Annotated in this window: 63 protein-coding genes (1 of these 63 only partly in view); 41 read left to right on the top strand and 22 right to left on the bottom strand. The window is 41.5% G+C overall.

What is annotated here, in order from left to right; translation table 11 throughout:
* The 4 genes from proB to Q7A53_RS08040 all read left to right on the top strand — a co-directional run.
* A protein-coding gene (gene proB / locus Q7A53_RS08055; RefSeq protein WP_411788633.1) for a glutamate 5-kinase crosses the window boundary here: on the top strand, positions 1 to 1122 show its 3' portion. It extends 9 nt beyond the left edge of the window; 1122 of the gene's 1131 nt are visible here — the last part of the coding sequence; its start codon lies beyond the left edge, outside the window; the stop codon is at positions 1120 to 1122.
* Positions 1123 to 1142: 20 nt separating this feature from the next.
* Positions 1143 to 2405 (top strand): glutamate-5-semialdehyde dehydrogenase, encoded by a 1263-nt coding sequence (locus tag Q7A53_RS08050; RefSeq protein WP_411788632.1) that lies wholly within the window; start codon positions 1143 to 1145, stop codon positions 2403 to 2405.
* A gap of 182 nt (positions 2406 to 2587) precedes the next feature.
* Complete coding sequence (fabI, locus tag Q7A53_RS08045; RefSeq protein ID WP_411788631.1) at positions 2588 to 3367, top strand: enoyl-ACP reductase FabI; 780 nt, start codon at positions 2588 to 2590, stop codon at positions 3365 to 3367.
* A 902-nt stretch (positions 3368 to 4269) separates the two neighbouring features.
* Positions 4270 to 4563, top strand: a complete 294-nt coding sequence (locus Q7A53_RS08040) for a DUF3817 domain-containing protein (protein ID WP_411788630.1) — start codon at positions 4270 to 4272, stop codon at positions 4561 to 4563.
* 45 nt (positions 4564 to 4608) lie between these two features.
* Here Q7A53_RS08040 and Q7A53_RS08035 read toward each other — a convergent pair whose 3' ends face one another.
* Entirely contained in the window at positions 4609 to 5142 is a 534-nt protein-coding gene (locus Q7A53_RS08035) for a CotY/CotZ family spore coat protein (RefSeq protein WP_411788629.1), read from the bottom strand.
* A gap of 305 nt (positions 5143 to 5447) precedes the next feature.
* Positions 5448 to 6281, bottom strand: a complete 834-nt coding sequence (locus Q7A53_RS08030; protein WP_411788628.1) for an STAS domain-containing protein — start codon at positions 6279 to 6281, stop codon at positions 5448 to 5450.
* 276 nt (positions 6282 to 6557) lie between these two features.
* On the opposite strand from Q7A53_RS08030, the gene Q7A53_RS08025 reads away from it, so the two are divergent.
* The 4 genes from Q7A53_RS08025 to Q7A53_RS08010 all read left to right on the top strand — a co-directional run bounded on the left by Q7A53_RS08025 (position 6558) and on the right by Q7A53_RS08010 (position 9691).
* Entirely contained in the window at positions 6558 to 8081 is a 1524-nt protein-coding gene (locus Q7A53_RS08025) for a BCCT family transporter (protein ID WP_411788627.1), read from the top strand.
* A 125-nt stretch (positions 8082 to 8206) separates the two neighbouring features.
* Complete coding sequence (locus Q7A53_RS08020) at positions 8207 to 8668, top strand: DinB family protein (RefSeq protein ID WP_411788626.1); 462 nt, start codon at positions 8207 to 8209, stop codon at positions 8666 to 8668.
* A 173-nt stretch (positions 8669 to 8841) separates the two neighbouring features.
* A complete protein-coding gene (locus tag Q7A53_RS08015) occupies positions 8842 to 8985 on the top strand; it encodes a hypothetical protein (protein ID WP_411788625.1) in 144 nt (47 codons plus the stop codon).
* A gap of 133 nt (positions 8986 to 9118) precedes the next feature.
* Positions 9119 to 9691 (top strand): DUF421 domain-containing protein, encoded by a 573-nt coding sequence (locus Q7A53_RS08010; RefSeq protein ID WP_411788624.1) that lies wholly within the window; start codon positions 9119 to 9121, stop codon positions 9689 to 9691.
* A gap of 208 nt (positions 9692 to 9899) precedes the next feature.
* Here the strand turns inward: Q7A53_RS08010 and Q7A53_RS08005 are convergent, their stop codons facing one another.
* Positions 9900 to 10163: an LPXTG cell wall anchor domain-containing protein gene (locus tag Q7A53_RS08005; RefSeq protein ID WP_411788623.1), complete on the bottom strand. Its 264-nt coding sequence runs from the start codon at positions 10161 to 10163 to the stop codon at positions 9900 to 9902.
* A gap of 258 nt (positions 10164 to 10421) precedes the next feature.
* On the opposite strand from Q7A53_RS08005, the gene Q7A53_RS08000 reads away from it, so the two are divergent.
* Genes Q7A53_RS08000 through Q7A53_RS07960 form a run of 9 tightly spaced genes read left to right on the top strand, consistent with a single transcriptional unit; the run spans position 10422 to position 18686 of the window.
* Positions 10422 to 11633: an acyl-CoA dehydrogenase gene (locus Q7A53_RS08000; RefSeq protein ID WP_411788622.1), complete on the top strand. Its 1212-nt coding sequence runs from the start codon at positions 10422 to 10424 to the stop codon at positions 11631 to 11633.
* 4 nt (positions 11634 to 11637) lie between these two features.
* Positions 11638 to 12417, top strand: a complete 780-nt coding sequence (locus tag Q7A53_RS07995) for an SDR family oxidoreductase (RefSeq protein ID WP_411788621.1) — start codon at positions 11638 to 11640, stop codon at positions 12415 to 12417.
* 38 nt (positions 12418 to 12455) lie between these two features.
* Complete coding sequence (locus Q7A53_RS07990) at positions 12456 to 13028, top strand: TetR/AcrR family transcriptional regulator (protein WP_411788620.1); 573 nt, start codon at positions 12456 to 12458, stop codon at positions 13026 to 13028.
* Positions 13025 to 13897, top strand: a complete 873-nt coding sequence (locus Q7A53_RS07985) for a 3-hydroxyacyl-CoA dehydrogenase family protein (protein WP_411788619.1) — start codon at positions 13025 to 13027, stop codon at positions 13895 to 13897. The genes Q7A53_RS07990 and Q7A53_RS07985 overlap by 4 nt, the downstream gene beginning before the upstream one ends.
* Before the next feature lie 11 nt (positions 13898 to 13908).
* On the top strand, positions 13909 to 14307 hold the full coding sequence (locus Q7A53_RS07980; protein WP_411788618.1) for an acyl-CoA thioesterase: 399 nt from the start codon (positions 13909 to 13911) through the stop codon (positions 14305 to 14307).
* 10 nt (positions 14308 to 14317) lie between these two features.
* Entirely contained in the window at positions 14318 to 15382 is a 1065-nt protein-coding gene (locus Q7A53_RS07975) for a phosphotransferase family protein (protein WP_411788617.1), read from the top strand.
* Positions 15382 to 16107, top strand: coding sequence for a 2-phosphosulfolactate phosphatase (locus Q7A53_RS07970; protein WP_411788616.1), 726 nt, complete (start codon positions 15382 to 15384; stop codon positions 16105 to 16107). The genes Q7A53_RS07975 and Q7A53_RS07970 overlap by 1 nt, the downstream gene beginning before the upstream one ends.
* Position 16108: 1 nt before the next feature.
* Entirely contained in the window at positions 16109 to 17881 is a 1773-nt protein-coding gene (locus tag Q7A53_RS07965; protein ID WP_411788615.1) for an acyl-CoA dehydrogenase family protein, read from the top strand.
* A gap of 16 nt (positions 17882 to 17897) precedes the next feature.
* Positions 17898 to 18686 (top strand): enoyl-CoA hydratase/isomerase family protein, encoded by a 789-nt coding sequence (locus Q7A53_RS07960; protein ID WP_411788941.1) that lies wholly within the window; start codon positions 17898 to 17900, stop codon positions 18684 to 18686.
* Between the two features lie 228 nt (positions 18687 to 18914).
* Here the strand turns inward: Q7A53_RS07960 and Q7A53_RS07955 are convergent, their stop codons facing one another.
* Genes Q7A53_RS07955 through pxpB form a run of 5 tightly spaced genes read right to left on the bottom strand, consistent with a single transcriptional unit; the run spans position 18915 to position 23424 of the window.
* Positions 18915 to 19700 (bottom strand): putative hydro-lyase, encoded by a 786-nt coding sequence (locus Q7A53_RS07955; RefSeq protein WP_411788614.1) that lies wholly within the window; start codon positions 19698 to 19700, stop codon positions 18915 to 18917.
* Between the two features lie 13 nt (positions 19701 to 19713).
* The gene (locus Q7A53_RS07950) at positions 19714 to 20904 is read right to left on the bottom strand and encodes an NRAMP family divalent metal transporter (RefSeq protein WP_411788613.1); all 1191 of its coding nucleotides are present in this window, start codon (positions 20902 to 20904) and stop codon (positions 19714 to 19716) included.
* 21 nt (positions 20905 to 20925) lie between these two features.
* Entirely contained in the window at positions 20926 to 21696 is a 771-nt protein-coding gene (locus Q7A53_RS07945; protein ID WP_411788612.1) for a LamB/YcsF family protein, read from the bottom strand.
* 10 nt (positions 21697 to 21706) lie between these two features.
* Entirely contained in the window at positions 21707 to 22708 is a 1002-nt protein-coding gene (locus Q7A53_RS07940; RefSeq protein ID WP_411788611.1) for a 5-oxoprolinase subunit C family protein, read from the bottom strand.
* A complete protein-coding gene (pxpB, locus tag Q7A53_RS07935; RefSeq protein WP_411788610.1) occupies positions 22705 to 23424 on the bottom strand; it encodes a 5-oxoprolinase subunit PxpB in 720 nt (239 codons plus the stop codon). Before pxpB ends, Q7A53_RS07940 begins: the two co-directional genes overlap by 4 nt.
* 303 nt (positions 23425 to 23727) lie before the next feature.
* Here pxpB and Q7A53_RS07930 point away from each other — a divergent pair, with 303 nt between their 5' ends.
* Positions 23728 to 24450 (top strand): nucleotidyltransferase domain-containing protein, encoded by a 723-nt coding sequence (locus Q7A53_RS07930; RefSeq protein ID WP_411788609.1) that lies wholly within the window; start codon positions 23728 to 23730, stop codon positions 24448 to 24450.
* On the opposite strand, the gene Q7A53_RS07925 is transcribed toward Q7A53_RS07930, so the two are convergent.
* Positions 24447 to 25652, bottom strand: a complete 1206-nt coding sequence (locus Q7A53_RS07925) for an MFS transporter (RefSeq protein ID WP_411788608.1) — start codon at positions 25650 to 25652, stop codon at positions 24447 to 24449. The genes Q7A53_RS07930 and Q7A53_RS07925 overlap by 4 nt on opposite strands.
* 132 nt (positions 25653 to 25784) lie before the next feature.
* On the opposite strand from Q7A53_RS07925, the gene Q7A53_RS07920 reads away from it, so the two are divergent.
* Positions 25785 to 26597, top strand: coding sequence for an AraC family transcriptional regulator (locus Q7A53_RS07920; protein ID WP_411788607.1), 813 nt, complete (start codon positions 25785 to 25787; stop codon positions 26595 to 26597).
* A 109-nt stretch (positions 26598 to 26706) separates the two neighbouring features.
* Here the strand turns inward: Q7A53_RS07920 and Q7A53_RS07915 are convergent, their stop codons facing one another.
* Positions 26707 to 27756: an NAD(P)/FAD-dependent oxidoreductase gene (locus Q7A53_RS07915; RefSeq protein WP_411788606.1), complete on the bottom strand. Its 1050-nt coding sequence runs from the start codon at positions 27754 to 27756 to the stop codon at positions 26707 to 26709.
* Between the two features lie 328 nt (positions 27757 to 28084).
* Between Q7A53_RS07915 and Q7A53_RS07910 the strand changes: the two genes are divergently transcribed.
* The 7 genes from Q7A53_RS07910 to Q7A53_RS07880 all read left to right on the top strand — a co-directional run bounded on the left by Q7A53_RS07910 (position 28085) and on the right by Q7A53_RS07880 (position 31818).
* On the top strand, positions 28085 to 28510 hold the full coding sequence (locus Q7A53_RS07910) for an SRPBCC family protein (protein WP_411788605.1): 426 nt from the start codon (positions 28085 to 28087) through the stop codon (positions 28508 to 28510).
* A gap of 4 nt (positions 28511 to 28514) precedes the next feature.
* Positions 28515 to 28838 (top strand): ArsR/SmtB family transcription factor, encoded by a 324-nt coding sequence (locus Q7A53_RS07905; protein ID WP_411788940.1) that lies wholly within the window; start codon positions 28515 to 28517, stop codon positions 28836 to 28838.
* 247 nt (positions 28839 to 29085) lie between these two features.
* Positions 29086 to 29604 carry a GNAT family N-acetyltransferase gene (locus tag Q7A53_RS07900; protein WP_411788604.1) on the top strand — a complete coding sequence of 173 codons (519 nt, stop codon included), beginning with the start codon at positions 29086 to 29088 and terminating at the stop codon, positions 29602 to 29604.
* A gap of 164 nt (positions 29605 to 29768) precedes the next feature.
* Positions 29769 to 30506: an alpha/beta fold hydrolase gene (locus tag Q7A53_RS07895; RefSeq protein WP_411788603.1), complete on the top strand. Its 738-nt coding sequence runs from the start codon at positions 29769 to 29771 to the stop codon at positions 30504 to 30506.
* A 61-nt stretch (positions 30507 to 30567) separates the two neighbouring features.
* A complete protein-coding gene (locus Q7A53_RS07890; protein WP_411788602.1) occupies positions 30568 to 30939 on the top strand; it encodes a VOC family protein in 372 nt (123 codons plus the stop codon).
* 99 nt (positions 30940 to 31038) lie between these two features.
* A complete protein-coding gene (locus Q7A53_RS07885) occupies positions 31039 to 31491 on the top strand; it encodes a DUF2188 domain-containing protein (RefSeq protein ID WP_411788601.1) in 453 nt (150 codons plus the stop codon).
* A gap of 135 nt (positions 31492 to 31626) precedes the next feature.
* Positions 31627 to 31818, top strand: a complete 192-nt coding sequence (locus Q7A53_RS07880; protein ID WP_411788600.1) for a YwbE family protein — start codon at positions 31627 to 31629, stop codon at positions 31816 to 31818.
* Between the two features lie 227 nt (positions 31819 to 32045).
* On the opposite strand, the gene Q7A53_RS07875 is transcribed toward Q7A53_RS07880, so the two are convergent.
* From Q7A53_RS07875 to Q7A53_RS07860, 4 genes are all read right to left on the bottom strand, one after another.
* Positions 32046 to 32813, bottom strand: coding sequence for a hypothetical protein (locus tag Q7A53_RS07875; protein WP_411788599.1), 768 nt, complete (start codon positions 32811 to 32813; stop codon positions 32046 to 32048).
* Positions 32814 to 32928: 115 nt separating this feature from the next.
* Entirely contained in the window at positions 32929 to 33318 is a 390-nt protein-coding gene (locus Q7A53_RS07870; RefSeq protein WP_411788598.1) for a hypothetical protein, read from the bottom strand.
* A gap of 422 nt (positions 33319 to 33740) precedes the next feature.
* Positions 33741 to 34730, bottom strand: a complete 990-nt coding sequence (locus tag Q7A53_RS07865) for an acrylyl-CoA reductase family protein (protein ID WP_411788597.1) — start codon at positions 34728 to 34730, stop codon at positions 33741 to 33743.
* 32 nt (positions 34731 to 34762) lie between these two features.
* Positions 34763 to 34969, bottom strand: a complete 207-nt coding sequence (locus tag Q7A53_RS07860) for a hypothetical protein (protein WP_411788596.1) — start codon at positions 34967 to 34969, stop codon at positions 34763 to 34765.
* 258 nt (positions 34970 to 35227) lie between these two features.
* On the opposite strand from Q7A53_RS07860, the gene Q7A53_RS07855 reads away from it, so the two are divergent.
* A complete protein-coding gene (locus tag Q7A53_RS07855) occupies positions 35228 to 35725 on the top strand; it encodes a phosphoribosylanthranilate isomerase (protein ID WP_411788595.1) in 498 nt (165 codons plus the stop codon).
* Between the two features lie 221 nt (positions 35726 to 35946).
* On the opposite strand, the gene Q7A53_RS07850 is transcribed toward Q7A53_RS07855, so the two are convergent.
* Positions 35947 to 36591, bottom strand: a complete 645-nt coding sequence (locus Q7A53_RS07850; protein ID WP_411788594.1) for a hypothetical protein — start codon at positions 36589 to 36591, stop codon at positions 35947 to 35949.
* A 239-nt stretch (positions 36592 to 36830) separates the two neighbouring features.
* On the opposite strand from Q7A53_RS07850, the gene Q7A53_RS07845 reads away from it, so the two are divergent.
* Positions 36831 to 37409 carry a M15 family metallopeptidase gene (locus Q7A53_RS07845; RefSeq protein WP_411788593.1) on the top strand — a complete coding sequence of 193 codons (579 nt, stop codon included), beginning with the start codon at positions 36831 to 36833 and terminating at the stop codon, positions 37407 to 37409.
* Positions 37410 to 37877: 468 nt separating this feature from the next.
* On the opposite strand, the gene Q7A53_RS07840 is transcribed toward Q7A53_RS07845, so the two are convergent.
* From Q7A53_RS07840 to mreBH, 5 genes are all read right to left on the bottom strand, one after another.
* Positions 37878 to 38801: a ketopantoate reductase family protein gene (locus tag Q7A53_RS07840; protein WP_411788592.1), complete on the bottom strand. Its 924-nt coding sequence runs from the start codon at positions 38799 to 38801 to the stop codon at positions 37878 to 37880.
* A gap of 208 nt (positions 38802 to 39009) precedes the next feature.
* A complete protein-coding gene (locus tag Q7A53_RS07835) occupies positions 39010 to 39357 on the bottom strand; it encodes a DUF1428 domain-containing protein (protein ID WP_411788591.1) in 348 nt (115 codons plus the stop codon).
* A gap of 168 nt (positions 39358 to 39525) precedes the next feature.
* Complete coding sequence (locus Q7A53_RS07830) at positions 39526 to 39837, bottom strand: hypothetical protein (RefSeq protein WP_411788590.1); 312 nt, start codon at positions 39835 to 39837, stop codon at positions 39526 to 39528.
* A complete protein-coding gene (locus tag Q7A53_RS07825) occupies positions 39834 to 40259 on the bottom strand; it encodes a VOC family protein (protein WP_411788589.1) in 426 nt (141 codons plus the stop codon). The genes Q7A53_RS07830 and Q7A53_RS07825 overlap by 4 nt, the downstream gene beginning before the upstream one ends.
* 132 nt (positions 40260 to 40391) lie before the next feature.
* Positions 40392 to 41399: a rod-share determining protein MreBH gene (gene mreBH, locus Q7A53_RS07820; protein ID WP_411788588.1), complete on the bottom strand. Its 1008-nt coding sequence runs from the start codon at positions 41397 to 41399 to the stop codon at positions 40392 to 40394.
* A gap of 165 nt (positions 41400 to 41564) precedes the next feature.
* On the opposite strand from mreBH, the gene Q7A53_RS07815 reads away from it, so the two are divergent.
* From Q7A53_RS07815 to Q7A53_RS07780, 8 genes are all read left to right on the top strand, one after another.
* Positions 41565 to 42311, top strand: a complete 747-nt coding sequence (locus Q7A53_RS07815; RefSeq protein WP_411788587.1) for a YkgJ family cysteine cluster protein — start codon at positions 41565 to 41567, stop codon at positions 42309 to 42311.
* Entirely contained in the window at positions 42301 to 42954 is a 654-nt protein-coding gene (locus tag Q7A53_RS07810) for an MOSC domain-containing protein (RefSeq protein ID WP_411788586.1), read from the top strand. Before Q7A53_RS07815 ends, Q7A53_RS07810 begins: the two co-directional genes overlap by 11 nt.
* A gap of 17 nt (positions 42955 to 42971) precedes the next feature.
* Entirely contained in the window at positions 42972 to 43337 is a 366-nt protein-coding gene (locus tag Q7A53_RS07805) for a DnaJ family domain-containing protein (protein ID WP_411788585.1), read from the top strand.
* A gap of 189 nt (positions 43338 to 43526) precedes the next feature.
* Positions 43527 to 44249 (top strand): ABC transporter ATP-binding protein, encoded by a 723-nt coding sequence (locus tag Q7A53_RS07800; RefSeq protein WP_411788584.1) that lies wholly within the window; start codon positions 43527 to 43529, stop codon positions 44247 to 44249.
* Positions 44246 to 45259 carry an ABC transporter permease gene (locus Q7A53_RS07795; protein WP_411788583.1) on the top strand — a complete coding sequence of 338 codons (1014 nt, stop codon included), beginning with the start codon at positions 44246 to 44248 and terminating at the stop codon, positions 45257 to 45259. Before Q7A53_RS07800 ends, Q7A53_RS07795 begins: the two co-directional genes overlap by 4 nt.
* Positions 45260 to 45293: 34 nt before the next feature.
* Positions 45294 to 45956: a TetR/AcrR family transcriptional regulator gene (locus Q7A53_RS07790; protein ID WP_411788582.1), complete on the top strand. Its 663-nt coding sequence runs from the start codon at positions 45294 to 45296 to the stop codon at positions 45954 to 45956.
* A 101-nt stretch (positions 45957 to 46057) separates the two neighbouring features.
* A complete protein-coding gene (locus Q7A53_RS07785; protein WP_411788581.1) occupies positions 46058 to 46726 on the top strand; it encodes an SOS response-associated peptidase in 669 nt (222 codons plus the stop codon).
* Positions 46727 to 47021: 295 nt separating this feature from the next.
* Positions 47022 to 49220 carry a sensor domain-containing protein gene (locus Q7A53_RS07780; protein WP_411788580.1) on the top strand — a complete coding sequence of 733 codons (2199 nt, stop codon included), beginning with the start codon at positions 47022 to 47024 and terminating at the stop codon, positions 49218 to 49220.
* A gap of 24 nt (positions 49221 to 49244) precedes the next feature.
* On the opposite strand, the gene Q7A53_RS07775 is transcribed toward Q7A53_RS07780, so the two are convergent.
* Positions 49245 to 50621 (bottom strand): alanine/glycine:cation symporter family protein, encoded by a 1377-nt coding sequence (locus tag Q7A53_RS07775; protein WP_411788579.1) that lies wholly within the window; start codon positions 50619 to 50621, stop codon positions 49245 to 49247.
* Positions 50622 to 50847: 226 nt separating this feature from the next.
* Here Q7A53_RS07775 and Q7A53_RS07770 point away from each other — a divergent pair, with 226 nt between their 5' ends.
* The 3 genes from Q7A53_RS07770 to Q7A53_RS07760 are packed head-to-tail and all read left to right on the top strand — an operon-like array spanning position 50848 to position 52502.
* Entirely contained in the window at positions 50848 to 51315 is a 468-nt protein-coding gene (locus Q7A53_RS07770) for a low molecular weight protein-tyrosine-phosphatase (protein WP_411788578.1), read from the top strand.
* Between the two features lie 12 nt (positions 51316 to 51327).
* Positions 51328 to 51657, top strand: coding sequence for a YtxH domain-containing protein (locus Q7A53_RS07765; RefSeq protein ID WP_411788577.1), 330 nt, complete (start codon positions 51328 to 51330; stop codon positions 51655 to 51657).
* A gap of 23 nt (positions 51658 to 51680) precedes the next feature.
* Positions 51681 to 52502, top strand: coding sequence for a YihY/virulence factor BrkB family protein (locus Q7A53_RS07760; protein ID WP_411788576.1), 822 nt, complete (start codon positions 51681 to 51683; stop codon positions 52500 to 52502).
* 91 nt (positions 52503 to 52593) lie between these two features.
* On the opposite strand, the gene Q7A53_RS07755 is transcribed toward Q7A53_RS07760, so the two are convergent.
* On the bottom strand, positions 52594 to 54519 hold the full coding sequence (locus tag Q7A53_RS07755; protein WP_411788575.1) for a heavy metal translocating P-type ATPase: 1926 nt from the start codon (positions 54517 to 54519) through the stop codon (positions 52594 to 52596).
* Positions 54520 to 54814: 295 nt separating this feature from the next.
* Between Q7A53_RS07755 and Q7A53_RS07750 the strand changes: the two genes are divergently transcribed.
* Positions 54815 to 55696 (top strand): transporter substrate-binding domain-containing protein, encoded by an 882-nt coding sequence (locus Q7A53_RS07750; protein WP_411788574.1) that lies wholly within the window; start codon positions 54815 to 54817, stop codon positions 55694 to 55696.
* Between the two features lie 12 nt (positions 55697 to 55708).
* Positions 55709 to 56401, top strand: a complete 693-nt coding sequence (locus tag Q7A53_RS07745; RefSeq protein WP_411788573.1) for an amino acid ABC transporter permease — start codon at positions 55709 to 55711, stop codon at positions 56399 to 56401.
* Positions 56402 to 56538: the final 137 nt, after the last annotated feature.

Here is a 56538-nt window from a genome sequence, read left to right as displayed (position 1 = left end):
AAAGAAAACAAGCGTGTAGTAATTAAAATAGGTAGTAGTTCATTAACAAGTATGCATGGAGAAATCAGCCGTCGTAAATTAGAAAAGTTAGTAGACGAAGTTGTCCGGTTAAAAGATGACGGTCACGAAGTCTTACTCGTTTCATCAGGTGCAGTTGCTGCCGGCTATCGTAAGCTAGGCTGCTTAACACGTCCAAGTACTTTACCTGAAAAGCAAGCTGCTGCTTCTATTGGTCAAGGGTTATTGATGGAGTCTTACTCCGATCTGTTCTTATCCCACGGCTATATGGATTCCCAGATTTTAATTACCCGCAGTGACTTCTCTGATGAGAACCGCTACAACAATGCACGTAATACAATCAACGTATTACTTGAACGCGGAATTATTCCAATAGTAAATGAAAATGATACCATTACCATTGATCGTTTGAAGTTTGGCGATAATGATACACTTTCAGCGAAAGTAGCTGGACTTGTCGATGCAGACAAACTGATCATTCTATCAGATATAGACGGATTGTATGACGCAGATCCTAGAAAAGATAAAGATGCCAAGCTGCTTGACCGTGTACACGAAATTACACCTGAAATTGAAGATGCAGCTGGGGATCCAGGAAGTGATGTTGGAACAGGCGGCATGAAATCAAAAATTGACGCTTTCAAAATTGCTATGGCATCCGGGATCAACTCTTTCCTTGGTAAAGCTGGAACTGAAAATATTGTCTATGACGCTGTTTATCACAATGCAACAGGGACGTATTTTGAATCTAAACCTGAAAATGAAAACTTAGATCAGAAGAAACAATGGATCGCCTTTAATTCTGGTCCAGAAGGTGAAGTAATCATTGATCACCGTGCCAAAGAAAGCATTGTAGAAATGAAGAACAGCCTTCTGCCAATGAACGTTCACCATGTAAAAGGACGCTTTAAATCTGGATCAGTCGTCCGTATTCATGACTTGAATGGAGAAGAAATTGGTCTTGGTGTCGTAAATTATTCATCAGAAAAACTGAAAGAGATGATCAGCCTGACTGAACCAGAGCTGGAATCTTACGAGAAAGCTGCAGTAGAACGTAAAGATTTCGTTTGCCACTTAGAAGTTTCTATGCCCGTAGGTGTTTAAAATACTCAAGGAGGTCTTTGATGACACAAATCAAAAGTAATGTAAACGTTGAGCAACAAGCGATTGAGGCAAAAAAAGCTGCTAAAAAGCTGTTAATTCTTTCTGAAGAAGACAAGAACGAAGCTTTAAATCACTTGGCTGACGTACTTGAACGTGAATTTGAAACCATTTTAAAAGCGAATGAAAAAGATCTGGAAAATGGACGCGAGAAAGGTTTCTCTCAAGCGTTTATGGATCGTTTGTCCTTATCGCAAGAAAGAATAAAGGATTTCTCTAATGGTCTTCGCGAGGTCTCAGAACTGAACGATCCAACAGGGGACGTAATTTCTGATTGGACTCTTGAAAATGGTCTGCAAGTTCAGAAAGTCACTGTACCCCTTGGTGTTATTGGCATGATTTATGAAGCCCGTCCGAATGTGACCGTTGATGCCACAGGACTTGCGCTGAAGTCAGGCAATGCGATTATCTTAAAAGGTGGATCCTCCGCGATTAATTCCAACCAGGCTATTGTAGATGTTATCCATCAGGGTCTGGAAGAAACTAAGATTCCGAAAGAGGCCGTGCAGTTTATTGCCTCTACGGATCGTGAAGCAACGAAACAATTGTTTACTATGAAAGAACACGTAGACGTATTGATTCCTCGCGGTGGCGGTAAGCTTATCAAAGCAGTTGTAGAAAATGCGACTGTTCCTGTTCTTGAAACAGGTGTAGGAAATTGCCACATTTATGTAGATAAAGAAGCTGACGTCGAAAAAGCGATTAATATAATGGTCAATGCAAAAACAGACCGCCCGGCGGTGTGTAATGCTGCAGAGACGCTAATCGTTCATAAAGATTGGCTGGACGAAAATATAGATGCCTTGAACAAAGCCTTTCAGGAAAATGGTATTCAAGTGCATGGAGATGAGCATGCAATCAGTGTGATACCAAATGCTGTTCCTGCTGCTCACGAAGATTGGGCAAATGAATATTTAAGCACAGACATCGCTGTGAAAACAGTAGAAGATCTAACGGATGCGATTGCCCATATCGAAACGTATGGTACCAAACACTCTGAGGCGATCGTTACAGAGAATCAGGAAAATGCACAAACATTCTTGAATCTGGTGGACGCTGCTGCGATTTATCACAATGCTTCCACTCGTTTCACTGACGGTGGTGCCCTTGGCTTCGGTGCAGAGATTGGTATCTCTACTCAGAAGTTACATGCTCGCGGACCAATGGGACTGCCTGCACTAACTACGATTAAGTTCCTTATGAAGGGAACTGGACAGATTCGATAAATGCTTAGTTTGCTCCCTCTATACTTAGAGGGGGCTTTTTATTTGTAATCTTTCCTTAAAAAATACAGGATCAAAGAGAAAAGAATTTAAACAATACGCATGGCAGCTTGATTGATGGGCAGAAATGAATTACTATTTCTATGACAGCATTGAATTCTAACAAAGGTTTACAGGAGGTAACTATGAACGATTTATTGCAATTAAAGGATAAATATGTAGTGATAATGGGGGTAGCAAATTCTAGAAGTATTGCTTGGGGCGTAGCAAGATCCCTTCATGAAGCTGGAGCAAAGCTTATCTTTACATATCGAAAAGAGAGGTCTTTAAAGAAACTTAACAAACTATTAGAAGAGCAGGGCGTTCAAGCTGAACTGGTCCTCCCATGTGATGTGAATGAGGATGAGAGTATAGAGCAGACCTTTAAACAGATTGGAGAAGAAGTGGGATCTATTTACGGAGTCGTACACTCTATTGCATTTGCGCATGCGGAAGACCTCAAAGGGGACTTTATTGATACCTCCAGAAGTGGTTTTGCTTATGCACAGGATACTAGCGCTTATTCGCTGGTGGCTGTTACAAAAGCAGCACGGCCACTGATGACAGAAGGCGGAGCGATCCTTGCCATGAGTTATTTAGGAGCTGAGCGTGTAGTCGGAGGATATAATGTGATGGGTGTTGCCAAAGCTTCCCTTGAAGCCTCTGTAAAATACTTAGCTTCTGAGGTCGGACAAAGTGGCATCCGTGTGAATGCTATTTCTGCCGGAGCTATTCGCACGCTGTCCGCAAAAGGCGTTGGATCATTCAACACAATTCTTCATGAGATAGAAGAAAAGTCACCGCTTAGAAAAAATGTTACACAGGAAGAAGTCGGTGATATGAGTATGGCTATGCTAAGCCATCTATCCCGCGGAGTTACCGGGGAAATTGTTTATGTGGATTCTGGTTACAACATATTAGGTTAAGAACGATGCCGTCTCATATTAAGTGAGGCGGTTTTTTTAGTAGAATGTGTGGTTCCTTATTACTAAAAAGCTCCCTTTTCTTGAAGACTCAGGTTCGAGACATTTCAGTCCGTTGCCATATCAAGACTGGGGTTGGATGGGAAATAACTCGCTTTCCTGCGGGGGAACTGGCAAGCCTCCTCAGTCGTTATCACTCCTTGTGGGATCTCGCCTAGCTCCTTCTCCCGCGGGAGTCTCGCTATTTCCCACCCAACCCCTTTGTGTATAAAGTGAACGGATATTTTCAACCGAAGGAAATTTGTCGCTCTACCTTTCTACATGAAATTTAGCAGCAATTAATGCTTTACATGCTCCTTTTTTAACTTAAGCGGATATGGAGCAGATTTCGAGAGCCAAAATACAGCAAGGGGCGGAGGAGAACGCGGAGACGCATGACAGGTGAGACCCCGGAAGACGAAGTCCGAGGAGGCTCAGCGCATGCCCGCGGAAAGTGTTCAAATGTGGAATCGCCCTGGTAGACACGACCAGCATAAGCCGACCATCAAAAGGAAGGCGATTTTCCCTTCCTTTGATGAGCGGCTTATGTCTCGAGTGTCTGGGCGATGGAACTAGACGAGCCGTTCCCCGCAGCCTCTAGATTCTCATCAAAAGTCTCGAAATCGAGTCTTACACAATCCTGTACTATACTTAAAGACTTGGTTTCAGATTAATGGCATCAATAGAACAGATTAAAAAGAATTTATCCGTTATAACTCTTTCGAACTTGAATAGATTGAATTAACAAACCTGTTGTTCATTAAATTGATAGAACTTGCACCTGTTCTATTGCAGAGACTATGGTACTCTTAAGGGGACTTAACAAAACAATGATGAACTCAATAGAAATTTCAAGGAGGAATTCAATGAATCATCCATCTGTAAAACGGTTTCGAATTGCCGGTCTCATTGAGGGTGGTTCGCTGCTGTTTTTACTATTTATTGCTATGCCGTTAAAGTATTTTGCCGGCCTGCCAGAAGTGGTCACCGTAGTTGGCTCAATTCATGGTTTTCTATTTATCACTTATTTAGGATTTATAGCTTATACCACCTATAAAATCCGCTGGTCTCTTATCTGGGTACTGGGAGCCTTTATCGTGGCCTTTATTCCGTTTGGTAATATTTGGCTCGATCAGCGTGTTAAAAGAAATTTTGCATAAAAAAAAGCGAGACACTCTTTAATAGAGTACTCGCTTTTTTTTGAATCAGTCTTTGGAATGCATAGCACGCATAGGAGCAGTGGTTGTAGGACGAATTGGATCTAAGCAGGAAATCGCACAGAAACAATCAAGATCGACAGTGATACAAATACCAGTAGCATAGAAGTCTACGACATTATTAAGGAAGTCACAAACATCTCTGTTGCTGTCACATTGTCTAGTGCAGCTTGCTGCTGAACCGTGTACTGGCTGTAATAGTTCCAATTGTACACAGTTGTCACTGTCCTCTACGAATTTACATGCTCTGAATACAGGTGATTCTACGCAATGGTAGCGGCTTGTGCCGTTTGTGACTCTCTCAACTCCACTGCCAAAGAATGGTTTGCACCCGCAATACAAAATAAATGGGATGGTAGTGGCATTGTTTCCATTTCCAGAAGAAGGGGAAAGCAGCTCAGCAATAGAGCGGTCACAACCAGTAGAACAACAATCGCGGCCTGCGACTTCGTCCTGTGCATCAACGATAGCTCTGACTACATCTTTGACACAGTTCGAGCCTTTTGAAGAATGGCAACTCATAATTTAATTCTCTCCTTTTTAATTGGTCTTACGTAACTATTCTATGTGGAGTGGAAAAAAGCGCTTGTATAATAGTCTATTTTTAATAGGAAGTTCATTATATGAATCACAATTTTTTAAAAAAACTAGTACATCTGCCAAAGCAAAGGAGAGCGGATGCCATATAATAAACTATATCTTCTCATAGATATATTTTCACTTCCTTTTAAATACTTCCCTTTTAAAAACGCTAGCAGAGCAACTAGCGTTTTTAAGGTTTCATAAAAAAATCTCCACTTGCCAGTAAAGGGAAGTGGAGATTTTTTTTATTCTGTTTTAGATATGGCCTGGGCCAAGGATGAGGTGATGGTGATTTTCCCAAAGTTTATGCCGAGTTGAACAGCTGTTTGGGCAATTTCCGGACGAATCCCGGAAAGAGAAGTAGTCACTCCGATGAGCCTTAATCCATCAAGTAACGAAAATATTTGATGAGCGACCATCGTATCGATCATATAGACTCCGGACAAGTCAATAAAAAGGTGAGCCACTGACTTATCCATGCATTGCTGCAGTGTATTCTCTAAAATAGCACTTGCCCTAATGGTGTCGATTTCCCCTACTAAAGGCAGAAGGGCACGTCCGCGTGTTAAATCTATAATAGGAGAGCTTAAATCATTGATCATCTGTTGCTGCTCCTCAAATTGGCTGTCTACATATTTAGATTTCTCTTCCGTGAATCGAAGCAACGCAATGTCAAAGATCTCTACTAACACATTTTTCCAAAGATCGATCTGCTTTTGAGTCACTTCTCGAGGATTAGATTCTGCATATTCTTCAATGAAATCAAGATACTGTTTTCTTACTCTCATAAACTCTCTTAAAATATAATGAGTTGGAGTTTCCAAATGTTCTTTGTCAGTAGCAATTCCTATGACCCACTCATCGAATCCTTTAAGAAAAACAGATTTTTCCTCAATGAAAATTTTGCAAAGCTGTTTATGAAATTCTAAGTTCTGGGTTTTTAATTTACAAATTATTTCTGGATCAGTAGAGGAATAGACTCCTGCAGGATCACTCTTATCTAAGGACTCATACCATTCTTCGGTCAAACGTTCAGCTTTTTGTAATAGAAATTTATGTAAATCTTTATCCCTCTGCATGAAATGACCTCCTACGTATCCTTTACTTCATTATCTATTATTATATATGGATAGTAAGACAATTACTAACTTTTTCGGCAAGTAAAATTTTTTATTTTTAAGAGTATATTGCAGGAAGAAATTAGAGAAGGATATTATTGGGCATGGGAAGGCACTGGCTTTATATTATTTCCAATAGAATGATTCCTTATATTGGATAGGATTTTTAACTTTACTCCAAAATAGATGAGTGTTAAAGTTCTTCATTGTGCAAAAATAGGTCAAAAGGAGTTCTGTATGAATAATAAACAAACCGGGCATATTGATTGGCCTGTATTCGGAATTAGCGGAGGAGCATTGATTTTATTCGTTATTCTGGCAATTTTTAATATTAATTTAGTAGAGGATTTTGTTAATCAAAGTTTTGCCTGGTCAGCAAAATATTTTGGTGCGTTTTGGCAAGTGATCATGTTAGCTACCTTCTTAGTAGGTTTGTGGCTGGCATTTTCGAAGTATGGAAAAATTAAAATGGGGGGTATGGAAAAACCGGAAATAAGTCTTTACAAATGGTTATCCATAATCATGGCGACCCTGTTAGCCGGCGGTGGAGTATTTTGGGCAGCTGCTGAACCGATGTATCATTTCTTATCTGTACCTCCTCATCAATCAGGAATAAAGGGAGGAACAACAGCAGCGGTAGACCCTGCATTGGCACAGAGCTTTATGCATTGGGGGTTCCTGGCTTGGGCTATTCTGGGCACGATTAGTGCGGTTGTCATGATGTACGGGCACTATCATAAAGGAATGCCGATGAAGCCTAGAACTCTGCTGTACCCCATCTTTGGGGAAAGACTGCGAAACAGCTGGTTTGGTACAGTTATTGATGCCTTTTCTGTTATAGCTGTGGCGGCAGGAACCATTGGCCCTATAGGGTTTTTAGGTTTGCAAGCGAGCTACGGTCTTCAGGAAATCTTCGGGGTTCCTAATCAATTTAGTACCCAGTTTACCATTATCTTTGCAGTCGTTTTAATTTCTACGATTTCAGCAGTCACAGGACTTTACAAGGGAATTCAGTATTTAAGTAACTTTAATGTGCGATTAGCGATTGCTTTAATGATTTTCATCGTAATTTTTGGTCCTGGTGAATTTATTATGAATCATTTCTTATCTGCTTTTGGTACTTATGTTGATCAATTTATTCCTATGAGTACGTACCGTGGGGATAAGGATTGGCTGTCGAGCTGGACGGTTTTCTTCTGGGGATGGTTTATTGGATATGGTCCAATGATGGCGATCCTGGTAAGCCGTATTTCAAGGGGACGTACGATTCGTGAAATTATTGTGGCGGTTTCCATTTTTGCTCCAGTGATCTCGACTTTCTGGTTTACAATATTAGGTGGTTCAGGGATATTCTTTGAGCTTCAAAATCCTGGATCTGTTTCTGATGCCTTAAACTCAGCTGGGAATCCTGCCGCCATGTTTGCGATCACAGAGCAGTTTCCATTAGCTAGTATTATTTCACCGTTGTTCCTTGTTTTAACGATCCTCTTTGTAGTAACAACTAGTGATTCTATGTCCTATACAATTGCAATGGCAGTTACAGGGGAAGGAAACCCTAAAGTCTGGCTTCGAGTCTTCTGGTCGGTTCTTATGGGAGCGATCGCGATTATTCTTCTAATCACAGGGGATAGCGGGATTACTCAGCTTCAAAACTTTATTGTGGTAACAGCGGTCCCTGTATCCATTATTCTTCTACCGACCATTTGGCTTGCTCCTCGTGTTGCCAAACGAATGGCGATAGAGCAAAACTTAAATAAATAACAAAAGACTCACTGGTGCGATGATATGTCGCACCAGTTTTTTGGATGATCTTCAACGATCTATATGGAAAAGCAGGAAATCTCTTATGCTTAAGGGAAGAAGTAGTAATAAGGGAGGAGATCGCAGTGAAACATAATGAAAATTTATTAGCACAATTAGCAGCCTGCTATGATCAAAATAGTTGGTTTGTTTGCTTTAATGAGGCAGTAGTCGATTTAAACGAGCAGGAAGCTCATTGGAAGGCGAGTGAATCTGATCACTCAGTAGAGCAGCTGGTTACTCACCTGCTCTTTTATAATGAACGGTTTCTGCAGCGTTTCTCAGGAAAGAAAGTAGAAGAATTATCAGATCATTACCCTACGTTTGAACCAAGGCCGAACACCAGCTGGATACAGCTTAAAGAAGCTTATCGCGAAATTATGGAGCAGTGGAGGATTGTGATCAGGGAATCCAACGAAGACGAACTGGCAACTTGGTCAGAAACCTTATCTGACCTATTTCTGCACAATGCTTATCATATTGGCCAGATCGTAATGATCAGAAAACGCCAAGACAGCTGGAGCGAATCCCCGAAAGTAAATGGATAAAAGCAGGGAATCTGCCAGCTCAGAGGCCGATCATGCATAATATAGCCGGTAGAGAATATCATTAATCTGTGGAGGTTAAAATCGACAAAAAAACAAGTTGATATATGACCAAAAAGGAGTATGATAAGATCACATACCGAAAAGAGTGGTAAGGTCAATAAGGAGGAATGAACATGGCTTGGGTTCATTTGATGCTTTCAGCTCGTTATATTTTCATTGCATTTTTCTCTCTGACTGCTTTAAGTTTAATCTCCTTTCAATCCTTTGCAATGTTTCAGGCGTTTCTCGATTTTTTTGATTTCTTTCACCGCAGATAAGTTTACACTTATGAGTACCCATTGGGTTTATCCCGGTGGTTTTTTTGTTTTTTTTGGTAAAACTAGGTGTGTAAGCATGAAACTGGAAGGGTAATTATTAACAATAATTACAGCTGGAAGGGTTTGTGATTCCATGCCTTATTTCGTTAAAGGGATTTTATTTTACTTGTTTACCTTATTCCTTCTTCGTGTGGGAGGAAAAAGAACGATTTCTAATTTAACACCTGGGGAAGTAGTGGTGATGATTGCTCTTGGCAGTTTAATGGTCCACCCCTTGAAGAGCAGTAATGTGTGGGTAACGATGTATGGGGGGAGCATACTTATTGCAGGAATCCTCATCGTATCCTTTGCTGAACTTCGTATTCCTTTCTTAAAGAAGGTAATAGAGGGAGAGCCGGTTGTTGTCATAGATGAAGGAAAGATACTTCATAAAAATCTAGGAAAAGTGAAAATGACCCAAGACGAGCTTTTTATGCAGTTAAGACTTCACAAGATTTCTTATATTGAAGAAGTTAAAACAGCTACATTTGAGGTTAGCGGCAATCTGGGTTTAGAACTTTATCATAATCCTACTAACGAGCTTTATGAATTAAAGGAAGAGGTTCGAAGGTTGTCGTTGCTTATGGAAAACTCTGTTGATGATCGAGAAGAGGAAAATACAAATTCTTCCCCACCAGTCTCAATATTTGACCAGTTGAAAAAGTGATTGAAGGCAGTTCTTGCATGTTTGGACGCAACCACATAAAAAGGAAATACAGTCCATGATTTTGAATTCGGTAGAGGAATAAATTTATTATCAAAAAGCCGAACCAGTGGATTCCAATGGTTCGGCTTTTTGCAGTTATCGATATAACGAGTGCTCGCTTGGCCTTCTTTAGAGGAGTGGCACCGTACAGTCATATTAGAGCTCAAACTTAGGCTTTAGCTTGAGTGACGGGCAGATATTTCGTGAAGTAGGCTCCGGTAAGCAGGAGCAATACAGTCAGCGTCCAGCTGACTACTCCTATGAAATTCAGCCAGTAAGCGATCATGTTTACAATGGCAATCAAGTAAAAACAAAGAGAGGGAACGAAAGTCTTGATTCCATTTACGCTTTCTTTTTTCCTTCTCTTTAAAGTGAAGAGCACAGAAAATATCATGGCAATGATGAGCAGTATGGATAGAAATACAGTAGACATATGATAAAGCTCCTTATTGAGACAAATTATAGTAAGAATGATCATTATGGTACTTTAACCCTGGTTCTTCTAACCTGCGTTTAATAGTGAAAGATTAATCTTATCTTATCATATTGTTTAGCAGTTTTGTTGGATAATAAAGGGAATTAAAAGGTGAATTATCATTCATTTATGTTGAATATTCAGAAAAATCGGTATAAAATGGAAGTGGCATACTGACCGGTTGGTATGTGATGAAAGAAGGGAGGTTTAATCAACATGAATTTTGATTACTCCGAAAAAGTAAAAAGCTTTCAGGAGAAAGTCACAAGTTTTATGGATGAACATGTCTATCCTAATGAATCGCTTTATGAAGCGCAGTTAAATGAGCAGGATTCCAGGTGGTCCGGTATTCCCCCAATCATGGATGAATTAAAATCTCGTGCTAAAGAGCAAGGACTTTGGAATTTGTTCTTGCCTGATCATACATATGGAGCCGGATTAACAAATTTAGAATATGCTCCTCTCTGTGAACTTATGGGACGGTCCCTCATTGGGCCAGAAGTTTTTAACTGCAGTGCACCAGATACGGGGAATATGGAAGTGCTTGCTCGTTACGGAAGTGATGAACAAAAGAAGGAATGGTTACGCCCCTTGCTGAATGGAGAAATTCGATCTTGCTTCTCGATGACGGAGCCTGAGGTCGCTTCCTCAGATGCAACAAATATTCAATCGCAAATTCAGCGGGATGGAAATGAATACGTCATTAATGGTCGGAAATGGTGGTCTTCGGGGGCAGGAGATCCAAGATGCAGGCTGGCTATTTTTATGGGAAAGACCAACCCCGATGCCCCAAGGCATGAGCAGCAGTCCATGATTTTGGTGCCCCTTGATACAGAAGGGGTAACGGTTAATCGAATGCTTCCGGTATTTGGATATGATCATGCCCCTCATGGCCATGGGGAGATCGATTTTAAGAATGTTAGAGTTCCAGATTCGCAGATTATCTGGGGCGAAGGGAAGGGTTTTGCGATTGCTCAAGGGCGACTAGGACCTGGCCGCATCCATCATTGCATGCGGCTGATAGGAGCAGCAGAACGTGCACTTGAAGAATTATGTAAGCGTGTACAATCACGGGAAGCTTTTCATAAGCCTTTAGCGGATCAAGGAGTAATACGAGAGTGGATTGCTGATTCGAGAATTGAATTGGAGCAGGCAAGACTACTTACACTTAAAGCAGCCTATAAGATGGATACGGTGGGGAACAAACAAGCGAAGACAGAGATTGCTATGATTAAGGTCGTGGCACCTAATATGGCATTGAAAGTCCTGGATCGTGCCATCCAAGCTCATGGTGCTGCCGGAGTCAGTAATGATTTCACTTTGGCAGCACAGTGGGCAAACGCGAGAACCCTGAGACTTGCCGATGGTCCGGATGAAGTACACAGGCGCCAAGTAGCTAAACTCGAATTATCCAAATATAAGGAGTGATCCAATGCATGTAAAGCAGCTATTTGATTTGACGGGAAAAACGGCAATCGTCACGGGCGGGGGCCGTGGTCTGGGCGAACAAATTGCCGAAGGGCTGGCTGAAGCAGGAGCTAACATTGTGCTCTGTTCTCGAAAAGCAGATGCTTGTGAGAATGTGTGCCGGCGGCTGGAGAAGGAAACAGGAGTGAAGACGTTAGCCCTGCCCTGCGATATTACGGACCCAGAAGCAATTGACCATCTCATCAATAAAACGGTAGAAAAGTTTAAAACCATTGATATTCTTGTTAACAACAGCGGAGCAACATGGGGGGCTCCCGCTTTGGAAATGCCTCTAGAAGCTTTTCAAAAGGTGATGAATGTAAATGTAACCGGTACTTTTCTTGTTTCTCAAAAAGCAGGCGAGGTGATGGTAAAACAGCAGTTTGGAAAAATTATTAACATCGCTTCAGTAGCAGGACTTGGCGGGGCTGATCCGCGATTTATGGATACTGTCGGTTATAACGCTAGCAAAGGGGCAGTGATTACGTTTACTAAAGATTTGGCGGTGAAGTGGGGAGAGCACAATATTCAAGTGAATGCGATAGCTCCCGGATTTTTCCCGACAAAAATGTCGAAGGTTCTGCTTGAGGAAGGCGGGGATTTTATCCTGGACCGAACTCCGCTAAAAAGATTCGGTTCAGAAGAGGACCTTAAAGGAGCAGCGTTATTTCTTGCGTCCGCTGCAGCGAATTATGTGACAGGGGACGTTCTGGTAGTGGATGGCGGTATGCACGCCTCCTGCTGATCACTTCATCATATGAGATCTTGTAAGGGCGGTTGGCTATGAAAGATAGAGTGTTAGATACAAGTATTGAGTTATTTGGCAAAAAAGGATTTAGAGAAACATCGATCCAGGACATCGTGGATGCTGTTGGAGTTACGAAAGGCACGTTTTATTATTATTTCAAAAATAAAGAAGATGTGCTTGTACAAATTCATCAAGCGTTTATTGAGCATCTGCTCGCTCAGCAGTCCAAGATTCTGGAAGATGAGACAACATCAAATAAACAGAAAATGTACGCCATTGTCGAAATGCTTATTCTTAATATCCGGACTGAGTCGGATAGTGCGATGGTGTTTTTCCGGGAAATGCGTCACTTGAGCGAGGAGAAAACAAAAGATATTCTGCCCAAAAGAACGGAATTCCAAGTACAATTACAAAGGCTGATTGAACGGGGGATCGAAGCTTTAGAATTTCGGGCTGATTTACGTTCCGACATGCTTTCTCTCGCCATACTGGGGGTCGCCAACTGGAGTTATTTTTGGTATGAGCCTGATGGGGAAGTCTCGGAAAAGGAACTGACGAAGATTTATATGGCGATGATTTTTGAAGGAATAGAGGAGGATACGAAATGACTGTGAACAATCTTGCTGTAGTTGGAGCCGGGTCAATGGGACACCAAATTGCTATGCTGAGTGCTCTGGGAGGATATACGACGACCTTGCAGGATGTGAGTCAGGAATCGCTGGATGAAGCAAGAGTTAAATTATCCAGCATTATGGACAAGTGGGTGAGAAAGGAGAAGATCCCAGCTGCTAAACGAGACCAAGCTTTCGAAAACCTCACCTTTACTACGGACCTGACAGAAGCGGCCGGTGTAGCAGATTTCGTCATTGAAGCTGTGGTGGAAAAACTTGCTGTGAAGCGTGAAGTATTTGCGAAACTGGATGAAATTGCGCCTAAGCATGCGGTGTTAGTTACGAATTCAAGTACGATAGTTAGTTCACTGATCGCAGATGCTACATCCCGGCCAGAGAAGATTTGTAATATGCACTTCTTCTTCCCTCCGCTTGTGATGGATTGTGTTGAAGTCGTAAAGGGAGAGCATACATCTGAGGAAACCGCCCAGCTGACAATGGAGGTAAGTGAAACGATGAACCGTACGGCTGTCCTGCTTCAAAAAGAAATTTCTGGATTTGTAGCGAATCGTATATTATTTGCGATCCAAAAAGAAGCAATGAGTCTTTATGAGGGCGGATATGCGGACTTTGAAGATATCGATAAAATCACAAGAAAAGCTCTCAACCATCCAATCGGCCCTTTTGAACTCATGGATTTATCAGGCATTGACGTTGGTTATTATGTGATGCAGCAACAGTATGAAGAAACCGGAGACCCGAAAGATAAACCCTCCAAAACTCTGTCAGACAAGATGAAAGCAGGGGATCTGGGAAGAAAAACAGGAAAAGGGTTTTATTCCTACAATTCGAAAGTTAATCATTAGGAGGCAGACTTATGCATGAACATAAAGTAAAGGTAAGATTTTGCGAGACGGACTTGCTTGGCCATGTGAACAACAATAATTTTTTCGTGTACATGGAAGATTCCAGGATTGCTTTTTTTGATGATTTGAATTTGGTTGGAAACGAATGGAATTTCATCTTAGCTTCTACTAAATGTGATTTTATTAAGCAGGTTTACTTTAACCAGACATTACTTATCCAGAGTCATGTTGTAAAAATTGGAAACTCAAGCTTTCATTTTGAACAGGATTTGTATGAACAAGAATCAGGTGATTTAGTCGCTAAAGGAATGTCCGTTATTGTGCAGTTTGATTTTAATACTCAAGTGAGTACGCCATTAACCGATGATATGAAACAGGAGTTAGCATCTCATCAATTAGCAGCACAATAGGAGGGAGGAGATGATGAAAACGAATGATACACAAAGTGTAAGAAAGGGAGAGGAACAAGATATCCCTCGGATCGAAGCCTTTCTTGAAGAAAATATTCCTGATCTTCCTAATGGAAAACTTGAAGTCCGGCAGTTTGGAGCAGGGCATTCCAACTTGACCTATGAATTAAGAGTAAAGGATTGGGTAGCGGTATTACGCCGTCCTCCTCTTGGGCGAGTAGCACCTAAAGCTCATGATATGGAAAGAGAGTTCCGTATTTTGAAAGCGCTTCATCCGATTTTCTCACTTGCCCCTGAGCCATATGTGTTTGACTCAGGGGATTGTCTGGGATCGCCGTTCTTTATTATGGAGCGCAGGAATGGACGTGTGTATGATGATGTGGTTCCTGATGACCTTCGCGGTATTGACCGCTTAGGAGAGAAACTTTCCGAAGAAATGGTAGATCGGCTGGTGGAACTTCATTCGGTCGATTATAAGAAAACAGATTTAGTAAATATGGTAAAGCCAGAAGGTTTCATGGAGAGACAGGTTCATGGATGGATTAAGCGCTTTGAAAAGGCTGGCACAGAGGACGTCGTCTCTGGCAAACGGTTGAAGCAATGGCTGGCTGATCATATTCCAAATTCTCGGGAATCAGCAGTAATTCATTATGATTATAAATTTAATAATGCCATGTTTGACACCCAAGATCCTGTAAAGATGACGGGTTTATTTGATTGGGAAATGACGACGGTGGGAGATCCTTTAGCCGACCTTGGAGCGGCCATGAGCTATTGGATTGAACCGGATGACCCGTACCTGCTGAGAACGGGATTGGGAAAACCGCCGATCACGGTGGAGGAAGGCTTCTATACGAGAGATCAATTCCTGGCCGCATACGCTGAAAAAAGCGGCAGGGATCTAGCAGAGATTTCAGTATATCTCACCTTTGCCTATTTCAAGCTGGCGGGCATAGTTCAGCAGATTTATTATCGGTATAAACAGGGACAAACCAATGATGAAAGATTTGCTCATATGAATGTATTTGTTAACCAGCTAATTGAACATGCCGAACACACGGCAGGTCTGACGTAATGGGAAAGGTTCAAGTGATATTTAAGAAAGAGGAGATTAAGCCTGGTGAAATGGCGGGAAAGACGGCTGTAGTATTCGATGTCCTCTTTGCTACAACAACGATCACTGCAGCATTGGCTGATGGGGCAGTTTCGGTGATCCCCGTGCTCACCGGAGCTCAGGCAAGGGAGAAAGCGAAAACCTTTAAAGAGCCGTATGTGCTGGCAGGAGAAGACCAGGGCAAGACTTTAGAAGGCTTTCACCATCCCCTACGTACATTTTTACAGCCAGTTGTGAAGAATAAGCACCTGATTCTCTCCACTACGAATGGTACGGTTGCCTTACAGCGGTCGAGCCAAGCGGATCATTTATATGCTGCTTCCTTACTTAATAATCAGGCGGTGGCCAGGAGGCTTTATGAGGAACATCGTCACGACACGATCCTGCTAATCTGCTCAGGAACGAGCGGGGACTTTACAATGGAAGATTTCTTTGGCGCAGGCAGTCTAATGAACGAGTTATTGAAACTAGGGAAATGGGATATGTCTGATGCAGCACGAACTGCCTTACTTTTCTACCGAGGAATTCATCAGACAAGTGTAGAACTGCTGCGTTCTACTCGAATTGGCCAGTTACTGATTGAGCTGGGGATGGACCCAGTCGAAATCAACTTTGCATCTCAAGAAGGTATATTTGACACGATACCTAAGTATGACCCTGAGGAAGGGCAGTTAAAGGAGGATTAACATGCATCCTGTACACCATAAAGTGCAAGGCGGAGATTACTTGTTAGAGGAGATCAGCTGTGAAGCTGTTTTTACTCCGGAGGACCGGACGGACGAGCATAGAATGATATCCAACACAGCTCGACAATTTATTTCCCGGGAAATCCATCCATACCGGAAGCAGATTGAAGCTGGAGATTTCGCTTTTGTAGCTGAAAAAATGAAACAGGCTGGAGAGCTAGGGCTGTTAGGACATAGTATTCCCGAAGCTTATGGCGGATTAGGTCTGGATAAAATAAGCAAAGGGATCGTGGGAGAAGCTCTGGGGAATGCGAGTGGTTACAGCGTGGCCCATTCCAATCACACGTGTATTGCCACTCTTCCAATTACCTACTTTGGTACGAAAGATCAAAAGCAAAAATACTTACCGAAACTTGCCAGTGGAGAATATATTGGCGCGTATTGTCTGACTGAGCCTGACGCAGGTTCTGATGCTTTATCTGCCAAAACCACAGCCGTACTTAATGAGAAAGGAACTCATTATTTATTAAATGGAACAAAAATTTATATTACAAATGCTGCTTTTTCGGACACTTTTATCGTCTATGCCAAGGTGGACGGCGAGAAGTTTACTGCTTTCATTGTGGAAAGAGGATTTAAAGGATTATCCATTGGACCTGAAGAAGATAAGATGGGGATAAAAGGTTCGTCTACTTGCTCTGTTATTTTGGAGGATTGTGAAGTACCTGCAGAAAACAAACTGGGGGAAGTGGGCAAAGGTCATCTAATCGCTCTCAATGTGCTGAATCTTGGACGATTTAACCTTGGTTTTGCTACTACAGGAGCAGCAAAGCATGGTTTCCAATTGGCTCTTAAGCATACAACAGAGCGTCGTCAATTTGGACGATCGATTGCTGATTTTAATGCTACGAAAGAAAAACTGGCTCATATGGCTGCCCGCATATATTCGACGGAATCCTTGTTGTATCGCACTGCGGGTCACATCGAGTCGGTTCTTGGCAGCTATGGTGATTCTCAAGACCATCCAGCCATAGCAAAAGCCATGAACGAGCATAACTTAGAGTCTGCGATTTGCAAAATCACCGGCTCTGAAACGCTGGATGCAATAGTAGATGAAACCCTGCAGCTGCATGGCGGAGCTGGTTTTATTAAAGATTATCCAATAGAACAAGCCTATCGTGATTCCAGAATCAACCGTATTTTCGAAGGGACCAACGAAATAAATCGATTGCTTATCCCGAGAGCATTTTTCAAAAAAATAGCAGGGAAGGAAAGGGATACTCAGGCGATTATGGAAAAAGCGGAACATTCGTTAAAAAACAGTGCTTTTATGAAATCAGAAGGTCCGCTTGAGAAATTGAAAGAAGCCGTAGCATTATTTAAAGACTTTTTCTTAGTATCAGCAGGAACAGCTTACCGTAAATATGGAGACCAGCTGCATGAGGAACAAGAGACCTTAATGAGACTAGCTGATCTGGCCATTCATATTTATCAAAGTGAGTCTGCGGTTTTGCGGACTTTGAAGGCTATACATCAGTCGGATGAGGAAGCAGAGCTGAAAACTCAGCTCGCTTATACGGTTGTAGAAAACTCGGCAGTAGAGGTACAGAAAAATGTGAGTTTCTTATTTTCCAGCCTTTTAAACGGAGAGGAAAGAACCACTTCTCTTCGTCAGGCGGCCGCTCTGCTTAGCCGTTATCATTGGGAGGATACGATTACCCGTAACCGAGCCATAGCGGATGCGATGATTGAACAAACACACTATATTTCTTAACTAGGAGAGATGAATGATGAGTTCATTAGGAAATAATCATTTATTAGTTCATGTGAATGGTCCTGTTATGTCCTGTGTATTGAATCGTCCGGAAAGTTTAAATGCCTTTTCAGACGAAATGATCCTAGGATTGCAGGCTGCATTGGAGGAAGCGAAGCAGAATCACGAAATAAAAGTAGTGCTTCTGTCGGGAGCAGGCCGATCATTTTCTGCGGGTGGCGATGTCAAGAGTATGGGCAAAGCTGCTCCGCATGATATTTATGAGCACGTAGGAGAGTTAAATAAAGCTATTCTCATGATAAAAGACTTGCCCAAACCAGTCATTGCCGTAGTTCATGGCTATGCGGCAGGTGCAGGGTTTAATTTAGCGCTTGCCTGTGATCAGATCCTTGCTGGAGAAGAGAGCCAATTTGTCTTGAGTTTTGCGCATGTCGGGCTGGTTGCAGATGGAGGAGGATCTTATTTTCTCACGAAGCTTCTTGGGCCATACCGAACTAAGGAATTGTTGTTTAAAGCAGAACCAATCCCTGTTGAAACCGCTCTTGGATGGGGGATTGTAAATAGAGTTCTTCCACTGGATAAGATAGAGGAAGAATCTATGAACTATGCGGTCCATCTGGCAAATGGACCAGGGAAGGCACTGGGAATGATGAAAAGGTTAGTAGATCAAGCTGAACATTCTGATTTGGCATCAATCCTCGAACAGGAGCGTCTGACTCAGACGATGATGGTGACGACTGAAGATCATCAAGAAGGAGTGCAGGCTTTCAAGGATAAGCGAAAGCCGGGATTCACAGGCAAGTAAATTGCCAAAAGAGCTTTAAAAAAAGACTTTTAGCCAGTATTAAATCCGAACGATGATGAAATGCTACGAACATTATTCCTTCATCGTTCGGATTTTTTTGTCTTCAAGAGGTAAGGTTTCCGGTCGTTTTCACTGTAATTCCAGAGCGGTCATTCAGGGAAAACGATTGAAATTCCTTTGATTGTTCGTCTGTAGATGAGGGGCGTGTCCTGGATCTAACGATGCTGATCATACACTATACCCTTCATTTCTTTCGTTCGTGATGAACATATGGCCAGGGGCATGAGTAATCATTAAGTCAGGTTTCCTATCCTTAGCTATGGCTTGAGGGGTAACGCCGCAAGCCCAGAATACCGGAACCTCATCTTCTTTAATCGTAACAGGATCTCCAAAATCAGGCTCGTCCAGTTGAGAAATACCAATCGATTTGGGATCTCCTATGTGAATGGGAGCGCCATGTACGGAAGGAAATCGACTAGTAACTTGTACAGCTCTTATCACATCTTTTTTCTTTATGGGTCTCATGCTTACGACCATGGAACCCTGAAATTCACCAGCTGGCTGACAGCGGATAGACGTGTTGTACATAGGAACATTTTTTCTTTCTTCAATATGGCGGATAGGGATTCGGTTTTTCACAAGAGCCTCCTCAAAGGTAAAGCTGCAGCCAATAAGAAAAGCAATTAGGCTCTCAGACCACAGATCCGAAATGGAGGAACATTTTTGTATTAGCTCTCCTTTTTTATATACATAGTATTCTGGCAAGTCTGTTCTCAGATCAGCTTCAGGGGCAAATATTTCAGGAATTGGAGAGCCAATATTCGTCACTTCAAGAAGAGGACAAGGTTTCGGGTTGCGCTGACAAAATAATAGAAAGTCATAAGCTAATGCCTTAGGTAATACGACAAGGTTGGCTTGAATATAACCATTAGACATTCCAGAGGTTGGCTTGTTCCATTGATCTTGTCTAATGAGAGAACGTGCCTGAGCGGGAGTCAGCATTGATACGTCCATAACGGTTGACCTCCTATTCGAATAGTTGTGGAATTCCAGTGACTAACGAAACTCCGCCAATGTATGCCATGGCGATAACAATTAATCCCCCGAAAATGGTCAGCCAGAGAGGATGTTTATAAGAACCAACAATTTTCGTTTTGTGAGCGGCAAACAACATCACTCCTAAAGCGATCGGCAGAATAAGTCCATTTAATGAGCCGACGAGGATAAGAACTTTTACAGGCTTACCAATGGAAACGAACACTAACGTTGAAAGCGCGATAAATCCTACGATGTACCATTTATGATATTTCTCGATCTTATGGCTGAACGTGCGAATGAAGGAGACTGACGTATAAGCAGCTCCTACAACGGAAGTAACCGCAGCTGCCCACATAATAATCCCAAATATCTTATATCCGAATGTTCCGGCAGCCGATTGAAAGACGGAAGCTGCAGGATTGGCGGAATCTAAGCTTACACCAGAAGCAACCACTCCAAGGGAAGCTAAAAATAAGAAAATACGCATGATGGAAGCAATGGAGATTGCGGACACGGAACTTTTAGTTACATGAGAGAGTGAATCTTTACCTTTCACCCCTGAATCTAATAATCTATGACCTCCGGCGAAGGTAATATAACCGCCTACTGTTCCACCTACCAGAGTGATAATCGCTAGAAAGTTTATGGTATCTGGTACAAAGGTTTTCGTAATCGCTTCTCCCACGGGTGGTTGAGCGGAAAACATTACAAACACCGTTAATATGATCATAATTACACCTGCGGCCTGAGTGAAACGGTCCATAGCTTTGCCGGCTTCCCTAACTAGAAATATGGCTACCGCTACAATTCCGCTGAGAAAAGCCCCCAGTTCCGGAGAAACACCAAAAAGTACATTTGTCCCGAGCCCTGCTCCTGCAATATTTCCTATATTAAAAGCAAGACCGCCTGCAACAACTAAAAGAGACAGGAAGTAACCTAACCCAGGAAGTAAATGGTTGGCAATATCCTGGGCAGGGCGCTCGGCAATCGCGATAATTCTCCAAATATTTAATTGAGCGCCAATATCGATAATTATAGAAATCAAGATAACAAATCCAAAGTCAGCGGCTAATTGATCGGTGAAGTGGGTGGTTTGTGTCAGAAATCCTGGACCGATCGCAGAGGTTGCCATTAAGAAGGCAGCTCCTAATATTAAACTCCGGGTCGATTGTTTTTTCATAGTAATCTCCCTTCTGACTGCTTAACTGAGAATTTTACGGATGTTGGTGATGGCAATATCTGAGTTCTTCAGGGCATCAGTGATAAATTCTGCAAATTCCAATGCGTGCTCGCCGTCCCCGTGAATGCAAATGGTTTGAGCTTTAATATCTATATCTTCTTTCTGTAAGGTCATCACTTTGTTCTCTTTAACCATGCGAATCACTTGCTCGACTGCTTTCTCCTGATTGGTGATTAAGGCATCAGGTTCTTTTCGGGAGGTTAGTGAACCATCACTTTGATAGGTGCGATCTGAGAAAACTTCGCTTGCCGTCTTGAGTCCCGTATTCTTTCCTGCTTTAACTAGTTCACTGCCTGCTAAGCCAAAGAGTATCAGTTCAGGGTTTACTTTGTATACGGCTTCAGCAATCGCTTCTGCTAAGTTTGGTTGTTTAGCTGCCATGTTAAATAATGCTCCGTGAGGTTTAACATGCTGGAGAACACCGCCTTCTGCCTGTACAAAAGCTTGTAGAGCTCCAATTTGATAAACGACCATGTCATAAGCTTCCTGGCCGGTCACATCTATGGCCCGGCGCCCAAACCCTGTTAGATCAGGAAAACCGGGATGAGCACCTATCCCCGTGTTTGTATCGAGCGCCTGCTGCACTGTTTTCCGCATGACTGCTGGATCACCTGCATGAAATCCACAGGCAATATTAGCAGAAGTCACATACTTAAGGATTTCTTCATCCTGGCCAATTTTATAAGTGCCAAAACTTTCTCCCATATCACAATTAATATCTACTAAATCCACATAGATCATCCTATCTGTATTTAAGTTTAATTCCTTGAGCTAGCTGTTGAATCATATGTTCTCTTTCAATAAATAGCTTCTGAGCCTCTTCATGAGTAATAAGTTCAAAAGCTGCTTCCTCTCCAGGCTTTAACTGGGCCACCTTCGATAGATCCACAGAAGCCACCTGTGCTATTCTTGGGTAGCCTCCCGTGGTCTGCCGGTCGGCAAGTAGAATAATAGGATTGCCTTCAGCTGGAACTTGAATCGTACCAAATGCCACAGCTTCTGATATCATTTCTTCTTGATGCTTTAGTTCTAAGGATGCTCCTTTCAGCCGGTATCCCATCCGGTCTGATTGAGTATCTACTTTAAATGAAGAATGGATGAAGGCTTGCTTGCTATCCTCGGTAAATGAATCATATTCTCTTCCCATCACGACACGGATTTTTTCATCAGGTGAGTGGCTGGGAACAAGTTCTGAAGCAGCATACCAATCCATAGCTTGAAACGAATTCGCACCAGCATATTCTTTAAGTTCACTAAGCAGTTCTAAGGACTCCGCAGATGGAGCTTGAATATTCAGCTGATCGCCTTTTTCTAGACTTCGTCCTTGATAGCCGCCGATCCCTGCTCGTAAATAAGTAGAAGAGCTATTCATAACGAGTGGAACATCATAGCCCCCTGCGATGGCGAGATAAGCTCGGCACCCCTCCTGCATACTGCCAAATCTCAGTTCGCTTCCTTTTTTAATGAAAATGGGTCTCCAGTTCCCAACCGGTTCACCATTAATCATGGGGGAGAGATGACCGCCGCAAATCGAGATAAGCGCATCCTGGTGAAATTCCAGTACGGGCCCCATAAGGGTGACTTCAAGTGTTGGCATCTGCATGGAATTGCCAACGAGCAGATTAGCAATACGATGTGCTTCCGGATCCATGACTCCACTTGTAATTACTCCGTGTTTTTGAAAGCCATAGCGCCCTAAATCTTGAACCGTGGTTAGGAGGCCGGCTTTCTTGACGTGAATCATAATTGTTCCTCCTCAAGCTTGTTGAATTCAGCTTTGGAAATAGCCTTAAACTTAATGCGGTCCCCCGCTAATAATAGCGAAGGAGGATCCTGCTGTGGCTTAAATAACTGATAAGGTGTGCGTCCAATTAACTGCCATCCGCCCGGTGTTTCAATTGGATAAACTCCGGTCTGGCTACCGGCAATTCCCACAGATCCAGCTGGGATGGACGAACGGGGGTCTTTTCTTCTAGGGGTGGCAATCGCCTCATCCATTCCTCCTAAATAAGGGAAGCCAGGTGCAAAGCCAATCATATAAACTAAATAGTCTCCGGAAGTATGCAGGTTAATCACTTCTTCCGGCTGCAATTGACTTCTTTCCGCCACCACTTCTAAATCAGGGCCAAATTCATCGCCATAGCAAACGGGGATTTCAATCGTCCGTGCTTGCGACTGTTCCCTGGGAGGTGCTGAATGAGCAATATCCAGCACCTGTTGATAAACCCAGTTATAGGGCAGGATAGTGCTGTCAGGCAAGTAGTTGTCATGAATTTTTAATGGGTCATAAAAAATTGTAACTGTGGTGAAGGCAGGGATATATTCAATCATCCAATCTGGATGTATACTGTCTAGGTGAGAAATGAACTGCTGCACGTGATTATGAGTGGTGAGATTAATAGATGTTCCTAGTTCTGCAACAATTGCTTGATCACCTAACGGATAGAGTTCGATCTCCATTGGTTTACCTCCTTAGAAGCAAAATAATTCCGATATTTATAATTCTGACATTTCAAAAAAGTTCCTCTTTCATGCTATCCTATTTGCCAGGAGCTTTCAAACGCTCTTTCTTACATAACTACCCATTTAACAGGCTCTTAAAGCAACAGAGAGAACGATTTAAAAGAAAGAGAATAGAGGTGAGGATGGAGTTAAAGAGAAAAGCTGATAGCAGCAAAATTTCATTCCTTCCTAAGATGTTCTTGTTTATTTTTAGAAGCTGATGCATGATAAAAAAATATCCTAGTGAAGGGAAGAGAATGAATGAAAGAACAACAAAGACTAGAACCTTATCTAGCGGCATGTCGATTTGTAGAAGAAAACTATCCTGATTGTACGGGAGCGTTACTTGCGGGAAGTGTCGTACGGGGGCAGACGACAGAAACGTCTGATTTGGATATTGTGATTTTCGATCAGCAAGTCGAAACTTCATATCGAGAATCAAGGATAGAATGTCAATGGCCAGTCGAAGTATTCGTACATAATCTGACTTCTTATCGGCATTTCTTTAAATCTGATTGTGCGAGAGGGAGACCCTCTTTACCAAGAATGGTAGCGGAAGGTAAGGTTATTAGCGGTGAAGAATATTTAACCGACATTAAAAAGGAGGCGGAGCGTTTATTGGCAATGGGTCCGGCGCCTTGGGATTATCAAACGATAGAAAGTAAGCGTTATTTTCTTACAGATACATTGGAAGACGTGATCGGTGCAACAGAAGCAGGAGAAGAGTTATTTGCTGTGAACACTCTTGCAGAGCTGCTCAGTGAATTCATATTACGGACAAACCAGCAATGGACAGGGACATCCAAGTGGCTCGCCCGTTCTTTAAGAGATTATGATAAAGGGTTAGCTCAGCAATTTATCAATTTATTTGACCACTATTATAGATGCCGGGAAAAAGGGCCGCTGATTGATTTTACGGATCAAGTGCTGAAGCCTTACGGTGGTCGTTTATTTGCTGGGTTTTCCAGAGGAAAAGACAGCTAAGAGACATCTGATACGGAGTGGACATCATACTGCTTTTCAATTCTACGCACCGTTCTTGCTTGAATAGAGGCGCCTGCCAGGAGTGCGAGAATTAAAGATATAAAGAGACCATATCCCCCGGTCCTGGCCATGATCCACCCACCTGCGACCGGCCCCAGCGCTCGTGAAATATCCCAGTGGGAGCCATAAATAGCGAAATACCGTGCCATGAACTGAGGCGGAGCGATGGTGGAGATTACACTTTGCAGACGGTTCAGGCTCATGATGGCACCAAGTGTAAATAAGATTTCAGCTGGAATGAAGAGAGCTGCATGGTGGGAAAAGCCGAATCCAATAGCTGCAGCCGTGTAGAGAAAGTAGCTGACTACTACGATTTTCACTAAAGAAATCTTAGCTGATTTATTTACTATATAGATTTCAAGACAGATAAAGAGTAGGTTTCCAATAGTAGAGAGCAAAGAGAAAATAAAAATATCATGAATGAAATGGTTCTTTAAATACAAAGGCCAATTGGTTTCCATTTGACTGTGAAAGAGACTTAACGGCAGGGACCCTATCATTAACCAAAGTAATAGAGAGTGACGAGTCCATTTGAATTTCTCATTTCTTTGAGCAGGTTCAAGGTGCGCGGGCAAATAAGTTTCAGGTAATAGTTTAGCCGCTATGAAGAGATATACAAGCAGTAAAGCAGCACTAGCGAGAAACATAAGAGTTGGACTGGCTTTAAATAATAGGGCTCCTAGAATAGGTCCGCAAAGGGCGCCTACACTATCTGCAGTACTTAAAATCGCAAAGGCCTCTGCCCTATGAGGCAGCGGGGTTACATCCGTAACCTGAGCTCTTGCTGCAGGAATATAAATGAATCTGCCACAGGCATTCAGTAGATTTAATAATCCAAATGCAATGAAACCATTGGCAAAGGCAAATCCGCTGAGAGCGGCGATTTGAATCATCATAGAGCTTAATAGAATGGTCCGCCTGGAGAAACGATCGACCCAGCCTCCAAGCGTTATGGTTAATAAGAATTCTGCAAGAGGCTGGATGCCAATAATCAACGTCGCTTGGAAGACGTTATGGTTCGTTTGGTTATAAAGGTGTAATGTTAAAAATGGAAGCAGAATAACGGCAGTAAACGATGTGAGCAAATGCCCGCCGGCCTGAATCCAAATGACGCTGTGAAATTTCTTAATGTAAGGTTTCATGGTCTGCCTCCTCTTCTAGCTAAGTTTCTTTAGCATAAAGAAGAAAGGGGGAGTTGACTGTTCAAATATTGCTTAGCTGCTAGGCAGATCTTGCTGTATTTTTTTGATGTCTAATGAAAAGAGGGAAAGGTTATGGAAATGCGTCTCGAACTCGACAACACAAGTTTTGTCCAATTTGATTTGAATCAAGGGGAAGCCGATGAACGTCACACCCATGACCATTTTCAGCTGACTGTTCCTATAAATGGAACGCTTGATGTTCATTACAACGACTGGAATTGTCATTTAGACAGTGAAGAAGGTTTCCTTGTGTCTCCCGGTGATTACCATCAGCATGAGGCGGTCGGTGACAGGAAGGAAATTCTAATCGTCAGCTTTTATGAAGACCATTTAAAGCGTGTATTTGAAGAAGTCACCGGAAGAAATTTATCTGCGATCGAGTTTAGTAACCAGCAAACCGATTTTAAATTGCCCTTACTAACGGAAATCAAAAAAATTTATCATGCAGCTGTATTAGAAGGTATACCTGAAGCGATGAAGCTTGAGGATGAAGCGGCTTATACATTTCTGGACACGATGAAGGGAAGTCATAGTGATCTATGGAATAAGACACAAAGGAGAACGATAGCAGGGGATACCGTTGGAAGAATAAAATTATTTATTAGAAATAATTCTGCGAAATCTCTATCTTTAGATTTGTTAGCTTCAGAATTTCATATAAGTAAGTATCATTTACTGAGAATATTTAAAACTGAGGAAAAGTGTACCCCTTTAGAATACATACATCAAGTCCGGCTGGATCGGTTTGAAATTCTAGTTAGGAAGAATAACATGGAAATTACGAAAGCTGCCTTTGAATCAGGCTATCAGTCATTGAGTACATTTAATCGAAGTTTTAAGAAACGCTACGGTTGCCCGCCATCGGATCATTTTTTTAAAGCCTGATGGATGGGGAAGAAGAACATGAGGGTAATTGGAGCGATGGAGTTAGAAAGTGAGGATTTCCTGCATACAAAAACCCGAACCATCTTGTTGGTTCGGGTTTTTGTATGCACTACCCCATCAATTCTTGCACAATTTGCTTATTTCGATCAGTGAATACAGAATTATGGGAGGAAACCATTGCCTTGGCCGATGCTTCCGGCTGAATATACTGTTTTGCTTTATTCACAGCGTTCGCAGCATCTTGAAATGCACCAGCGATTAAGTTGACTTTTCCTTCATGGGCCAGAATATCCCCCGCTGCATATAAACCGGAAATGGAAGACTCACTTACAGAATTCCCCGATATGAAGTAATTGTCTTTCATCGCAATATTTAATTGGCTGTTCTCCAGTAAGGATGCATCCTGGTCAAACCCATGATTGATTAAGACATCATCTATGTCCAGTTGAAAGGTTTCGTTTGTCTGATGGTCGATTAATTCTACTTTTTCAATATGATTCGAACCATCCCCAGCAATTAACCGATTTATTTCAGTATTCATCATGCACTTAGCTGAACTATTCTGTAATTGAGTGATTTGAGCTTCGTGTCCCTTCAGCTGATCTTTACGATAAGTGAGAAAGACCTGTTTAGCAATCGGAGTCAATTCGTTTGCCCAGTCGATGGCCGCGTTGCCTCCTCCAGAAACTAATACCGTTTTATCTTTATACCATTTAAGTGAGGGGATGGTGTAATGAAGATTCGAGACTTCAAAACGTTCCGCCCCTTCAATCTCCAGCTTTTGCGGCTGTAATATCCCACTTCCTACGGAAACAATAACCGTCTTAGAGTAATGAACTCTTCCGGATGCTGCCGTCAGAGTGAATAGACCATTCTCCTCTTTAGAGATGGAGAGAATTCTTTCATTAAGGACGACTTCAGGGTTAAAGGATAAGCCCTGATCGACAAGCTGATTAACCAGTTTTTCACCGGGAATAGGAGGAAGACCCCCGACATCCCAAACAATCTTTTCTGGATAAACATGAACCTTTCCGCCTAATTGCGGTTGAAATTCTATGATTTTTGTCTTCATTTCTCTAAGACCGCTGTAGAAGGCAGAATATAATCCCGCAGGTCCGCCTCCAATAATTGTTACATCGAAAATTTCCTCCGTATCCATGGAGCCCACTCCTTTTAATACTTTTCTAAGAAAGATATATGTAGAACCGTCGTTAATGATCGATCGAATTAGTTAGATAATGACAGGAATCCATAACTAGGCTGCCGTTTTCAAAGGGCTAAATTAATAGTGTATTTAATTTCAACCTTACTATAGTTACATTGTACCGATATTGAGAATCATTATCAATATAAAACTAAACATTTTTAATTAGCCTTATAGATAAATTTCATAGAAGATAGCAGAAAAATTTCATCCGCAAAGAAGGTAAAGATCTGTTATAATAAAAGTAACACTAAAAGGTGTTATAAAAGGGAGGATTATAAAAATGCATAATGAAGATAACTTGCCAGAAATTCGTAAAGAAATCGTACTCAAAGCTCCAATAGAAAAAGTCTGGAAAGCTGTAGCAACTTCCGAGGGGCTTTCCTCCTGGTGGATGGAGAATACTTTCACACCTGAATTAGGAAGTGATTTTGTACTTAAATCAGAACAGTATGGAGATTCCCCCTGTAAAATAACCGAATTAGAACCTCCATATTTACTTGGGTTTGATTGGGGAAAGGATTGGCATCTGACTTTTAAGTTGAGTAAACTGGATGAAAATAGAACGGAATTCACACTGATTCATTCAGGATGGGATCTTGATAAGTCCACCGAATTTGGACAGCCGCACTCTATGATTCGCGGCCATATGGAGAAAGGCTGGGAGAACCTGGTTACCAGAAGTCTTAAAAATTATATGGAGGGATAAAGTGATGACTGCTGCCCATCATCACGATGTATTCCAAGCACTTGCTGACCCTACCCGGCGAAGCTTCTTAAAATTGCTAGCCGATAAAGAAATGTCAATAGCAGCGATAACCAACGAATATCCTATCACCCGAACGGCAGTTAATAAACATCTTCAAGTACTGTCAGAGGCAGGTCTTGTGACAAAAGGGAAGATTGGAAGGGAAATGAGATACAAACTCAAACCCGCACCTCTACTCGAAGTAAAAGACTGGCTTGCCTTTTTCGAAATTTATTGGGATGAACAGCTGGACAAGCTGCAGCAATTCGTAGAAGCTGATGATGAATAGAGAGCATGAAAGGAAGAGGAGATGAATTTGATCTTCTCTTTCTTGTTTAAATATTGGGTTCTGTTTGGGCGTATAGGACTGTTGGAGAAGGAAAAATCCTGAAGACTTCAGTAGAACAAAGTCATAGGAGTAACCTCGACAATCAACCTTGGTGATATACAGGGAGAATACCCTTTTATCATACATTCGATAAAATTAACCCAACAATTGAGATGAGGAAATCGACTAAGAGAAAGGAGAAGGAATGATGGATATAGTGATACGGGAAGCGTCGGTTAAGGACGCTGAAGAAATAGCTAAAGTGAGTGTGAGCAGTTGGAAGACTGCCTATCAAGGGATCCTTCCTAATGAATTCTTAACTAAGTTAGACTATCATTCAAAAACAAACAAATGGAACCATGTGATTTTGGAGAAACAGGGCAAGGTCCTGGTAGCAGAAGAAAACGGGAGCGTGATTGGCTTCATTCATGGCGGAAGTGAAAGAACGAACGAATATTTCTATCAAGGAGAACTCTATGCGATCTATCTCTATAAAGATTATCAGGGAGGCGGGATTGGAAGAAGACTAATAAGAGAATTGGCAGGCAAATTGAAAGAAACAGGGATGGGATCTTTGCTGGTGTGGGTGTTATCGGAGAGCAAATCCCGTGAATTTTATGAAAAGCTTGGAGGGAGGAAGGTTGATCATAAACTAATTTATATAGGAGAGAAAGAGCTTACTGAAGTGGCATACGGATGGGCGGATATTAATGAATGTTTAAAATGAGGCGGAAAATGGAAAAGAGGTGCTGGTTTGATCTCTTCCAGTGTGTTTCTTCCTGCCTATTGCTCTACAAGCTAAATGGAGGATTATGTGAAGGAGGTATTTTATGGAATGTAGTAGAAAGGTCTTAAGGAGGAGAGAATCTTTTATATATTGGAGGAGAGAAAATGATTTTAAACTTCGATTCGATAGGAGAAGGGGAACCTGTTGTTTTTTTACATACTGGATTACAAACAGGTGCAAGTGACTTTAAGCTGCCGAGAGAAATACTTAAAGATCAGCGCAAAGTTCTCTTTCCAGACTTGCGAGGACATGGAAAATCTCATCACGAAGAGTTTCAAAATTATTTCGTAGATTCTGCTGAAGATTTAAAGGAAACGCTGGATGATATCAATATTGATAAAGTTCATTTAGTGGGCTGTTCGTTAGGCGGGCTAGTCAGCTTGTTGTTTGCTAAACAATATCCTGAGCGAATAACCAGCTTAACTCTTTCAGGTGTTACAGCGGATAAACCTGACAATTGGGACGAGCTTCATGCGGATGAAGCTTCCTTTCAAAAGGAACTTCTTAATAATAAAGAGCTTGTGAGACAGCTTGATCAGAGGCATGAGTCAGATTGGAAACAATTAATCCATATAGCAGAAAATAAAGAGTGGTATCCCTTTGATTTCACCTCAGATCTGGAAGGAATCAAGGTTCCGATTTTATACATTGTAGGAGAGGGGAACAAAGCAGAAGTTGAATCAGCGGTAAAGTATCAGCGTCAGTATGAAAATGTCCATGTAAGTGTCATTCCATTTGCTTCCCACCTCGTACATGAGCAGAAGCCTCTCGTTTATGCTCAACAACTTGAAGAATTTCTCGATCTCGTTGAGGGTATTGATTTGCAACACTTAGAAAGTTGAATTAAATCCCTGCCTTATTGGACAAATCATTAAAATTTAAGAAAAGAAGGGAAGGAGTTAAATGTCTTTTTTGTTTGAATCAATCGATCACATTCAGTTGGCAGCACCTGAAGGAGCTGAAGCGGAGGCTAGACATTTCTTTGGAAATGTTTTAGGGCTTAAAGAAATTGAAAAACCTCCAGCATTAAAGAAAAATGGCGGGGTTTGGTTTTCTTTTGGGTCTTATCAAATTCATATTGGGATAGAAGAGCCATTTGTTCCTGCAAAGAAAGCTCATCCTGCTCTCCTTGTGAGAAATATCTTAGCTCTACAAAATCATTTAGAAAAACAAGGCATTGAATATCAACCTGATGGAAAACTGCCAGGAGCAAATCGGATGTACATTCATGATCCGTTTGGTAACCGCATCGAAATTTTAGAGCGGCATGAATAGGGAGAATAAGGATTCTAATTGTTTGATTCTGTCGTGGTTTAAGAAGAGAGAAGATGCGGTAAATATACACCACTACTTTTTTTAGAGGAGGAATATGGTATGCCTTGGGATACGAATGATTACCCTAATTCCCTTAAAAATCTTGACACTCCTGTCCGTAAGAAGGCGATAGAAATCGGGAATGCGATGATTGCAGAAGGATATGAGGAAGGACGCGCGATTCCCATCGCCACAGAACAGGCAAAAGAATGGTATAACAATGCTACTCAAAATGAAATTAAGGAAATGAAACAAAAAGCAGATAAAGAATTGAAACAGCATAAGAAGAGCGCCCGGGACAGCAGACCTGAACTTATGGAAAAAGGGGAGCATGTCGTCTCCCATGATGATGGATGGGCAGTGCAGGCAGAAGATGCTAAACAACCTTCAGATGTATTTGATAATAAACAAGAGGCAGTGGAGCGAGCTGAAGAAATCGCTGAGAATAAAGGAACTAAAGTGATTATTCATAAAAAGGATGGAAGTATTCAAGAGCAGAAGTCCTATGATTAACGATTAATTAACTTCGCTTGCAGTTATGGATGAGCAGGGCACCTTAGCTGAAGGTGTCTTTTTTTATACAGTCTCATTCGAAATGGAAGTCTGGAACGTGATATGATAGGGAGGATGTGTGGGGGAGGGTTGTAAATGAATGGACAGAATAGAAATGATATTAAACCGGGTCTGGAAGTAGATATCGTATTAAAGAAAGATCAGCGTACTGGAAAGCTGACACGCGGAGTTGTGAAGGATTTATTAACGAAATCTAGCAATCATCCACATGGAATTAAAGTCAGACTCGAAGATGGACAAGTAGGAAGAGTGAAAAATATTTATTAAGCAAGAAGCCTGACTCCGTGAATGATTCACCTGCAGTCAGGTTTTTTTATCAGGATATTTAATGCTAAAGGTCCGTTCACTTTGAGGATGATTCGTTAAGAAACAGTTCCCTGTTGAGAGCTATTACAAGAAACGTAAAAAGTTCATATTAGGTTAAATCAATTTCTAATAAAAGTAAAAAAACCGCTATGCTTAGAACATAGCGGAGCCAGGTGGTTTACATTGGATTAAGATTGACTCTTACCTGCAGAGTCTTTTCTGGAATCAGTCGCTTTATCACTTGAATCGGATTGTGAATTTTCCCTGTGAATAGGAACTTTAATGCCCAATTTTCTTAGTTTATTTTTTGCTTCTTGTTTCGTGATTTCGCCAGATAGAAGCTGCCCTCGAATTAATTTTAACTGATTTTTCTGCTCGTCTGTTAAATTTCTCATAAACTTACCATGATGATGATCGCCGTGACGGAAATCAGTAAGACCAAGCTCCTTCTTCTTAGCTCGTGCTTCTTCCCGCGTCATCTTTCCATCTTTTACTTGCTGGTGAATGTCTTTAAATTTAGCTTTAGTTTCTTCATCTAAGTGATCCCAAGGTCTTGAAGGTAATTGAATACCAAGTTTCTCCATCTTCGTACGGGCTTCTTCCTTCGTAATCTTCCCATCCTTCACCTGTTGTTTAATCTCTAGTAATTTTGTCTTTGTTGCTTCATCAAGGTTAGCAAAAGGTGCTTCTGGAATTTTAATGCCCAGATCAGTCAGCTTAGTTTTTGCCTCTTTTATAGTGATCTCACCGCTCTTTAGCTGATTCAAAATATTTTCAGCTTTCGTTCTCGTCCCCTGATCTAATGAGTCAAGAGGAGGGAGGTGGAATTTTCCATGCCTGTCTTTAAAGTGTGCTCCATCCGGAATGTTTCCGGTGCCTGCAAATACCGCAGTGGGCACAGTGAGTCCGACGGCTAAAATTCCTAGTAACAGTCTTTTTGTGAGATTATTAAACATTTGCTGATCCCTCCTTGTTGTTCTCTTACGTTGCCCAAAGTGCATGCCTTATATGTTAAGTCTAATTTTTTTCAAATAAAAACCCTTTTTACTATATCAGCAAAAAGGGATGATTTTATTTCATTTGAATATAATCTCCGTATGGCAATTCAATTGTGAAAAATGAGCCGTCTTCATCCTCTGTAGCGGCAAGTATAGTATAATTGTCTCCGAAAATCTGCTCCATCGCATAGTCTCCATTATCAAAAGGCTCTCTATCAATGGAGAATCCAGACTCAAGGATCGTATGGCGGTTTTCTTCTGTTAAAGTACTTACCTCTCGCAATTTTACCAGGGGACGAATCACTGTAACATCATAGGGATCTTTAATCTCGTCACTATCTATTTCTATCGTTACCAGTGGATTAGCTTGTCCAAGCATTTCTTCTACAAATTCCTTGAATTCCGAAAAATCCAGCAGGAAATGAACGTCTTCAGGTTTTAATCGTTTTAAAAATCGGTGCACAGTTGATTCCTCCTTCTTCTTACATATTACCATGAGGATAAACCTTTATAAATTGGAAAAGCGGGCCAGACTGTTGTCTGACCCGCTTTGTAAATCGGATAAATGAAGCTATTTGTTATTGTTGAATCCTTACAATCCATTGTAAGGGGTTATGAACCGAAACTTGCCGCGGTTCATTCTACATGGTAGTTTTTATCAACTTAAACGACGCAATCCCTACCTCTATTGCATCCTTACAGCTCCGAAGCTGATCCAGTGTGATTAAGTTGTGATAAAACGTAGCAGAATGCCAGTTTCATACACATCACTCTTTCATTATTCCGAGTTACCTTTAGCGAAGGCACTAATTAAACATTATAATACTTTTTCTTATTTGTGTCAATAAGTGACGTTCTGCTTTAAAAAACTACCATTGAAAGGCGTTATAGCTTAACTATAATGCGGCCTTGTGTATTCCCATTAAGAATTTTCTGTAATGTATGCGGAAGGTCTTTTAAAGAAATAATGGACTTCATTTGGTCTAAGGCATGTTCTGGCTTTAAATCGGCAGCGAGACGCTCCCAAATGGCTTTTCTTATTTCCATAGGACAATTCACAGAATCAATTCCAATAAGGCTAATACCCCGTAAAATAAATGGATAAACTTGTGCGGGCACTTTAGTTCCTGCCGTTAACCCGCTTAAAGCTGCAGCTCCGTTATATTTCAATTGAGATAGAATGGATGCAAGCGGCTCACCGCCGACTGGATCGATTGCAGCTGCCCATCGCGAAGAGGCTAGGGGTTTAATCGTTCCATTATATACATCCTCTCGAGAAAGGATTCGATCTGCCCCAATCCCTTCCAAATAATTCGATTGTTCTTTACTGCCTGTGCTTGCTTCCACTTGATAACCGCGTTTAGTCAGCATTGCAATGGCCATGCTACCTACACCGCCCGTTGCTCCAGTTACTAAAACCGGACCCTTTTCCGGGCTTAAACCATTTAACTCCAATCGGTGGATGGATAATGCGGCCGTAAATCCCGCTGTACCGTAAAGCATGGATTCTTCCAGAGTCAAATTCTCAGGCAGAGGAACGATCCAATCCGCCGGGATATTCGCGTATTCACTATACCCTCCAAAGTGATTCACGCCAATTTCATAGCTCGTGGCTATCACTTGATCTCCTGATTGAAAGCGCGAATCTTTGGATTCTACGACCTCTCCAGCTAAGTCTATACCTGGAACAATAGGGTACTCTTTTACGAGTGAATTATTTGGCTGGGAAACCATTCCGTCCTTAAAATTAACACTGGAATACCGTACTCTGATAAGAACATCGCTTTCTGGCAGATCCTCCGTTGTTAATTCTTCAATCTCTGCATTAATTGTATCGTCTTCGCGGGTAATTCTATAAGCTTGAAATGTTGTCATTGGCATCACTCCTTATACAGTGTCAGCTGATATTATTTTTTTGGACGTAAATCCTCATCGTATTTTTCCTCAGTAGAAGAATCGTTTTTTGATTTTTCACCTTGCTGCTGCTCTTTTTCTTCCTTCTCAATATCTTCATTTGGTGAATCATCTATAAGCTGCTCTTTCTTTGCCTTTTCTTCAAAGCTTTGGTCATCTTCAACTAATCGATTATTTTTTTTATTATTTTCGTTCGCCAAGTCATCACCTCAAATTTTATACGTTCAACTATTAAGTTCCTTTTTTTGGTGATTTTTAAACTAAAATTAAAAGACAAATTGCAAGGATTTATCTGTGATTTTGACAGGGAACGAATGATCAGTATTGCGGGAGAGGCAGTTTAAAGGCAGGGGTAGATCTGAGGGGGTGAATCTCCTATTTACATCCAATTTATTAGGGAAATGATACAATAAAACAGTAAATAACATCAATCTTATTTGATAAGTGTGGAGGGACAAATGGATCATCACAAGTTTAATGAGTTTTTGAAAATAGCCAAAAAGTTAAATGAGACGAAAATTATTCCATTATTAATGGGTTCTGTTGGTTTAGAAGTAATTACAAATAAAAGTTGGCATCCTCAAGACTTAGATATTCATGTACCAGGGGATCAAAGAGGGTGGGAGGTGCCGCCTGAATTATCTATACATAACTGGGCAGACGTTAGGAAGGTTATGCAATCTATAGGGTATAGGCTGATTGACTTGCATGAACATGCGTTCCTTAAAGAAGGGTTGCTCGTGGAGTTTGGAATTATGGACACTTTGCCACACTTCGCCGGAGTACAATTAGAAGATTTAGTTATGCAGCATCATGGAGAGGTTAGCTATTATTTACTGCGCCCTGAACAATATTTGAGTGTGTATACTGCTTCATCTAAGGATAGTTATAGAGCAGATCAAAATGACAACAAAGATATAAGAAAAATAGAGTTTTTGGAAAAAATTATTCATTAATTCATCTACATGCTTGATTATCCAATTACAGCCAGCTCTTTTTCTACAGTTAAACCAAATAAAGAACTATAAGAAATGGTTCCGACTAGATACATGTATGCTTATTTTTGGTGAAAGATGCTGACTAAGTGTTTGAATAATTAACGGAAATAGATTCAAGATCTGCAATGATGATTTAAAGGAGTGGTACTTAGAAGACCCCCCCTGGCCAACCATATGAATTAGGTGGAAAGCTTACTTTTAAATCGTTTAATCCATCTTCTTAATTTACTCGTATGAACAATATAATCAAATGCCGTGCTTATAATGAAGCCGTGGATAATTACACCTAAGATAGTAAAGACCACAATGATGATTTGACCACCTGCTGTTTCCGGCTTAAAGCCAGTTCTTCCGAAAAAAGTAAGAGAGGTTATGGCGCTTAACCACGCTTCACTATAGCTGTCGAGCTTATCTTCAAGTAATTTAAGCGGAATAATTAAGAGGAAGACCAAAAAGAAAGTAATACCGGCAACGAGTGATAAGTGCTGGCGTTTTAAAAATCGGATAAATGGCTTTGTATAATATTTAGTAATCGATTTTAAACGTAACAAATGAAGAAGACGCGCGAACCGGGCAAATTGAAAGACTGCATCTAAAGGAATTGCAGCAATTACTATAAAGGGATTTCGTTTAATAAACTCCCATTTGTTGTCACTTTTAATAAAGCGGTATAGAAAATCAATAAAAAAGATGGACCAGGTGACCCAGAAAATATAACTATCATATTTAGTGTGCTGCCAAATTGTAGCTACGGATAAACCGGCTAAAATCAGCATGAGCAGTTCATAAAATAGTTTAGATGGTTTTCGATTGAAGAATTTCATGACTGCCTCCTAAAGCTAGTGTTCATTTCATTGCTATTATAGCATTTAGAGTTCCATAGGACACGGCACATGCTGACAGAAAAGGTATGGGAATTTGATCCAGAAAAGGGCGGTGCAAACAGAGAGGAAGACTTCGAGAAGTAATCTTGAGGCAGCTGCACTGAATTATTGAGATGTCTATCACTCTTCAAATATGGTATTCTCGAATTAGATCCATTCAGTTAGGAAGGGAAAATAAATTGAGATATTTACCGAATATTGCTGGAGTAGCTTTATTGATCACTGGGCTTGTCTTGCTTCTCTTATTTGTGGTGCCCCGAATTGAACCCCAATTCCCGGACTCCATTAATGAGAAGGAACAAACACCTATGCCTACGATGCTGCATCCGGTGGTTCAGGAAAAGAAGGAAGAGCTTATAGACCGCAGCTCTAAGCAAGGGATTTCGATCGTAATTACAGATGGTTACAGATCCAAAGAAGAACAGGATAAATTGTATGAAAAAGGACGGACAAGTAAAGGCTCGGTGGTCACGAATGTACGAGGTGGCGGATCCTACCATAACTATGGTCTGGCTATTGATTTTGCATTGAAACAAAAAAATGGAAACATTGTCTGGGATATGCAGCGAGACGGGAACCATAATGGAAAGGCTGACTGGATGGAAGTTGTGTCGATCGCCAAAGATCTAGGGTTTGAGTGGGGAGGAGATTGGGCTTCTTTTAAGGACTATCCTCATCTTCAAATGGACTTTGGTCTAACGATTCGTGAACTTAAAAATGGAAACCGTCCCAAAGTAAATAACTTAGCTGAAAAATAATAAACACTCCCTATGGCTTATCTTGAAACCATTTGGAGTGTTTTTATCTGTTCGATTCAGCCCGGGGAATCTAACCGCTCTCTTTCACATTTGTTCCATCCAGTTGCAGCTCGCAGATCCCCGCGATGCTAAGTCATCAACTTCCAGAGGGGAAATAGCGCCCCTCTTGCAGCTGCTGGCTTAGCCCGGGGAATCTAACCGCTCTCTTTCACATTTGTTCCATCCAGTTGCAGCTCGCAGATCCCCGCGATGCTAAGTCATCAACTTCCAGAGGGGAAATAGCGCCCCTCTTGCAGCTGCTGGCTTAGCCCGGGGAATCTAACCGCTCTCTTTCACATTTGTTCCATCCAGTTGCAGCTCGCAGATCCCCGCGATGCTAAGTCATCAACTTCCAGAGGGGAAATAGCGCCCCTCTTGCAGCTGCTGGCTTAGCCCGGGGAATCTAACCGCTCTCTTTCACATTTGTTCCTACTTTTTGTATTCTTCGTAGGGTTTGATCATGGCGTGGATGGTTTCTGTGTATGGCATGGGCAGGTGTACTTCGCTGCCGAGGCGAAGGGCACCGCCGTGAAGATGTTCTACTTCTAATGGCAGTCCTTTTCTTCGGTCCTGGTGCATAGAAGATGTCGCTTCGGGGTCAAGTTTCCCTAATCGTTCAAATGCGCTTTCTACATGTTCATCTGTCAGATTCACTTGGTGTGCATTTGCCAATTCTTTTACTTCTTCCAGTATTCTTTTAGCAATGCGGAAAGTTTGCGGGTAGCTTCGGACTTCACCTATAGGCTGATTGACTGCGGTGGTTATTCCTGAAAAGGAGGTGATGAACATGTACTTTTTCCACATCTCTTCTAGGATGTGTGCACTAAGCGTCCCGTTCATATTGGCTTGATTACAAGCTAATGCCAATTCTTCACAGATTTGCTGCTGAGACGGGTGCAGTGGCCCGAATACTAGATCATGAAAAGGACTTGTATGAACCACATGTCCTTGCTCGTCTAGAGTAGCAATGATGTAGGACAGTCCCCCTAGAACTGCTTCTTCGCCTAATTCCTTCTGCAGAATGGTTAAATGCTCCATTCCATTTAACACCGGAAAAACTTTTGCTCCTTTTTCTACGAGTGCTTTCAGCCATTCCATGGTTCCAGGTAAGTGGTATCCTTTGACCGCTAGGAATACTAAATCAGGGTCTTCTATTTCTTCAGGGCTTTCTGCGATTTCAGGGCCGCTTTCAAGCGTGTAATCTCCCATTTCACTATGTAGTTTGATTCCGTGCTTGCGTAATTGTTCGGCACGACCTTCTCTTACTAGATTAATGACTTGATGACCTGCTTCACTCCATCTTGTTCCGAAATATGCTCCAAGGGCTCCTGCTCCAAGTACAACAATTTTCATAGTCATCCACCTCCAAAGTAATCTATCTCCATGATAGCACGTTTCCTGGCATACTCCAGCGATAAGGCTGAAGTCAGGGATTTGCTGCTAAAGATTTCCCCTCAGGAAATGGCTAATAGAATTCTTTAAAATCAATGGGCGCAAAAATGGTTTTTAAAATGAAAAAACCTCTCTCGCATTATTAAAGGAATGCCGAAAGAGGTTTAATTTAGTGGTAAAAGCTTGAGGTAACAACCCGGGTCATTTCAACAATGTCTTTAATGTGACTGTTGAGGTAATGAATGATGTCATCGGAGCCGGTTTTTTTCATAACTTCATAATAGTGTTCTTCATCCTTGAACATCGACTGGCCTAATAGAAGCTTTTCATCTTCTTCTACTTCAATTAAGTTTAGAATTCCCATTGAACCCTGCCTGCCGGTTAGTTCTTTAGAGAAATAGATGTGATGATCAATGGCGCCATGGGATTTTAATAGGTCGCCGGATTTAGTTGTTAACTTTAAAAAGGTTTGTACGTCTTTTTCTTTTACTCTAAAGAAGCAGATAATCGTATACATATTTCTCTCCCCCTGATAGGCAATAAAAATACCCAGGTTTCCTGTACCTTGCATTTATTATTATATAATGAAATGTTAAAGAAACAATGGAATTCCTACCCAGATCTTCTTGTATTCATTTCTTTCCCTTTCCAGGGAAGAGATGAACCTGCTTCCTTATGAAAAGTCCTACTCTTTCACTTGATTTGCAGCCCGTGTGGAAATCGCGCCGTCAATCAGTAAAACAATGGCTGTTATGGTGTGCATGATCCATCCAAGGATAGGAATGGCTCCAACGACACTTGTTATGAGTCCTAACACGCTTCCAGAACTAAAACGGCTTTCTCGGATAGAAATGATTAAAGTAACCAGATGAAAAATAAACATGACCAATAATGCTGTCCAGCCAGTGCTTACAACAAAAGCCCCTCCTGCGAGAGGAATGGCCAGCAAAGCTTCTGCTATTCCTGTCAGCCATTTTAAAATAGTGGATATGCTCATTGCTGATTCTCCTTTTCTTCATTTGTCATGGCAGATATCTGCCAGCGTACACCATAACGATCTTCCAAACGCCCAAAGGAGGATCCCCAGAACATTTTTTCGAAAGGCATAAGGATTCGGCCGTTATCAGCTAACCCGTTAAACGCCATCTCAGCGTCTTCCTTTGTATTAAATTCAAGCGTAAGATCGATAGAGTTCCCGTGTTCAACCCTTTTGGCCGAATCAGCCATATAGAATTGAACTCCTGCTGCTTGAAACTCTAAGTGCATGACCCTGCCTTTAAGTTCAGGGGCCGAATCAGGCAGTTCATCATATGTCTTACTACTTATGATATCTCCCCCTAGAGCAGTAACGTAAAAGTCTGCCTGCTCTCGGGCATTATTTGAAAATAAATAAGGTGAAAGCTTTGCCATTTTATTCATCCTTTCTAAACCCCTTCTATAGTCTTATCTTTCTATATAACATGATTTCGACATTTTATTCATTTATCCTGTTTAAGTCAAACGAATTGCATGAAAAAACCCGCATAAGAAGATATGCGGGCAGAAATTCTGTTATTTTATTGCTTTTTGAAGTTTTTGAATCATTTTTAATGATTTTCCTGTTCCGATAGCTACAGACTCCAGAGGACTCGGTGCCATGTGAACAGGGACTGAAATTTCATTAGACAGCCAGTCCTGCATTCCTTTAAGCAAGGACCCTCCTCCGGTCAAAATTACTCCGTGGTCTACAATGTCCCCGCTTAATTCTGGAGGACAATCTTCAAGTGTGGAACGTATGGTTTCGAGCAGCTGTTCCAGGGATTCTTTAATGGCTGATTGAATTTCTGTTGATGTGATGGTGATCGTTTTAGGAAGACCCGTCACCATATCACGTCCGCGTACTTCCATTGTTTGTTCTGGGTGATCAATGAGTGCATATCCAATTTCCATTTTAATTTGTTCGGCAGACCGCTCGCCGATCAGAACGTTATAATTCTTGCGGACGTATTGAATAATTTCCTCATCCATAACGTCTCCGCCTGTGCGAATGGATTTACAAGAAACTACTCCGCCGAAGGATATAATGGCGACTTCGCTGGTTCCGCCGCCTACATCGACCACCACATTTGCAATGGGCTCATCTACCGGTAGATCCGCTCCAATCGCAGCTGCGATTGGTTCTTCTATCAAGTGAACGTTCTTTGCTCCATAGCTTTTCACCGCATTATGAATCGCTCTTCGTTCCACAGAAGTGGATCCGGATGGGGTGCAAATAACTACTGTAGGTTTGCGCATAGAGATACCTGATTTCCTGGCGACCTTTTTTAATAATTCTTTAAGCATTTGAGCAGTCATATCGTAATCTGCAATGACTCCATCACGCAACGGCCGGACAGGGATGATATGGCGGGGAGTTTTACCTACCATTTCCTTTGCTTCTTTTCCAACAGCGACTACACTTTTAGTTTCAGTATTGTAGGCTACTACGGAAGGCTCATTTAATAAAATTCCTTTTGATTTAGAATAGATTAATATATTTGCAGTACCAAGATCGATACCGATTTCAGCGTTTGATAACATTTAGACGTACCTCCAAAGATGACAGATTCTCCTATAGGGATTCTCTTATTTTAGTAGATTTTTGGGGGTCTTTCGAGAGGGAATTAATGGCGGGTGAAGAACTAGATACATTTGCCCAAGGACATGTATAATAAAGATAATGCCAGTTGAAGGGGTTTTTACCTTATGAATCAATTTTTAAAGCACGAAGAAATTTTAAGTAAATGTGAAAAGATAAATACATCGTATGAGTTGGATCCTCATTTTTTTGATGAAATTGTGGATGAATTGCTTGATAGTAATTTAGATACCGAGGAAGTCATTTTACAGGGCTTTCAGAAACTGCTCTCAGAAGTGGATCACGAGATTGACCGGATGGAGCAATTTGCAGATATGCGTCCTAATTGTTTTAAGGGGTGTGCCTTCTGCTGTTATTTTCCCATTGTTCTTAGCCGGTTAGAAGCCAAAATGATGTTTCGTTCCATTGAGAAATTTCCTCAGGATCGCAAAGAGGTCATTTACAACCATTGGGAGAACTATTATGAAAAGCAGGCAGAGAAGCTGGAGCAGGGATTAGCTATGGATCATAAAGACCCGGCAACAAAAAAGGACTATAAGAAGCTGAACCTGCCATGTCCGATGCTGGACCCGGAAACACAGCTTTGTATGGCTTATGAAGTGCGTCCCATCCCATGCAGAACTTATTTGAATTATAGTGACCCGCAGGTTTGTGCGGAGAACGATTTACCAAAAGAGCCATTCAGCTATGAATTTTTGTATGATTATTACTTTAGTGCTGTAAACGAGCTACTGCAAGTTCTCCTGGAAAATGGGGAAGAGCTGATAGTGGACTATCCAGCGGATGTTTGGAGTTATGACTATTTGCCTGCTTGGATTAAACAGTGGAGAGAGGGGACATTAGATGAAGTATAAACTGGTATCCTTAAATGTTGGAAAACCAGAGACCATTCAAACGGATAAAGGGGAGCTGGAAAGTGCATTTCGCAAAACGCCGGTCACTCGTCCTGTTTTCTTAAATAGGCTTAACTTTGATGGAGATGAACAAGCGGACAAGAAGAATCATGGAGGTAAAGATAAAGCCGTCTGTCTTTACCCGGCTCAGCACTATCCCCATTGGGAAAAAGAATACGGAATGGACTTTCCCTATCCCGCGTTTGGAGAGAACATTACAGTAGATGGGATAGAAGAATCAAGCACTTGCATTGGGGATAAGTTTCAACTTGGTGAAGCGATATTGCAAGTTACAGAACCTAGACAACCCTGTTACATCATCGGCAGAACGCATGGAATTAGTGACTTTCCTGCCAGGGTGACACAAAGCGGCTATACCGGGTTTTATTTACGAGTGATCCAAGAGGGAGTTATAACCGCCGGAGATCAGATGCAGTGTATCGAGAAGGATCCGCATCAGGTGACCGTTGAAGAAGTGAATGACATTAAATATCACGATCGAGAGAATAAGTACAAAATAGAAAGGGTGACTAAAGTGGGTGCTTTAGCGGAAGGGCTTCGTCACTCTCTGCTTGAGCGATTGGAAGAATTGGAAACAAATTAAGGGAGGAAGCGATTTCCATGGATTTTGGCAATATTATAGAGGAAAAGATTAAACAATCTATTGCTCGTGGAGATTTTGAGAATTTGCCTGGAAAGGGAAAACCTCTGCCAAAGGATGAATTAGCTTATGTCCCTGATGAGATGCGGAACAGTTACCGAATATTAAAGAATGCCCACATGCTTCCTGAAGAAATGCAATTAAAGAAGGAAATTGTAGAGATCGAGGATTTATTAGCATGCTCCAATGATCCTGAACAATCCGCATATTATAAAAGAGAGCTCTCAGAGAAGCGGCTTAGGTTTAATATTATGATGGAAAAACGGAAGTCATCCCAGGCATTCAAGCAATATAGCAGCAAAATTCATCGTCAATTAGGGTTTTAAAGAAAAAATGGAATAGGGTATGTAAGCTGCCGGCAGAGTTCTGGCAGTTTTTTTATTGTCCAGGGATAATTTTCAATCAATTTGAGGCAGAAATTATAGATGAGTGATTACTCACTTTACAAAAAAGAATTTTTAATAGATAATATAAGTGAGTAATCACTCATTTAAAGATTAAAGGAGGTTTTTGTGATGGAGGCTGTCGTTCAGCTGCATCAAATTTCTCACCGGTTTGATAAAAAGTGGATCATTAAGGATATTAACTTAAACATTCAAAGGGGAGAGATCTTTGGGTTATTAGGGCCGTCTGGTTCCGGTAAAACTACATTAGTCAAAATGATGACTGGAATTCTATCTCCTGTAAAAGGGGAGGTCTTTGTATTTGGAGAAAAAATGCCTTCTTTAAATCAAATGAAAAGGTACGGGTTTATGGCGCAATCTGATGCGCTTTATCAAGAGCTAACCGCTAGAGAAAACTTGGATTTTTTTGGTTCGATTTATCGTTTAAATAAAGCACAGCGCAAGCAAAGAATTGCAGAAGTTATGGAGATGGTAGATTTAACGGAACATCTGGATCAAGTCGTGGAGAATTACTCGGGAGGAATGAAGCGAAGGCTTTCGCTTGCGGCAGCTCTTATTCATCAGCCGGATTTAATTATCCTGGATGAACCAACGGTAGGTATTGATCCCGTCTTAAGGCAATCCATATGGGATGAACTTCATCAACTTAAAGATAAAGGGGTCACGATTATCGTGACAACTCATGTTATGGATGAAGCAGAGAAATGCGATCGTCTGGCGATGATTCGGGACGGGGAAGTCATTGCCTCCAACACCCCTTCCCAACTAAAAGAAGAGATTCAGGCAACCACTATAGAAGAAGTATTTCTTCATTACGGGAGGTCGAATTCATGAATACATGGACAGTGATGAAGCGGATATTGATGCAGTTTCGACGGGATAAAAGAAGTATGGCCCTCATGATCATTGCTCCTATGCTAGTTCTAACTTTAATGTGGCTCGTTCTAAATAATAACGATCAAAGTTTGGAGATTGGCATAGTAGATGTTCCAGCTCAACTAACAAATCAGTTGGACAATGAGGACATCCAGCTCCATCAGCTCACCAAAGCAGAAGCGATGGATCAGTTGTCTGATGCTTCCCTGGATGCTGTGATCCAGTGGCATAATGGTAAGCCGAAGGTGGTCATAGAGGGCAGTGATCCAAGTACAGCAAGCTCCGTGAAAAACCTTTTACAGCAAACACTAAGCGGGACCTCTAAGTCTCCTATGAGTGTGGAATTTCTCCATGGTTCAAGTGATTTAAATTTATTTGATTATATCGGCCCCGTATTAATTGGATTTTTTGTCTTTTTCTTTGTATTTATAGTGGGAGGCGTGTCTTTTTTAAGAGAACGAACACAGGGAACTCTTGAAAGAGTATTGGCAACACCGTTAAAGCGGAGCGAACTAGTACTTGGTTACCTCGGAGGATTTGGTCTGTTTACAATACTTCAATCCTTGCTGATTGCCGCGTTTTCCATTTATGTATTAAAAGTTTTTATGATTGGGTGGTTTATCTATGTGCTGCTTGTCACGTTTTTACTTGCCTTAACGGCTCTCAGCCTTGGTACCCTGCTTTCTGCTTTTGCAAAAAATAAATTTCAAATGATTCAATTTATCCCTTTAGTCATTGTTCCACAAGTCTTTTTCTCTGGTTTATTTCCAGTAGAAGGACTGTCCTTCTGGCTGCAGGCAATTGGAAAGATTATGCCGCTTACTTATGGGGCAGAAGCACTGAGAGGGATAATGCTGAGAGGAGAAGGGTTGGCGGACATTCAACTTTATATTTATATCCTGGCGGGATTTGCTATCCTGTTTACTTTGCTTAATATACTCGCGTTAAAGCGTCACCGCCGTTTATAATAAGGATAGATAGTTGAACGGGGAGGATTTGTTTATGGAAGATCATCATGATTTATTAAAATTATTAGAAGAAGAAGGGCAAGCTAAGGAGATTACCCCTAAGCAGGCACAAATTCTCCAGGCAGCTGTAGAGATCTTTGCTGAGAAAGGTTATGCTTCATCTTCTACCAGTGAAATTGCTGCAAAAGCAGGTGTTGCAGAAGGAACCATCTTTCGTCATTACAAGACTAAGAAAGAGTTGTTAATTTCTATTGTGACGCCGGTGATGACGAAGTTTACAGTTCCCTTCTTTGCCACTCATTTTGCCAATCAAGTATTCGAAAATCCCCCTGCTGAGTTTGAAGAGCTGCTAAGAAATCTCTTGAAGAATAGATTTGAATTCGCTAAACAAAATGCTCCCTTAATTAAAATACTAATTCAAGAAATTGCTTTCCACGAAGAATTACAGGATAGAATTCAGGAAGTATTTCTAGAAGAAGTATTTCCTAAATTTGAACGAATACTGGATCATTTTAAAACAGATCAGACGGTGATTGACTATCCAACAACCACGATCATTAGAATGGTTGTGTCGGCAATTGTCGGTTTCTTAGTCACCAGATTTCTTATAGCTCCTGATGGCGAATGGAATGATGAAGAAGAACTCGAACAAACGATTCACTTTATTATGCATGGGTTGTCCAAACCCGCAGAATAGGTAGTTGTCACAATTCCCGCAGGAAAGCTGGAGGCTTGCAGGAACCTGCAAATCTGGAGCAACAAAGCAGAAGTAAGTATGAAGTAAGGAGGAAAACGTAGATGTGCGGACGTTATACGCTGTTAGAAGAGGAAGCCGAGATCGTAGAAGAGTTTGATTTAGATACCGTCATTCGAGATTATGAGCCCCGTTATAACATTGCTCCCGGCCAGAAGGTATTAGCAATTATTAACGACGGCAAGCAGAAGCGAGCGGGCTATATGTACTGGGGGCTTGTTCCTTCCTGGGCCAAAGATCCAAAGATTGGCTATAAAATGATCAATGCAAAAAGTGAAACCGCTCATGAAAAACCGAGTTTTAAACGATTATTATCTTCAAAAAGGTGTCTGATTGTTGCGGATAGCTTTTACGAATGGAAGAAAACTGAATCAGGAAAGCAGCCGCTGCGCATTTCCTCCCGAAATCGGAAGCTGTTTGCTTTTGCCGGCCTATGGGACCACTGGAAACAGGATGAAGAGGAACGATTCACTTGTACGATCCTAACAAAAGAAGCCAATGATTTTATGAGTGAGATTCACAGCCGAATGCCTGTCATTCTGCCAAAAGATTTCGAAGAGCGCTGGATTGAACCGGTGAAGTGGAACGCGGAAGAGGCTCACGACTTTATTGAACAGTTGAATATGGAAGATTTACAAGCTTATCAAGTAAGCCAATACGTGAACTCTGCTAAACACACCGGCCCGGAATGTATTGCCTCTATAGAAGGATAAAGGCTGAAAGGGTATGGTTTGGTCCGTTCGACACCTGTTTATAAAATCGTATCATTCTAAATGCCTAATTAAGGGTAAGGGAATGCTCTGATTTTTATAGATGATTCAAGGTGTTTCAGGCACTGATTTGCTTTTAAAAGGGAGTTTTTAAAGGGGTTAATTCATACAATTACCCTAATTTTAATGGATAGGAATAAAGATAGATGAAAAGTCTGCTACTGACATTAGCAGGCTTTTTTTCCTATAAGGGATGAGGTATACTTAGGCAGAGTGAATAGAAATGACGGGGGATTTTATGAACAGGTGGGGCTTACATACAATTCTTGATCAGAAAAAGGTTGAAAATCTTTATAACATGCTGTCAGATCACCAACAAAACGAAAGTTCTGCCTACATCGTTGAAGAACTGAAATCCATGATTTCCTACTCCATCTGCGGGTATAAAGATTTAATGAATGCAATCAGCTATGCGATGACTGTGCTGGTCATTAATCAACAAGGTTTGATTCAATATACCGATGAGAAATTTGAAAAATGGACAAAGCAGAAATTAACGGGGCGTAAATTTAATGATTTTTTAGGCATGGAAAAAGAGGATGCCACCTATTTGGAAATGATGGATAAAATCAGAGCAGGGAAAGTCTGGAAGGGAGAATTGAGTATCCTGTTTTCTGACCATCCGGGTGTTTATTTAGATGCCACGATAGCTCCTTTAAGAGAGCCGAACAAAGCTAATCCTTCTATTCTTTTTCTCGGAGCTAACGTAACTCCCTATAAAAAACAGGAATTAACGGTGGTTGAACAAGCAAGAAATGAATATAACCGGACGATGAACGCTTTAGTTAATTTAGTGTTTAAGGTCGGCTATGATCCCGGTCGTAACCAATATTATTATAAGATGTTTGAAGGAAAGCTTGCCCAGGATATTGATCTCACCACAGACAAAGTACAAGGGAAAACGTTAGCGGAATTATTTGGGGAGCAGCAAGCCGCTTTCTACAAAGCCCAATACCAATCGGCGTTTCTAGGGAATAGTATTTCCTATAAGCATCAATATCATAACCGTTCCTTTTATTCCACTTTATCTCCCGTAGAAGAAAACGGGGAGGTTGTCGAAATAATCGGAAGCTCCATTGAAATTACCTCTCATGAAGAAGCTGAACTTAAAATACAGCATATGGCCAGGCATGACCCATTGACGGACCTCCCTAACCGTGCCAAACTGCAAAGTGATCTCGACCAGTGGCTTGCTTATCAGACGTATGACGAAATTACGGCCTTATTCTGTAACCTTGATCGATTTAAGTATGTGAACGATGCACTCGGTCATATGGCAGGAGATCAGGTGCTGCAAATTATGGCCAAGCGTATCCTCTCATGCTTGGACAGTGATGACTCCATGTATCGGATTGGCGGAGATGAATTTATCCTGCTTATTAAAGAAGAAAGAAGTAATCAGGAAATCTTAAGACTTGGACGAAGAATTTTAAAGGTAATCGAACAACCGCTGCGTCTAATGAATCGAGATTTCTTTATTACGGCAAGCATCGGAGTCTCTCAATACCCCGAACGAGCGGAGAGTATAGAGGAGATCATTGGCAGGGCTGACATTGCCATGCACTACTGCAAGCTCAAGGGGCGACATAATATATTGTTCTACACGGAGCAAATGGATCTTTTTTATAATCAGATAATTTCTCTTGAAGGGGATTTGCGGAAAGCACTGAGCCGTAATGAACTTAGTTTGCACTATCAGCCAAAAGTGAATGTAGCTACCGGTTTTATCAGTGGAATGGAAGCTTTAGTGCGCTGGGAACATCCAGAACGAGGCACCATTTCCCCGGCAGAGTTTATTCCTGTAGCTGAAGAAACAGGATTAATCTCACAAGTGGATGACTGGGTGATGCATGAAGCTTGCAGGCAGAATCAGCAGTGGATTGATCAAGGATATGCTCCCGAACGGGTAGCGGTAAACGTTTCAGCTAATGAAATCCAGCGGAATGACTTTGCAGAAAAGGTTCACCAAGTTCTGCTTGCCACGCAAATGGAGCCTCAGTATTTAGAAATAGAAGTCACCGAAAACAGTGTGATGCAAAACACTGAGGAATGTATCCGTACGATGCAGGATTTGAAAGCAATGGGGGTCTCATTAGCAATCGATGACTTTGGCACAGGATATTCTTCCCTCAGTTACTTGCGGCAATTTCCTATCCATTTTCTGAAAATTGACCAGGATTTTATTAAGGATGTATTGAAGGATCCAAGTGATGCTGAAATTGTGAAAGCAATGATTCAGCTTGGAGAAGCTTTTAAGCTTGAGGTTATCGCAGAAGGAGTAGAAAGAGAGGATGTGCTGGATTTTCTCAAAGAGAACGATTGTGCGTATTATCAAGGCTATCACTTCAGCAAGCCTCTAGCTCCCGATGACATGGAGAAGTTATTAACACGTAAACAAACCTATTTAAACCAAATGAAAAACCCCGGGGAGCAGTAAAATTATTTGCCCCGGGGTTTTATATTATCCTGTTTGCCGTTCCCGCTTTTCTGCTTCTTTCTCTTTTTTCGCTACTTTTAAAAACTTGTTCGTCTCTGAAGCGACTACGCCGGATAGCAACAGCAGACCGATTAAGTTCGGGAAGGCCATTAACCCGTTCATAACATCGGCAAATTTCCATACGGTATCCAGATGGGCAATAGCACCGATCAGAACAAACAAAACGAAGACAATTTTGTAAATGCCTAGTCCACGCTGTCCAGTTAAATATCCGAAACACTTTTCACCATAATAAGACCAGCCTACAATAGTGGAAAAGGCGAAGAATATTAATCCAATGGCTACGATATAAGAGCCGGCAGACCCAAGAAACATTTCAAAAGACTTAGAGGTCAGATCTGCACCATCGTAACTGCCGCTATACTGATTCGCCATAACGATGGTGAGTCCGGTCATGCTGCAGACAATAATGGTATCAATCAGTACCTGCGTCATGGAAACTAAAGCCTGACGTCCAGGATAGTCTGTTCTAGCAGCTGCTGCCGCAATCGGAGCAGAACCCAGCCCTGCTTCGTTGGAGAATACTCCGCGTGCCACACCGTACCGAATCACTGTACCGAGCACCCCGCCTCCGACTGCATTGGCTGTAAAAGCATCACTGAAAATGGTGGCAAATGCGTGAGGGACAAGATCAAAATTTAAGATAATGATAATTAGAGCACCGATGACATAAAATAAAGCCATTATAGGAACGAAAAATGCGGTCACTCTTCCGATACTTTTAATCCCGCCCAGCAGGACTAAGCCGGCAAAGAAGGTCAGGATCAGTCCGGTAACGAGTGGTGGAACACTGAATGAAGTCTCCATAACGTCTGACACGGAATTTGATTGAACCATATTTCCAATACCAAAGGCAGCCGCTGCTCCAAAAATAGCAAATAACACGCCAAGCCATTTAGCTTTTAATCCGCGTTCTAAGTAATACATAGGACCACCGGCCATATGTCCGTTTTGGTCTGTGACCCTGAATTTTACAGCAAGTATGGCCTCGGCATATTTAGTGGCCATCCCGAATACGGCAGTGATCCACATCCAGAATACTGCCCCTGGCCCGCCTAGAAAGATGGCGGTTGCTACCCCGGCAATATTACCTGTACCGATCGTGGCTGCCAGGGCTGTTGTCAGAGCCTGGTAATGGGATATATCACCTTTCTCTCCTTTTGTCTTCTTACCCGGAACGAATGCAAGTTTTAAAGCGTAAGGCAGAGCTTTAAATTGTAGAAAACCCAGGCGTAAAGTTAAATAAATACCAGTGCCGACTAAGAGAACCAATAATACAGGTCCCCAGACGATTCCGCTTGCCCAGTTAAAAAAGTTATATAATACTGAACGATCTTCCATCAAACTCCCCCTCTTTGTATGTAGTAAAAATTTTGTCCATATATAAAATATTCCGAAAATTATTGTAAAAAGTCAAGGAAATTTGGAAAGTTGTCTAAATAATCATTGGTTTAGTAAGCGATTGATTAGGAAATGATTTACTATTAGCTGTATAATAAGAGTGAAGAAATATGTTTTTTCCTATATAATTTCATACAGAAGAGATACTAATATCGGGGGAGTTAAAATGATTAAAGTCTTATTTGTTTGTTTAGGAAATATATGCCGGTCACCAATGGCAGAGGCGATCTTTAGAAAGTTAGTGGAAGAAGAAGGTCTTCACGATCAAATCTCAGTGGATTCAGCAGGGATTGGTCACTGGCACATCGGATCTGTTCCTCATGAAGGAACGCGAAAAGTACTAGATGCCCATACGGTTTCCTATGAAGGATTGGCGGCAAGACAAGTAAAACCAGAAGACTGGGATGAGTACGATTATCTTATTGCCATGGATGAAAAGAACATCCAAGATCTGCAAGCGATCCGAGAAAAGAATGAAGTTGTAGTTCAGAAGTTAATGGACTATGTAGAAAACCCGGTAGAATCAGAAGTACCTGATCCGTATTTTTCTGGTAATTTTGATTATGTTTATGAGCTTGTTCAGGCAGGCTGTGAAGGCTTGCTTGAATCGATTAAAAAAAACCATCAATTATAGGGAGGAAATCTTATGTCACAGCATAAGTTATGGAAGGGTGTTTTATTAGGTGCATTGGTAGGCGGAGCAGCTATGCTGTTTGATCGTGATACGCGATCGTATGTGGGAGAGAAATCCCGTTCAGCCGGAAGAACGTGTAAAGGTTTTGCGAAACATCCGTCGGAAGCTGTCCATTCCCTTAGGGTGAATTATGAGTCCATGGCGAAACGATTGAATGATGGAGCGGATAGTGTACTTGATTTGCTGAACAAATTAGAGGATATAATGATTAAGGTGAACGAAATGGACAAAGAGGTGCAAGAACAACTGAGAGCTGTAAATAATTCTAAAGAAGCATCTTAACAGATAAGGGTGGAGGGGATATCTTGAGGTCTGCGATTGGTTTTATTAAAACACTATTTTCGCGCTTTGCAGAAGATGATATATTTGGGCTCGCCGCCCAGCTTGCCTATTTCTTTCTGTTATCTTTGCTTCCCTTTATGATATTCCTTGTCACCTTGTTAGGATATTTAAATATTAAGGAAGACCGGGTAATTGCCTTAATAAACGTTTATGCGCCGCCTGAAACGATTGATATTTTATCGGAAAACATTACTTCACTGTTTAATGATCAGAATGGCGGACTGTTATCATTCGGAGTAATTGGGACTTTATGGGCTGCTTCAAATGGGGTAAATGCGATTATTAAAGCCTTTAATCGGGCCCATCACGTAGAGGAAAATCGGTCCTTTTTTGTTTCAAGAGTTGTAGCGATTGTCTTAACCATTGCTATGGTCCTTGTGATCGCTATTGCATTCCTTCTGCCTGTGTTAGGTAACACTATTGGCACCTATGTTTTCTCTTTCTTTGGAATGTCCAATGGTTTTATTGCGGTATGGGATGCGTTAAGGTGGGTGATTTCCTCGGTCATATTTTTTATTGTTCTTTCCTTTCTGTATATTATGGCGCCCAATAAACCATTAAGATATAAGGACACAGTCGTGGGGGCAGTATTTGCGACCATCGGCTGGCAGCTCGTATCTTTGTTATTTTCATTTTATGTAAGTAAGATGGGGAGTTTTTCTACCACTTATGGAAGCCTAGGCGGAGTGATCGTGCTGATGATCTGGTTCTATCTCTCCGGTATTGTTATCATTACCGGCGGAGAAATTAACGCAATTATTTACAGGCGCAGGGTGTCCCCTTAAGAATGATATAACCAAAAACCCGAACCATTGATTTTTTCAATTGGTTCGGGTTTTTATAGTTAGTGAAATGTGCGCTTCTTCCCCCAAGGAGCTATTTTAACAGGCGCAGACCATTGAGAATGACGAGAATGGTGCTTCCTTCATGCCCAATTACACCCATAGGAAGATCAAGCACTTGAAGAAGGTTACTGATAATTAATAACGCAATTATCCCGATTGAAAAAATGACATTTTGTTTAACAATCTTATTCATCCGGTTGGAGAGTTGAATGGCCTGGGAAATGCGGGGGAGATCATTCTTCATTAATACCACGTCCGCGGTTTCGAGAGCGACATCCGTCCCTTCTCCCATAGCAATTCCAACGTTTGCAGCAGCTAAGGCCGGTGCATCATTAATTCCATCTCCCACCATGCCAACCGTGTTGAAATGCTGTTTAAGCTTTTTCACTTCTTCTACTTTTTCGTCCGGCATACATTCCGCAATAAAATGATCTAGTCCAGCTTCTTCTGCGATTGCTTTGGCCGTTGTATGATTATCTCCGGTAAGCATGACTGTATAAACTCCATGTTTTTTCAAAACTTGGATCGCTCGTTTTGTTTCTTCTCGGACCGTATCTTTTAGGGCGATCAGTCCGGCAATTTTTTCTTCCCGCTTGATAAAGACGACGGTTTTACCCTCGGAAGCTAATTGTTGTGCGATTCCTTGTTGAAAAGAACGACTTGCCTCTTTCCCAACAAAATCAGCTTTCCCGATTTTCCATTGCTCTCCATGCACAGAAGCGGTGACACCTTTTCCACTGATGTCCTGCATATTATGAATCTCTATACGTTTTCTTTTATTCTCAGCCGTGTAATTCACGATAGCTTGAGCTAATGGGTGGTTGGACTCTTGTTCAATAGCAGCAGTGATCGGAAGGACTTGTGAAACATCTTCATCCTCTGCAGCTATGAAATCTGTCACTTCCGGTTTCCCGTTGGTTAACGTGCCGGTTTTATCGAAAGCAATGGCATTCAAATGACCGAGGTTTTCTAAATGAACACCACCTTTAAACAAAACTCCATTGCGTGCTCCGTTTGTAATTGCGGATAATGTTGCCGGCATTATGGAAGCTACTAAAGCACAAGGAGATGCAACCACAAGCAGAATCATCGCTCTATAAATCGTATCCATCCAGCTCCAGCCAAATAGAAAATGGGGAAGAAATAGCATTATGGCGACAACGAGAAGCACTACTTTTACATAAGTACTTTCAAATCGTTCAATAAAGAGCTGAGAAGGAGATTTTTCACTTTGAGCTGACTGTACCATTTGAATGATTTTCTGAAATAACGTATCATCTGAGGTTTTAGTAATTTCTACTGTAATACTTCCGTTAATATTCACTGTCCCTGCATAAACTTCCTCATTCGTCTCTTTACTCACAGGCACAGATTCACCGGTAATGGCACTTTCATCTATGGAAGTCTGCCCTTTAACGATTTTCCCATCAGAGGGGACGCGTTCCCCCGGCTTAATAAGTACACGGTCGCCAATTTGCAGGTCTTGTACGGACACTAATTTATAATCATTATCTAAAATTTTTAAGGCTTCTTCCGGCTGAAGGTTCATAAGTGAACTGATTTCTTTTTGGCTTCTATTCATGGTGTAGGTCTCTAAAGCACCACTAAGTGCAAATATGAAAATAAGGATGGCACCTTCAGTCCAGTAGCCAATAGCGGCAGACCCTATGGCAGCCAGAATCATCAGCATTTCTACATTCAATTCTTTTGCATATACGGTTTCTTCTATTCCTTCTTTTGCTTTGGCAAAGCCACCAATAACAAAGGCAGATAGATACAGAGTTACCGTTGCACTTGGCAAGATGCGGCCATCACTCAGCCAGGCAAATAAAATGAGCAGACCACTTAACAGAGCTGCGATTAACTCTCCATGCTCGCGTAAATTAGATATAAACGGGGAAGATAGCTTTGAATCTTTTTCAGTAAGTCTGGACATGGCTCTTGTCTCTGAGGACATATTCTCAACTCCTTATTACTAATTGATAATGATAACCATGATCATTTATGTTTTTCGTGGTTTAAAAACGATATAAACAACGGATTAAAATAGTTTCTACATTATAATTATTTTAAATAGTGTATGTATTTATATTATCAGAAGTTCGGTTTCAGTCAAGAGTTTTCCTTTTAAAAAATAAGTTTTCTTCGGTTTATTATGAATAAATGAAGCAATACGGTTGATCTTGCAATCAGCGAATTGCTATATTGGTTAGGTGTGTAATTTAAAAACGGAAGGTGGATGTTGAAAGAAAATGCGTAAAGGTCTTTTATTAATTCTTATAGTAATGCTTGCCGTAGTCACCGCCGCCTGCGGTTCATCAGATGATAGCAGTGACGGGAACAACAGCAATAAAGATAAATCTTCTGCTTCTTCAAAGTGGAGCAGCCTCAAGGAAAAAGGAAAAATTGTGGTAGGAACCTCTGGCACCTTATTTCCAGCTTCTTATCATCCGGAGGATTCCGATCAATTGACTGGATATGATGTTGAGGTTATGAAAGAGGCAGCCAGCCGGCTTGACCTCGATGTAGAATTTAAGGAGTATGGAGTAGACGGATTATTAGCTGCTATGAAAAGCGGCCGAATCGATGCAGTAATCAATGACATGGAAGTAACGAAAGATCGCCAAAAGGAATTCGCCTTCAGCACTCCATATAAGTATTCTTATTCAACTATGATTGTGAGACAAAGTGATCTTTCTGGAATTCATTCCTTAGAGGATCTGGACGGAAAGGTTCATGGCGGCGGAGCGACGACCGTCTTTTCGAAAATTGCCGAGCATTTTGGGGCTAAGACCAAAACTTATGGAAATGTAACCAATGATGTTTACCTGCGAGATGTAGAGAATGGCCGTACGGACTTCATCATTAATGATTACTATCTGCAAACATTAGCTCTGAAAGCCATGCCTGATATTAAAGTCCAATTACATCCGGATTTGAAATTCCACCAAACGGAATCTGCGATTGTCATGCCTAAAGATGCAGATACGCTGAAACAGAAAATAGATGCCACCATTAAAGAAATGCGTGATGATGGTACACTTACTAAAATTTCGAAAAAATTCTTCGGTGGCAAAGATGCATCTAAAAAACCGGAAGAAGACATTCGTGAAATTAAAGGGTTAGATTTATAAGGGTGAATAGATATGTTCGGAATCCATTTTAGTGATATTCAAATCGACAAGCTATTCGTTCCTGAGCGCGCTTGGGAAAATCTCCCCTTCGTCTTGCAAGGCGTACCGCTTACACTTCTTGTAGCGGTACTGGGGATGATCCTTGGATTAATTATAGGTTTCTTCTTAGCAGTTGCCAGGAAATCAGATCGTATTCTATTTCGCTGGCCCGCAAGAATGTACATTTCGTTTATGAGAGGGACTCCTATTCTTGTCTACTTATTTGTCCTCTATTTTGGACTGCCAGTAGTGGGGATCACTTTGCCGGCTGTTGTAGCAGCAGTCATTGGGTTTGGTACCAACAGTGCCGCTTATATTGCGGAAATTAACCGGTCCTCCCTAAATAGTGTGGACAAGGGTCAGTGGGAGTCTTCCAGAGCTTTAGGGTTTACTTATTGGAAGACAATGAGAAGGATCATTGTTCCCCAGGCAACTCGTATTGCTATTCCGCCACTTGGGAATGTATTTCTGGATTTGTTGAAAGCTACATCGCTTGCCGCTATGATTTCGGTGCCAGAGATATTAAATAAGGCTCAAATCGTTGCCGGCAGGACCACGGATTCGATGACGATGTACATTCTAGCAGCGTTGATTTACTGGCCGCTGACGATGGTATTTTCTGCTTTGCAGGATTATTTAGAAAGAAGATATAATAAATACCTGTAAGAAGATCCCGCTAAAGTATTTTGCTTTAGCGGGTTTTTTTGTGCGAGTGGGGAGCGGGTCAGATTCAATAAGTGTGGTTCATTCGAAATCAAGTCTTCAAGTATACCAGCTAATAGAAGGTCAATAGGTAAGGGTAA

Source organism: Halobacillus rhizosphaerae, from assembly GCF_046719735.1.
GTDB classification, from domain to species: Bacteria; Bacillota; Bacilli; order Bacillales; family Halobacillaceae; genus Halobacillus_B; species Halobacillus_B rhizosphaerae.
This window is presented reverse-complemented; position numbering and strand designations above follow the sequence as displayed.

Coding starts and splice junctions, on each gene's coding strand:
- Q7A53_RS08050 (WP_411788632.1), top strand. CDS start 1,143: ATGACACAAATCAAAAGTAATGTAAACGTTGAGCAACAAGCGATTGAG.
- fabI (WP_411788631.1), top strand. CDS start 2,588: ATGAACGATTTATTGCAATTAAAGGATAAATATGTAGTGATAATGGGG.
- Q7A53_RS08040 (WP_411788630.1), top strand. CDS start 4,270: ATGAATCATCCATCTGTAAAACGGTTTCGAATTGCCGGTCTCATTGAG.
- Q7A53_RS08035 (WP_411788629.1), bottom strand. CDS start 5,142: ATGAGTTGCCATTCTTCAAAAGGCTCGAACTGTGTCAAAGATGTAGTC.
- Q7A53_RS08030 (WP_411788628.1), bottom strand. CDS start 6,281: ATGCAGAGGGATAAAGATTTACATAAATTTCTATTACAAAAAGCTGAA.
- Q7A53_RS08025 (WP_411788627.1), top strand. CDS start 6,558: ATGAATAATAAACAAACCGGGCATATTGATTGGCCTGTATTCGGAATT.
- Q7A53_RS08015 (WP_411788625.1), top strand. CDS start 8,842: ATGGCTTGGGTTCATTTGATGCTTTCAGCTCGTTATATTTTCATTGCA.
- Q7A53_RS08010 (WP_411788624.1), top strand. CDS start 9,119: ATGCCTTATTTCGTTAAAGGGATTTTATTTTACTTGTTTACCTTATTC.
- Q7A53_RS08005 (WP_411788623.1), bottom strand. CDS start 10,163: ATGTCTACTGTATTTCTATCCATACTGCTCATCATTGCCATGATATTT.
- Q7A53_RS08000 (WP_411788622.1), top strand. CDS start 10,422: ATGAATTTTGATTACTCCGAAAAAGTAAAAAGCTTTCAGGAGAAAGTC.
- Q7A53_RS07995 (WP_411788621.1), top strand. CDS start 11,638: ATGCATGTAAAGCAGCTATTTGATTTGACGGGAAAAACGGCAATCGTC.
- Q7A53_RS07990 (WP_411788620.1), top strand. CDS start 12,456: ATGAAAGATAGAGTGTTAGATACAAGTATTGAGTTATTTGGCAAAAAA.
- Q7A53_RS07985 (WP_411788619.1), top strand. CDS start 13,025: ATGACTGTGAACAATCTTGCTGTAGTTGGAGCCGGGTCAATGGGACAC.
- Q7A53_RS07980 (WP_411788618.1), top strand. CDS start 13,909: ATGCATGAACATAAAGTAAAGGTAAGATTTTGCGAGACGGACTTGCTT.
- Q7A53_RS07975 (WP_411788617.1), top strand. CDS start 14,318: ATGATGAAAACGAATGATACACAAAGTGTAAGAAAGGGAGAGGAACAA.
- Q7A53_RS07970 (WP_411788616.1), top strand. CDS start 15,382: ATGGGAAAGGTTCAAGTGATATTTAAGAAAGAGGAGATTAAGCCTGGT.
- Q7A53_RS07965 (WP_411788615.1), top strand. CDS start 16,109: ATGCATCCTGTACACCATAAAGTGCAAGGCGGAGATTACTTGTTAGAG.
- Q7A53_RS07960 (WP_411788941.1), top strand. CDS start 17,898: ATGAGTTCATTAGGAAATAATCATTTATTAGTTCATGTGAATGGTCCT.
- Q7A53_RS07955 (WP_411788614.1), bottom strand. CDS start 19,700: ATGGACGTATCAATGCTGACTCCCGCTCAGGCACGTTCTCTCATTAGA.
- Q7A53_RS07950 (WP_411788613.1), bottom strand. CDS start 20,904: ATGAAAAAACAATCGACCCGGAGTTTAATATTAGGAGCTGCCTTCTTA.
- Q7A53_RS07940 (WP_411788611.1), bottom strand. CDS start 22,708: ATGATTCACGTCAAGAAAGCCGGCCTCCTAACCACGGTTCAAGATTTA.
- pxpB (WP_411788610.1), bottom strand. CDS start 23,424: ATGGAGATCGAACTCTATCCGTTAGGTGATCAAGCAATTGTTGCAGAA.
- Q7A53_RS07930 (WP_411788609.1), top strand. CDS start 23,728: ATGAAAGAACAACAAAGACTAGAACCTTATCTAGCGGCATGTCGATTT.
- Q7A53_RS07925 (WP_411788608.1), bottom strand. CDS start 25,652: ATGAAACCTTACATTAAGAAATTTCACAGCGTCATTTGGATTCAGGCC.
- Q7A53_RS07920 (WP_411788607.1), top strand. CDS start 25,785: ATGGAAATGCGTCTCGAACTCGACAACACAAGTTTTGTCCAATTTGAT.
- Q7A53_RS07915 (WP_411788606.1), bottom strand. CDS start 27,756: ATGGATACGGAGGAAATTTTCGATGTAACAATTATTGGAGGCGGACCT.
- Q7A53_RS07910 (WP_411788605.1), top strand. CDS start 28,085: ATGCATAATGAAGATAACTTGCCAGAAATTCGTAAAGAAATCGTACTC.
- Q7A53_RS07905 (WP_411788940.1), top strand. CDS start 28,515: ATGACTGCTGCCCATCATCACGATGTATTCCAAGCACTTGCTGACCCT.
- Q7A53_RS07900 (WP_411788604.1), top strand. CDS start 29,086: ATGGATATAGTGATACGGGAAGCGTCGGTTAAGGACGCTGAAGAAATA.
- Q7A53_RS07895 (WP_411788603.1), top strand. CDS start 29,769: ATGATTTTAAACTTCGATTCGATAGGAGAAGGGGAACCTGTTGTTTTT.
- Q7A53_RS07890 (WP_411788602.1), top strand. CDS start 30,568: ATGTCTTTTTTGTTTGAATCAATCGATCACATTCAGTTGGCAGCACCT.
- Q7A53_RS07885 (WP_411788601.1), top strand. CDS start 31,039: ATGCCTTGGGATACGAATGATTACCCTAATTCCCTTAAAAATCTTGAC.
- Q7A53_RS07880 (WP_411788600.1), top strand. CDS start 31,627: ATGAATGGACAGAATAGAAATGATATTAAACCGGGTCTGGAAGTAGAT.
- Q7A53_RS07875 (WP_411788599.1), bottom strand. CDS start 32,813: ATGTTTAATAATCTCACAAAAAGACTGTTACTAGGAATTTTAGCCGTC.
- Q7A53_RS07865 (WP_411788597.1), bottom strand. CDS start 34,730: ATGACAACATTTCAAGCTTATAGAATTACCCGCGAAGACGATACAATT.
- Q7A53_RS07855 (WP_411788595.1), top strand. CDS start 35,228: ATGGATCATCACAAGTTTAATGAGTTTTTGAAAATAGCCAAAAAGTTA.
- Q7A53_RS07850 (WP_411788594.1), bottom strand. CDS start 36,591: ATGAAATTCTTCAATCGAAAACCATCTAAACTATTTTATGAACTGCTC.
- Q7A53_RS07840 (WP_411788592.1), bottom strand. CDS start 38,801: ATGAAAATTGTTGTACTTGGAGCAGGAGCCCTTGGAGCATATTTCGGA.
- Q7A53_RS07835 (WP_411788591.1), bottom strand. CDS start 39,357: ATGTATACGATTATCTGCTTCTTTAGAGTAAAAGAAAAAGACGTACAA.
- Q7A53_RS07830 (WP_411788590.1), bottom strand. CDS start 39,837: ATGAGCATATCCACTATTTTAAAATGGCTGACAGGAATAGCAGAAGCT.
- Q7A53_RS07825 (WP_411788589.1), bottom strand. CDS start 40,259: ATGAATAAAATGGCAAAGCTTTCACCTTATTTATTTTCAAATAATGCC.
- mreBH (WP_411788588.1), bottom strand. CDS start 41,399: ATGTTATCAAACGCTGAAATCGGTATCGATCTTGGTACTGCAAATATA.
- Q7A53_RS07815 (WP_411788587.1), top strand. CDS start 41,565: ATGAATCAATTTTTAAAGCACGAAGAAATTTTAAGTAAATGTGAAAAG.
- Q7A53_RS07810 (WP_411788586.1), top strand. CDS start 42,301: ATGAAGTATAAACTGGTATCCTTAAATGTTGGAAAACCAGAGACCATT.
- Q7A53_RS07805 (WP_411788585.1), top strand. CDS start 42,972: ATGGATTTTGGCAATATTATAGAGGAAAAGATTAAACAATCTATTGCT.
- Q7A53_RS07800 (WP_411788584.1), top strand. CDS start 43,527: ATGGAGGCTGTCGTTCAGCTGCATCAAATTTCTCACCGGTTTGATAAA.
- Q7A53_RS07795 (WP_411788583.1), top strand. CDS start 44,246: ATGAATACATGGACAGTGATGAAGCGGATATTGATGCAGTTTCGACGG.
- Q7A53_RS07790 (WP_411788582.1), top strand. CDS start 45,294: ATGGAAGATCATCATGATTTATTAAAATTATTAGAAGAAGAAGGGCAA.
- Q7A53_RS07785 (WP_411788581.1), top strand. CDS start 46,058: ATGTGCGGACGTTATACGCTGTTAGAAGAGGAAGCCGAGATCGTAGAA.
- Q7A53_RS07780 (WP_411788580.1), top strand. CDS start 47,022: ATGAACAGGTGGGGCTTACATACAATTCTTGATCAGAAAAAGGTTGAA.
- Q7A53_RS07775 (WP_411788579.1), bottom strand. CDS start 50,621: ATGGAAGATCGTTCAGTATTATATAACTTTTTTAACTGGGCAAGCGGA.
- Q7A53_RS07770 (WP_411788578.1), top strand. CDS start 50,848: ATGATTAAAGTCTTATTTGTTTGTTTAGGAAATATATGCCGGTCACCA.
- Q7A53_RS07765 (WP_411788577.1), top strand. CDS start 51,328: ATGTCACAGCATAAGTTATGGAAGGGTGTTTTATTAGGTGCATTGGTA.
- Q7A53_RS07755 (WP_411788575.1), bottom strand. CDS start 54,519: ATGTCCTCAGAGACAAGAGCCATGTCCAGACTTACTGAAAAAGATTCA.
- Q7A53_RS07750 (WP_411788574.1), top strand. CDS start 54,815: ATGCGTAAAGGTCTTTTATTAATTCTTATAGTAATGCTTGCCGTAGTC.
- Q7A53_RS07745 (WP_411788573.1), top strand. CDS start 55,709: ATGTTCGGAATCCATTTTAGTGATATTCAAATCGACAAGCTATTCGTT.